Source organism: Roseiconus lacunae (assembly GCF_008312935.1).
Lineage (GTDB): Bacteria > Planctomycetota > Planctomycetia > Pirellulales > Pirellulaceae > Stieleria > Stieleria lacunae.
Map to the genome: position 1 here is coordinate 403,700 of NZ_VSZO01000010.1, position 57,671 is coordinate 461,370.

The 57,671-nt window shown below is 55.0% G+C and carries 44 protein-coding genes (2 of these 44 running past the window's edge); 15 read left to right on the top strand and 29 right to left on the bottom strand.

Going from position 1 to position 57,671, the window contains the following annotated elements:
* A protein-coding gene (locus FYC48_RS15345; protein WP_149497713.1) for an ammonium transporter crosses the window boundary here: on the top strand, positions 1 to 164 show its 3' portion. The gene continues 1,357 nt to the left of window position 1, outside the view; 164 of the gene's 1,521 nt are visible here — the last part of the coding sequence; its start codon lies off the left edge, out of view; its stop codon occupies positions 162 to 164.
* On the opposite strand, the gene FYC48_RS15350 is transcribed toward FYC48_RS15345, so the two are convergent.
* Complete coding sequence (locus FYC48_RS15350; RefSeq protein ID WP_149497594.1) at positions 161 to 1,495, bottom strand: MFS transporter; 1,335 nt, start codon at positions 1,493 to 1,495, stop codon at positions 161 to 163. The two genes, FYC48_RS15345 and FYC48_RS15350, sit on opposite strands and share 4 nt — an antisense overlap.
* A gap of 174 nt (positions 1,496 to 1,669) precedes the next feature.
* On the opposite strand from FYC48_RS15350, the gene FYC48_RS15355 reads away from it, so the two are divergent.
* A complete protein-coding gene (locus tag FYC48_RS15355) occupies positions 1,670 to 2,335 on the top strand; it encodes an HAD-IA family hydrolase (protein WP_149497595.1) in 666 nt (221 codons plus the stop codon).
* 32 nt (positions 2,336 to 2,367) lie between these two features.
* Here FYC48_RS15355 and FYC48_RS15360 read toward each other — a convergent pair whose 3' ends face one another.
* On the bottom strand, positions 2,368 to 3,234 hold the full coding sequence (locus tag FYC48_RS15360; protein WP_149497596.1) for a prephenate dehydrogenase: 867 nt from the start codon (positions 3,232 to 3,234) through the stop codon (positions 2,368 to 2,370).
* 210 nt (positions 3,235 to 3,444) lie between these two features.
* Between FYC48_RS15360 and FYC48_RS15365 the strand changes: the two genes are divergently transcribed.
* Together FYC48_RS15365 and FYC48_RS15370 are read left to right on the top strand one after the other, a co-directional pair.
* Entirely contained in the window at positions 3,445 to 5,289 is a 1,845-nt protein-coding gene (locus tag FYC48_RS15365) for a hypothetical protein (protein ID WP_149497597.1), read from the top strand.
* Between the two features lie 19 nt (positions 5,290 to 5,308).
* Positions 5,309 to 7,096: a DUF885 domain-containing protein gene (locus FYC48_RS15370; RefSeq protein WP_149497598.1), complete on the top strand. Its 1,788-nt coding sequence runs from the start codon at positions 5,309 to 5,311 to the stop codon at positions 7,094 to 7,096.
* A gap of 11 nt (positions 7,097 to 7,107) precedes the next feature.
* Here the strand turns inward: FYC48_RS15370 and FYC48_RS15375 are convergent, their stop codons facing one another.
* The 3 genes from FYC48_RS15375 to ribA all read right to left on the bottom strand — a co-directional run bounded on the left by FYC48_RS15375 (position 7,108) and on the right by ribA (position 12,867).
* Positions 7,108 to 7,809, bottom strand: a complete 702-nt coding sequence (locus tag FYC48_RS15375; RefSeq protein WP_149497599.1) for a PEP-CTERM sorting domain-containing protein — start codon at positions 7,807 to 7,809, stop codon at positions 7,108 to 7,110.
* A 429-nt stretch (positions 7,810 to 8,238) separates the two neighbouring features.
* Positions 8,239 to 11,118: a PEP-CTERM sorting domain-containing protein gene (locus FYC48_RS15380; protein WP_149497600.1), complete on the bottom strand. Its 2,880-nt coding sequence runs from the start codon at positions 11,116 to 11,118 to the stop codon at positions 8,239 to 8,241.
* A 468-nt stretch (positions 11,119 to 11,586) separates the two neighbouring features.
* Positions 11,587 to 12,867 carry a GTP cyclohydrolase II gene (gene ribA / locus FYC48_RS15385; RefSeq protein WP_235034267.1) on the bottom strand — a complete coding sequence of 427 codons (1,281 nt, stop codon included), beginning with the start codon at positions 12,865 to 12,867 and terminating at the stop codon, positions 11,587 to 11,589.
* Between the two features lie 451 nt (positions 12,868 to 13,318).
* Between ribA and FYC48_RS15390 the strand changes: the two genes are divergently transcribed.
* Together FYC48_RS15390 and FYC48_RS15395 are read left to right on the top strand one after the other, a co-directional pair.
* Positions 13,319 to 14,251 carry an alpha/beta hydrolase gene (locus tag FYC48_RS15390; protein ID WP_149497601.1) on the top strand — a complete coding sequence of 311 codons (933 nt, stop codon included), beginning with the start codon at positions 13,319 to 13,321 and terminating at the stop codon, positions 14,249 to 14,251.
* A 199-nt stretch (positions 14,252 to 14,450) separates the two neighbouring features.
* Positions 14,451 to 17,537, top strand: coding sequence for a TolC family protein (locus tag FYC48_RS15395; RefSeq protein ID WP_149497602.1), 3,087 nt, complete (start codon positions 14,451 to 14,453; stop codon positions 17,535 to 17,537).
* Between the two features lie 23 nt (positions 17,538 to 17,560).
* Here the strand turns inward: FYC48_RS15395 and FYC48_RS15400 are convergent, their stop codons facing one another.
* Positions 17,561 to 18,427 carry a hypothetical protein gene (locus tag FYC48_RS15400; protein ID WP_160149550.1) on the bottom strand — a complete coding sequence of 289 codons (867 nt, stop codon included), beginning with the start codon at positions 18,425 to 18,427 and terminating at the stop codon, positions 17,561 to 17,563.
* A 33-nt stretch (positions 18,428 to 18,460) separates the two neighbouring features.
* Positions 18,461 to 19,018, bottom strand: coding sequence for a YceI family protein (locus tag FYC48_RS15405; protein WP_149497604.1), 558 nt, complete (start codon positions 19,016 to 19,018; stop codon positions 18,461 to 18,463).
* 371 nt (positions 19,019 to 19,389) lie between these two features.
* Here FYC48_RS15405 and FYC48_RS15410 point away from each other — a divergent pair, with 371 nt between their 5' ends.
* Positions 19,390 to 19,611, top strand: a complete 222-nt coding sequence (locus FYC48_RS15410) for a hemin uptake protein HemP (RefSeq protein ID WP_149497605.1) — start codon at positions 19,390 to 19,392, stop codon at positions 19,609 to 19,611.
* Positions 19,612 to 19,731: 120 nt separating this feature from the next.
* Positions 19,732 to 20,496: an energy transducer TonB gene (locus tag FYC48_RS15415; RefSeq protein ID WP_149497606.1), complete on the top strand. Its 765-nt coding sequence runs from the start codon at positions 19,732 to 19,734 to the stop codon at positions 20,494 to 20,496.
* Positions 20,497 to 20,501: 5 nt separating this feature from the next.
* On the opposite strand, the gene FYC48_RS15420 is transcribed toward FYC48_RS15415, so the two are convergent.
* From FYC48_RS15420 to FYC48_RS15470, 11 genes are all read right to left on the bottom strand, one after another.
* Positions 20,502 to 21,827, bottom strand: coding sequence for a BatD family protein (locus tag FYC48_RS15420; RefSeq protein WP_149497607.1), 1,326 nt, complete (start codon positions 21,825 to 21,827; stop codon positions 20,502 to 20,504).
* Positions 21,824 to 22,405: a tetratricopeptide repeat protein gene (locus FYC48_RS15425; RefSeq protein WP_149497608.1), complete on the bottom strand. Its 582-nt coding sequence runs from the start codon at positions 22,403 to 22,405 to the stop codon at positions 21,824 to 21,826. Before FYC48_RS15425 ends, FYC48_RS15420 begins: the two co-directional genes overlap by 4 nt.
* Complete coding sequence (locus FYC48_RS15430; RefSeq protein ID WP_149497609.1) at positions 22,402 to 23,358, bottom strand: vWA domain-containing protein; 957 nt, start codon at positions 23,356 to 23,358, stop codon at positions 22,402 to 22,404. Before FYC48_RS15430 ends, FYC48_RS15425 begins: the two co-directional genes overlap by 4 nt.
* Complete coding sequence (locus FYC48_RS15435; protein ID WP_149497610.1) at positions 23,358 to 24,392, bottom strand: VWA domain-containing protein; 1,035 nt, start codon at positions 24,390 to 24,392, stop codon at positions 23,358 to 23,360. Before FYC48_RS15435 ends, FYC48_RS15430 begins: the two co-directional genes overlap by 1 nt.
* Positions 24,386 to 24,871: a DUF4381 domain-containing protein gene (locus FYC48_RS15440; protein ID WP_160149551.1), complete on the bottom strand. Its 486-nt coding sequence runs from the start codon at positions 24,869 to 24,871 to the stop codon at positions 24,386 to 24,388. The genes FYC48_RS15435 and FYC48_RS15440 overlap by 7 nt, the downstream gene beginning before the upstream one ends.
* On the bottom strand, positions 24,868 to 25,830 hold the full coding sequence (locus FYC48_RS15445; protein WP_235034268.1) for a DUF58 domain-containing protein: 963 nt from the start codon (positions 25,828 to 25,830) through the stop codon (positions 24,868 to 24,870). The genes FYC48_RS15440 and FYC48_RS15445 overlap by 4 nt, the downstream gene beginning before the upstream one ends.
* Positions 25,831 to 25,879: 49 nt before the next feature.
* Positions 25,880 to 26,839, bottom strand: coding sequence for an AAA family ATPase (locus FYC48_RS15450; protein WP_149497612.1), 960 nt, complete (start codon positions 26,837 to 26,839; stop codon positions 25,880 to 25,882).
* Between the two features lie 216 nt (positions 26,840 to 27,055).
* Entirely contained in the window at positions 27,056 to 28,582 is a 1,527-nt protein-coding gene (locus FYC48_RS15455) for an arylsulfatase (RefSeq protein ID WP_149497716.1), read from the bottom strand.
* A gap of 477 nt (positions 28,583 to 29,059) precedes the next feature.
* A complete protein-coding gene (locus FYC48_RS15460) occupies positions 29,060 to 30,184 on the bottom strand; it encodes an HlyD family secretion protein (protein WP_149497613.1) in 1,125 nt (374 codons plus the stop codon).
* 190 nt (positions 30,185 to 30,374) lie between these two features.
* Positions 30,375 to 30,743: a DUF3302 domain-containing protein gene (locus FYC48_RS15465; RefSeq protein ID WP_149497614.1), complete on the bottom strand. Its 369-nt coding sequence runs from the start codon at positions 30,741 to 30,743 to the stop codon at positions 30,375 to 30,377.
* 184 nt (positions 30,744 to 30,927) lie between these two features.
* A complete protein-coding gene (locus tag FYC48_RS15470; RefSeq protein ID WP_235034270.1) occupies positions 30,928 to 33,402 on the bottom strand; it encodes an arylsulfatase in 2,475 nt (824 codons plus the stop codon).
* Positions 33,403 to 33,724: 322 nt separating this feature from the next.
* Between FYC48_RS15470 and FYC48_RS15475 the strand changes: the two genes are divergently transcribed.
* The 5 genes from FYC48_RS15475 (at position 33,725) to FYC48_RS15495 (ending at position 40,436) form a co-directional block, all read left to right on the top strand.
* Positions 33,725 to 34,297, top strand: coding sequence for a TetR/AcrR family transcriptional regulator (locus tag FYC48_RS15475; RefSeq protein ID WP_149497615.1), 573 nt, complete (start codon positions 33,725 to 33,727; stop codon positions 34,295 to 34,297).
* A gap of 215 nt (positions 34,298 to 34,512) precedes the next feature.
* Complete coding sequence (locus FYC48_RS15480; RefSeq protein WP_149497616.1) at positions 34,513 to 34,983, top strand: nuclear transport factor 2 family protein; 471 nt, start codon at positions 34,513 to 34,515, stop codon at positions 34,981 to 34,983.
* A gap of 382 nt (positions 34,984 to 35,365) precedes the next feature.
* Complete coding sequence (locus tag FYC48_RS15485) at positions 35,366 to 35,689, top strand: hypothetical protein (protein ID WP_149497617.1); 324 nt, start codon at positions 35,366 to 35,368, stop codon at positions 35,687 to 35,689.
* Positions 35,690 to 35,992: 303 nt separating this feature from the next.
* Positions 35,993 to 38,341: a SulP family inorganic anion transporter gene (locus FYC48_RS15490; RefSeq protein ID WP_149497618.1), complete on the top strand. Its 2,349-nt coding sequence runs from the start codon at positions 35,993 to 35,995 to the stop codon at positions 38,339 to 38,341.
* Between the two features lie 667 nt (positions 38,342 to 39,008).
* The gene (locus FYC48_RS15495) at positions 39,009 to 40,436 is read left to right on the top strand and encodes a sigma-54-dependent transcriptional regulator (protein WP_149497619.1); all 1,428 of its coding nucleotides are present in this window, start codon (positions 39,009 to 39,011) and stop codon (positions 40,434 to 40,436) included.
* A gap of 13 nt (positions 40,437 to 40,449) precedes the next feature.
* Here FYC48_RS15495 and FYC48_RS15500 read toward each other — a convergent pair whose 3' ends face one another.
* From FYC48_RS15500 to FYC48_RS15510, 4 genes are all read right to left on the bottom strand, one after another.
* Positions 40,450 to 40,734: a hypothetical protein gene (locus FYC48_RS15500; protein WP_149497620.1), complete on the bottom strand. Its 285-nt coding sequence runs from the start codon at positions 40,732 to 40,734 to the stop codon at positions 40,450 to 40,452.
* A 14-nt stretch (positions 40,735 to 40,748) separates the two neighbouring features.
* The gene (locus FYC48_RS27830; protein ID WP_160149552.1) at positions 40,749 to 40,913 is read right to left on the bottom strand and encodes a hypothetical protein; all 165 of its coding nucleotides are present in this window, start codon (positions 40,911 to 40,913) and stop codon (positions 40,749 to 40,751) included.
* Positions 40,914 to 41,474: 561 nt separating this feature from the next.
* Positions 41,475 to 42,224: a pirin family protein gene (locus FYC48_RS15505; RefSeq protein ID WP_149497621.1), complete on the bottom strand. Its 750-nt coding sequence runs from the start codon at positions 42,222 to 42,224 to the stop codon at positions 41,475 to 41,477.
* A 112-nt stretch (positions 42,225 to 42,336) separates the two neighbouring features.
* The gene (locus FYC48_RS15510) at positions 42,337 to 42,804 is read right to left on the bottom strand and encodes a MarR family winged helix-turn-helix transcriptional regulator (protein ID WP_149497622.1); all 468 of its coding nucleotides are present in this window, start codon (positions 42,802 to 42,804) and stop codon (positions 42,337 to 42,339) included.
* Between the two features lie 173 nt (positions 42,805 to 42,977).
* Here FYC48_RS15510 and FYC48_RS15515 point away from each other — a divergent pair, with 173 nt between their 5' ends.
* Positions 42,978 to 43,838 carry an OmpA family protein gene (locus FYC48_RS15515; RefSeq protein ID WP_235034271.1) on the top strand — a complete coding sequence of 287 codons (861 nt, stop codon included), beginning with the start codon at positions 42,978 to 42,980 and terminating at the stop codon, positions 43,836 to 43,838.
* Between the two features lie 34 nt (positions 43,839 to 43,872).
* Here FYC48_RS15515 and FYC48_RS15520 read toward each other — a convergent pair whose 3' ends face one another.
* From FYC48_RS15520 to FYC48_RS15540, 5 genes are all read right to left on the bottom strand, one after another.
* Entirely contained in the window at positions 43,873 to 45,468 is a 1,596-nt protein-coding gene (locus FYC48_RS15520) for a hypothetical protein (protein ID WP_149497624.1), read from the bottom strand.
* Between the two features lie 74 nt (positions 45,469 to 45,542).
* Entirely contained in the window at positions 45,543 to 46,277 is a 735-nt protein-coding gene (locus FYC48_RS15525; protein ID WP_149497625.1) for an ABC transporter ATP-binding protein, read from the bottom strand.
* 59 nt (positions 46,278 to 46,336) lie between these two features.
* Entirely contained in the window at positions 46,337 to 50,227 is a 3,891-nt protein-coding gene (locus FYC48_RS15530) for a protein kinase domain-containing protein (protein WP_149497626.1), read from the bottom strand.
* Positions 50,228 to 50,602: 375 nt separating this feature from the next.
* The gene (locus FYC48_RS15535) at positions 50,603 to 52,291 is read right to left on the bottom strand and encodes an L-lactate permease (protein ID WP_149497627.1); all 1,689 of its coding nucleotides are present in this window, start codon (positions 52,289 to 52,291) and stop codon (positions 50,603 to 50,605) included.
* A 108-nt stretch (positions 52,292 to 52,399) separates the two neighbouring features.
* On the bottom strand, positions 52,400 to 54,253 hold the full coding sequence (locus FYC48_RS15540) for an outer membrane protein assembly factor BamB family protein (protein WP_149497628.1): 1,854 nt from the start codon (positions 54,251 to 54,253) through the stop codon (positions 52,400 to 52,402).
* Positions 54,254 to 54,464: 211 nt separating this feature from the next.
* On the opposite strand from FYC48_RS15540, the gene FYC48_RS15545 reads away from it, so the two are divergent.
* Positions 54,465 to 56,132: a protein adenylyltransferase SelO gene (locus FYC48_RS15545; protein ID WP_149497629.1), complete on the top strand. Its 1,668-nt coding sequence runs from the start codon at positions 54,465 to 54,467 to the stop codon at positions 56,130 to 56,132.
* Positions 56,133 to 56,213: 81 nt separating this feature from the next.
* Here FYC48_RS15545 and FYC48_RS15550 read toward each other — a convergent pair whose 3' ends face one another.
* Both FYC48_RS15550 and FYC48_RS15555 read right to left on the bottom strand, forming a co-directional pair.
* Positions 56,214 to 56,948, bottom strand: a complete 735-nt coding sequence (locus FYC48_RS15550) for an ABC transporter ATP-binding protein (protein WP_149497630.1) — start codon at positions 56,946 to 56,948, stop codon at positions 56,214 to 56,216.
* A 5-nt stretch (positions 56,949 to 56,953) separates the two neighbouring features.
* Positions 56,954 to 57,671: the 3' portion of an ABC transporter permease gene (locus FYC48_RS15555; protein WP_149497631.1), read on the bottom strand. The gene runs 524 nt beyond the window's last position; the window shows 718 of its 1,242 coding nt (coding positions 525–1,242); the start codon falls outside the window, past its right edge; it ends in the stop codon at positions 56,954 to 56,956.

The following is a 57,671-nucleotide window of genomic DNA, read 5'->3' on the forward strand; positions in this document are numbered from 1 at the left end:
AGCAAATCGTTGCGGTCCTGGTCACGCTGGTCTTTGCCGGAGTCGGCAGTTTTGTCTTGCTAAAGATGATCGACATCGTGATCGGGCTTCGCGTCCCTGCAGAAAACGAACAACGTGGCCTCGACATCACCGATCATGGTGAAGAAGGCTACATGTTTGCCTAACGACGCGTTTTTTCGGTCACTCGAAACGCCATAGAGATCGCGGCGGTGCACAGCAATGTGGCCGCCGCGATTTTTTGTGCACCTCCCACGCCCACGCTCGGCAACTCTGCGACCAGCCCCCACAACAACGATCCGGACGACATCGACAAAGCTAACGACGTGAGATAGCAACTCATCCCTCGTGCTCGCATTCGTCCGGGAAGAATTGTCTGTGCGGCGGTGTTAAGTGTCGTCAGCGTCATCATCCAGCCGAATCCCATGATCAACATGCCGACGACCGCTGCCCAACGTTCGTTGATCGCCCCCATCATCCCCAAACCGATCGCCATCATCACCATCGCGATCGAAACGGTCCGGTTGTTTCCAACGCGGTGATGCAACCGATGTAAATAGCGAGCCGCCACAACCGCCCCGGCACCAAAACAGGTGACCAACAATCCAAAACCGTCAGCTCCCCATTGAAGTCGCTCGCGGGCTACTAACGGCAATAGTCCCCACAACGCACTTGCCGGCCCGACGAACAACATCACACGGAAAATGACGTGCCGCATCTCTGCCGTCCGATAGACATAGCGCAACCCTTGATAAAGGGATATTCGAAACGACAGTCCGCGACTTGATTCACTGCGGTCACGCTGCCACAGAAGCAGTACGATGATTACCCCCGCAAACGAAAACGCGTTGACCGAAAACGCAATCCATGCCCCGGTGATCGCGACCAGAGCCCCGGCGAGCGCTGGCCCGACCGCCCGGGCCAGGTTGAAGTTCAAACTGCCCAGTGCGATCGCCCGGGACAACTGCTTGCGTTCGACCAACTCGGGGATGGACGCCTGCCAAGTGGGAACATGCAGCGTCAGACCGATACCGATCAGAAACGTTAGCCCGAGCAAGATCCAACTGGTCACCAACCCCGTCGCCGACAAAATCGCCAGCGTCCCCGTCGACAGCAACAAGACGAATTGGGTGGCGAGCAGCAGTATTCGTCGATCGATTCGGTCTGCCAGAACGCCCGCGGGAATCGCCAGTAAAACAATTGGAGTCGCCATCGCTGTCCGCACTGCCGAAACCATCTGGGGCGATGCGTCAAGATCGGTCATCAACCAACCGGCGCCGATCTCGTGCATCCAGGTCCCCAAATTGGACACCAATGACGCGATCCAGAATGACCGATAAACCGGTTGCTTCAGTGGCGCCCAGGGGGACGGATCATCCTCGACAACGACCTTCGCAGGTTCGAAGGGGTTTTCGTCGCGAGGCAGTTCGTTGCCCTGGAGGGCCAAACCGCCACCGCCGGACGTTGATCGATCGATAGGGTTGTCTGTGTTGTCCATCACCTACACCTTCCACCAGTGACAACAACATGACCAGGGGGGAATCGCGTTTACGAGCCTTTCGGATTGCTGACGTCCCTTCCGAGACCATTGATCCGGCCGAAGGAACACTTCAGACTACCCCGCAGATCGCTCTCTCTTTCATCGAAGACCGTTTTACTACCAAGATCGAGCATGATGCATTTTGATTGGATCGTTTTTGATTCCACCGGAACCCTGATGCACCCGGAGCCTGATGCCGCGGCCGTCTACCACCAGTTTGGGTCACGCCACGGCCTAGAATCGACGATCGAGGAAATCCGTCAGCGTCTCAAGCAAGCGATGACTCGCCACTTTCTTGGTGAAACGATCAACCATGCGACCGACGACGCGAACGAAGAGCAACGTTGGCGTCGCATCGTTGCCGATACCCTTCCCGAAATCGCCGCCGGTGAATTTGAAAGCACATTTCGGGAATTGTGGGAATCTTTCGCCCGGCCTTCGTCTTGGCGACTTTTTGATGATGTCCTGCCGACGGTAAAGCGACTCAAAGACGGTGGCTACAAGATCGCGATCGCTTCAAATTTTGACGAACGCCTACCGCCATTGGTCGATGCGCTCGGCTTGGCACCCTTCGTCGACGAAATCTTGATCAGCAGCCGCGTTGGCTTTAGTAAACCAAACATCCGCTTCTATCATCTTGCCGCGAAACGCTTGGACGCGACAAACACCCAACGTCTGCTGATGATCGGTGACACCTATGCCGGCGATGTCGAAGCGGCGCGGCAATCCGGCTGGCAAGCCAGACACTTGGTGCGTGATCGCGACGATGCGATGATCGCATTGACTGCGGATCTGTAACGGCGGCCCAGAGCAGCGAGCGCGTTCGCTGCTCAGCCTGACTCGGTTGACTGCTTACGCTCCTTGGCTCGCGCCAACCATCGATACATCACTTCGACGTTCTCATCGCTGAGCCGGGTCTTCACGAGCTTGAGTTCTTCGATGAAGCGATCAAGTTGCGAAAGAATGGCCGGGCGATTGTGGTTACAAATCGCGGTCCACATTTCCGGATCACCGGCGGCAACCCGCGTCATGTCACGCCACCCGCTGCCAACGAGAGGCAAAGAGGGGTCGTCAGGAAACGTCGCGAGCAAAGACGAAATCAAATGCGGAACATGGCTGACAGCGGCGAGTCGTTCGTCGTGCTCCGCCGGTGACATCAGCACCAGACTGCCACCCGTTTGCCGCCAGAATTGCTTCGCGCGCGCGAGCATCGTCGCATCGGTTCGTTCGTTCGGTGTCAAAATCACGCACTTCCCATCAAACAAATCCGGCATCGCATTTTCGACGCCCGTTTTCTCCGATCCTGCGATCGGATGAGCCGCCACGAATTGCCGGAAAGCACGAGTCGACTTGGATTCGATCTCGTCAACAATCAATGCCTTGGTGCTGCCGACATCGGTGATCAACGTCTGGTCGTCAAGGACCTCGCATGCCTGTGCCGCCAAGGTGGCAATCTTATCTACTGGCGAGCAGATCACGACTACGTCAGCACCGCGACAAGCTTCGCCGATCGTGGTGTGCCCTTCGTCAATTGCCCCCGATCGCACCGCCGTTTGCGCCGTCGATTCGCGACGGCTGTAGCCAACGACTTGTACGCCGCGTCGGCGCAAGGCATGACCGACGCTGCCGCCAAGTAATCCGACGCCGATAATTGCGACTCGGTTGAGCCATTCTGGTTTGGGGGGAAGGTCATCCATTGCCAAAGTTTAACACCGAGCACTACCGACCGCCCAGCCGACTAAACGGCGAGTCGTTGGCCGGCGTAAGTGACAAAATTGCTGATCATCTCCGAGCAGATTCCCTTGCAATCATTCGAATTCCCCAGAAATGTTTGCAAGGCTTCCCCCCCAACGGATAACCTGTTTGATTCGCTTCCTCGACTCACTTCCTTTCACCAGGACACTGCGATGGCCCGCCGGTATTCGCTATTCGCCGCCACACCGCTGATCGTTTCTGCTGTCATGTTTTTCGCAGTGGCAGCCAACGCGTTCCTTGGCCCGATGGATTTGTTGGCGCAGCAACCGCAGGCGAAACAGAATGATCAGCAATCCCCGAACACCGAAATAGCCCCTGGGTCTGAGTCTGCATCGGCACCTGCCGCGTCTTCAAAGGCAAACGCATCGGAAGCGACGCCCACAGATGCGGCCTCGGAAAACTCATCGGCTCCGCAACCGACAACCGAGAAACAGAAATCGAATGAACCGCCAGCCGAAGAACCTACTCCCGCACAAGCGTTCAAATCAGTCCTCGACGAACTTGAGAAAGAGATTCTCGATCTCGAGCAAAAGACAAAGTACGGAATGCAGCCGATTGAACTCTATGCCACCGAACTGACCGAAGAATACAACTCGATCGCCGCATTACTCGCCGATAAACGGATCGAGAATTACCCCAAACTCACAGCGACCGACCAACATTCCTTCGATCGCCTCAATCGGATTTCGATGAAACTCTGGTACCTCGAGTTCATCGGGTCACAGCTTTTTAACGACACAGACTCCACCCGGCAAATCTCCCGGCGTGCCAACGGATTGATCAAGGATCATTCCGAAGCGATGCGAGATCCCGTGCTTTCGAAACGATTTCGCGATCTTTCGCAACGTGCAATGCAGTTGAACCATCGACGTTATCTCAGTCGCTATAGAAACGTCTTTCACTTCATGCGACAACCGAGCCAGGAAGACAACGACGACGCGCCACCGGCGGCCGAATACTCCATTGAATCACTACGTCTACCGCTCAGCCGCCTCCTTCGATTGACGTTCGATGGCGAGACGATTGCCCTCGATCGAAACCATTGGGAAACCTCCTTCGGTGGCACCACCTTGAAAGAGATTGACGAATCGATCATGGCCGAGCTTGCCGCTCGCGATATCGAGTTTGATAGCGAAGACCGAACGTTTGACTATCAAAAACGGCAGCTTCTCTCCCATCCTCCTCAAGCATTGTTATTTCTAAATTTCCAACATTTTGCGACCCGTGATGATCGTTCACCACGGCTGTCATCGCTGATGCGAACACCGCTGAGATCAATCAGTTTTCAATCCGACCAATTAAACGCATCGTTCGTCGATTCCCCTACGGAATTTCAACTCTTCGTCCGTGAGACGAACTCCGGTCGAAAGCAAATCTTGCAGTTCGAATACAAGGAGGAAGGAACGTTGATGATTCGCATCATCGGCGATCGCAATTTCCAACTTGAACAGTCGGCCGATGGACGGATGCGTTGGATTGACATCGGCGATGACACCAATGTTTACGAAGCGGATTCGTTTGCAAAGCTCTACGCCGAACACCCCGATGCGGTGGAATCACGCCTACTCCCCTATCTTGATCGTTTTGGAATCCTGCCGCCTTTGACGCGTTTCGATTCGCTGGTCACGTCACGCGTCATTGAAATGTTGAAAATTGACATCGAAAAAGCGCAATCTGATGTTCGGCAATTGATCGAGCAGATGGAAAGCGGTAGCTTTTCACAACGGCAAGCCGCCTATCGCCAGCTGACGCACAATATCGAACGCTACGCGATCGTGCTTGACCAGTTGCCCGAACGCCAGGTGTCCTCGCCCGAATTGGCCACCCGCTTGGACGAAGCACGAAAAAAGTATCAGTCCCAATACCGCGAAGTTGATGGATTGATCCTGCGTTCCAATTGGCTGACCGACCGTAATTACCTCGGCAAACTTATCGAGCAAGTCAGCGACGCCAACAAGCCGTTCATTCGCCAACAACTCGACAAGCTTGCCCCTTGATCTATCACGAGTGTTTACGATGCGATTTTCATTGGCGATTCTGCTCTGGGCTAGCGTTCAACTTCTCAGCCCACCGGTTGGGATAGCACAAACGGCAGATTCAAGCGTTCGCCCGGAACACCCGATGCTCCACAGTCTGATGGATGACGTCTGGGAATTCGAACTGCAAGAATCTCCAATGTTGGCGACGGACGTGGGAGACCCAAGAGGCCAGGACCAACTGGCATCGAACACATTGGATGATTTCAAACGTCGCGATCAACGTCGCGCCGGATTCCTCACACGGCTATCTAAGATCGATTTCGGAAGCCTTTCCCCTGGTGATCGGATTGACGCCGAATTGCTACAGCGAAAGCTTTCCGTAGATCGCTCCGACTACCAACTCGGCCTCCACCTGATGCCGATTAACAACCGCGAAGGCTTCCATATTGGCTTGCCGGAACTTGCCCAAGCGATGAATCCGGATTCAAAAGTCGATTTCGAAAACTACATCTCTCGACTGCACGAATTTCCACGCTTTGTTGATGAACAGATCACGCTGATGCGTGAAGGACTCAAAGCAGGAATGGTTCAACCGGCGATCATCATGCGTGATAGTGCCGATCAGGCCGCCGCCCATGTGATCGACGATCCACAACAATCGCTGTTCTTGACCAACATCAGCGAAGAATCAATTGAGAAACTCCCACCGGAACAATGGTCACCACTTCGCTTGCAGATCATTGATGCGATCAAGACAAGCGTCATTCCATCGTATGCCAAATTCGAAACCTTTTTGCGTGACGAATACGTCCCCGGCTGCAGTGGCAATATCGCCGCCCGCGCACTTCCTCGCGGACAAGAGCTTTATCAATCGCAAGTGACCAAATTTACGACGCTCCCGATGACGCCCGCACAGCTACATCAAAAAGGGATCGACGAAAACGCACGCATTCGTCAGCAGATGGTTGCGATCAAGGAACAAGTAAAATTCGAGGGCGACCTACCGGCATTTATCGAACACCTACGTACCGACGAGCAGTTCTACCCCAAGACACCGGAAGAACTGATGAAGGAGGTCGCCTACATTCTGAAAAAAGCCGACGGCCGCCTTCCGACGTTATTCGGGAAACTACCGCGGACACCCTATGGGCTTCGCAAGGTTCCCGACTATGTGGCCCCGCAAACGACGTCTGCCTACTACTGGCCACCGGCGGCCGACGGTTCTCGCGGCGGCTTCTATTACATCAATACCTACAACCTTTCTGCTCGGCCGCTTTATCAACTCGAAGCTCTTTCCCTACACGAAGCCGTCCCCGGACATCACCTTCAGCTTGCTCTACAAGCCGAACTCGAAGGCCTGCATCCGATCCGCAAACAAAGCTATTTCCCAGCATTTATCGAAGGCTGGGCGTTGTACTGTGAACGCCTTGGTGGTGAATTGGGATTCTACAAAGATCCCTATCAAGAGTTTGGCCGATTGAGCATGGAAGCGTGGCGAGCGAGTCGCCTGGTCGTCGACACCGGCATTCATGCCATGGGCTGGACGCGCGAACAAGCGATCAATTACATGCTCGACAATACGGCACTATCAAAGCACAACGTCGTCGCCGAAGTCGATCGCTACATCGGTTGGCCGGGCCAAGCGCTCGCCTACAAGGTGGGTGAGTTGTTCATCAGCGACCTACGTAAACGGGCGGAAGAAAAACTTGGTGACAAGTTTGACCTCCGCGCCTTTCATGATTGCGTTTTAAAAGAAGGTTCGGTGCCACTCCCCGTGCTGGAACGGCAGGTGATCGCCTGGATCGAGCAGCAACGACAGCGCTGATGCCCGCCCTATTACCGACGCCGACGACGTGTTGAGACGATCACCCCGAGGCCTGACAGCACAGCAAGTGATCCAGGTTCCGGAATCGCGGTCACACTAAGCGTCTCGACCGTAAAGTCCAGTGAATATGAAAAAGGAGCACCACCTGTCCCTGTCGGTCGGGTGCCTCGAACAGTCCCGCTGGCGATTTCAAAGTCGGCTAAATCGATAGTCGAAGGAAGATCTGTCGAACTGAATGCCGTCGCATCGTTGTCATTGAATTGAAGTGACATATAGCCGTCTTCGAGATTGCCATCGACATTGATCTGCGTTCCCTGCTGACTGACCCAAGTGTCTTGCTCTCCATCGCTGATCGCGAGCGATTCAAATGGCAAAGCGCCTAATACCGGAACATAGTCATTGGCAATTCCTGCATTGTAAGCGCCTTCATTTGTCAACGTTGAACCATTGATTTGAAATCGGAATCCCTGTGGAACCGCCTGAGCATATCCGGCGCCACTACCGGCAACGTCGCCATCGATGGTCGCATATGGCGTCGCGGACGTGTTCAGGAAAAAGTACCCTGTGATATTGTCGTCGACAGCGACCACTGTGTCATAAAGCAATACATTCGGGTCAGCGAAGTTATTGTCGAACGCATTAGTGACCGTCCCCGTAAAATCGTACCGCACCAATTCAGCTTTCGCCTTAGATGAAGATCCGATCACAAACATCGCCAGTGCACAGAACAACTTGCTTACGAAAAGTAATTTAGCCAGCCTCTGTCTTCGAAAGAATTGAATCCTCACTTTGCTTCGCCTCTCAATATTTTTGTAATATCAAGCCATCGAATGATGGCTAGAAAGGGATGCCACAGCGGAACGGTTCCCCGCAACAAATCCCGATTGAAGATATGGGAATCAATGTAGGCAGAACGCCTGACGCCTGCTCGCAACTTGCGATAGATTGTCGACAAATCGCCAGTTTTTATGGGTCAAGTCCGAGACTGCGTCGCACTCATCGCACTGTTTGATCTACTCATTTTTGAGAACGCGCAGGGCAACACGCTTCACTCAACTCGAACTACGGCGACTTCCTTATCAAGACATTTTGAAGACAACTTCACTTGGCAAGCGTTTCATGATAGGCGCTACGTTGATTTTTCAACGCCGTTTCCGTCGTGTTATCAAGACCAACGACGAGAGGTACAGGCCCCACGTTGTGGACGGTTCCGGAATCGCACTAACGGTCGCCGCGTAGCCAAGACTAAACCCATCCCCAACGCCACTGCTCGACCAACTGAGCTGCATCGTCAGCGTCGGATTGACTTCGGTAATTTCACTGAATTCGATGGCTTGCGAGAAAAACAACTGAGCCTCGGCCAAGTTTGAAAAGCTCCATTCCTGATCGCCCATTGAGCTACCGATGGTAACCATCATGGAGTCAAACCCATTGCCGGTCGCTTCAAAACTCTCCCACGCAATCAGAACATTTGATGATTCTTGTGAATCGTTGAACTGCAAAGTTGTTTCAATTGAAGTATCTATGACTCCCAGCGCTACTGATCCATACTCACCTCCGATCAGCCCTCGAACGACCTTCACTGTCGATTCCGTTGTGAGTTGACTGGATGCCACTAGCGCCGACGATGCCAACAGCCCGGATTCATCTATCACCCCGGATTGGTCGGGGTAGAATGCACTCACATCGACAATCGAAAATGCATCAGCAGTCGAACCACTACCGATGGTGCCATCGGAAAGAACGCTCGCCTCAACACTGGTGATCCCCTTCACGTCGGCCGAGATTTGTGTCCAAACTTGAACTGGGTCATCGTTTTCGTCCCCTAACGCTCCGCGGACAGTTTCGGCAGTCGCCGTCACGAATCCCGAGACACCTTCACCGGTTGACCGTGCGATCGCTTGCCGACCTTCGGCGCTGCTAAATGCGTAGGCCTCGCCCTGATTGGTCGTCGCGGTCGCCTCTGAATTTGCCACACCACTACGCGATGACAAATACCGATCGTTTTCTCCCAACCCGAAGCCACCAATCGCTTCAGAGTATGCTTCGGCGTATTGGCCAATCCCAAGTGTCATCGCCGAAGCATTCGAGAGGGCGGAAGCTTCAAACGCATTGCCACCAGGAGCTTCGCTGTCGATGGCAAAGCCAGCATCGCCGCCATAAGCGAATGATTCGGCGAACGCTTCGGCGTTTTCCGAAACCGAGGAAGCGTCGGCGATTCCGCGACCTCCCTGACCGCCAATTGCACCAGCAACCCCATCGCCTCCCCAACCTCCACCTGCGTACGCATACGTCGAAGCCGTCCCGGTGTTGCGAAGTATCACCGACGATGATGCTTCCGCACCGCTACCGCCAACGCCACTGCTGTTGACTCGATCGCCACCCTGCCCACCGTACGCAAAACCCCAAAGCGTTGAATCCGAATTGTCATTATTTGCCGACAGCGAGCTCATCGCATCCCCGGCGGCCCCGATGTTTCCTGTCCCGAAATCGCTTTGGTAGCCGACGTCACCCGAGTCACCACCTTGAACGATCTGTTCAACAAATGTCTGACCGGTAGAACTGAGAGACTGTGCCGTCACTTGATTGATGATCTCGACCGATGCACCATCGCCGGAATTCCCATTACCGCCGATAACATCACCCCCACTACCTCCCTGAAAGTAGCCATAAGCATTTGCCAGACCTTCGACAGTCGTTGCCGAAACACTTCCTCCGGCAGTTGCACCAGCACCACCGGTACCTCCCACTTCATCGAATGCCAATCCACCATCACCACCAAACGCATGACCTTGAAGAGTGACATCGTCGGATCCAGAGGTTGTGGCCGAAAGATCGATTGTTGCCTGCCCCCCTTTCCCTCCTGTACCGGTCCCAGACCGAATCCAACCACCGGAACCACCCCAAGCAACATCATAAGCATCGATCATCCCGTCGGTGGTTACCAAGTCTGTCATCGCCGATGCATCCCCCCCCTGGCCGCCGTCAGATCCTCCGACACCATCCCCTGACTCTCCGCCTCGCGTTTCGCTGTAGGTAAAAAGCGTTCCAGTTTGTGTGCTGACTATCTTCGACGATGCATCACCTCCGTTGCCCGATGTTCCGGTATTGTCGTCGCGGGAGCCACCACTACCAGCAAACGAATAGAGTGAAACGGCCGCTTCGGCAGCATCAAGATTTTTCGAAAACTCATTGATCGCTTGCCCCCCAAGTCCCGCAATCCCTGCTTGCGCATTGCCACCAGCCCCGGCATAGATAGTCTGAGTGATATTCACGTCTCCAGACTCCTGAACGCTCACGCTGATCGCGTCTTGAAGAGTCCCGTTTCCTCCCCGACCCCCGTTTCCTGTTCCGATCCCGTTTCCTCCATTTCCACCTTGGACCTCAACGAGCGAGTCTGCTCCAGTAATTCCGATGGCCGAAGATTTAACGCCGATGATCGATGCATCCTGCCCGCTTCCGCCATTTGCATTCCCTGCAAGTGCATCACCGCCGCTACCGCCGATCACCGTTAGTGCCGCTCTCGCCCTACCATCGCTCGATATTGCGATGGCGCCGTCAGCGAGTGCGGTTGCGATTCCGCCGTCGCCTCCGTCACCAGCGAGACCATCAGCCCCGGTTCCAACGCCGAATCCCCCGATACCTCCATCGCCACCGTTGCCGGCTGAGATTTGCAAATCAGCTACGATCCGCCCGGTACCTTCCGAACGAATGCTGCCACTCGCATCACCACCGTTTCCTCCGCGCCCACCGGAACCTCCATCGAATGTTTCGGATAACGCGTTTCCTCCATCGCCTCCACGCCCGCCATTACCAGCTACCAATCCGCGATAGAGTTCGCCGATCGCATCAATCGCTTCGCTGATCGATGCACCAATTCCACCATCCGTTCCTACTTGCCCGGGATCCAAGCTTGCTCCGTTCACCCCATCGGTTCCGTCATCCGCTTGCGTCGTCACCCGCTGACCAAATGAATTTGATGCACAGACGCAAACAAGAAGAACAACACAAACTCGAATCATCAAATCTATCCTGAGACGCGGATCAAACGGGCAGCCCTGCTAAACCAAGCCGATGGCGAGCAATCTTTACTGCAGCGACGCCAGTCCAATTTCGACGAGTATAACTCAACGAAACGACCACCGGGGGGGGATGATGCCAAAGCGAAAAAAGAGTGGATGGTTTACGCCACCGTGAACAAGCAGACCGAAAGCAGATGCCTTCAAGAAAAATCAGCAGCGGCTTGACGAGTATGCAATTCAATCTCGTCGTCTATCTGAAAGATCGACCCCGTCACGATTACGATCTCTCCCGGCTGGTGCGATCGCTAAAGCGTCACGCTCCTGCTTCATGACGGCATGCGTGACAGTTGACTCCGCTCCGAAGGTTGACGCAACGGAACATCCAATGCCGGACTGCGGGCAACGACACCCTGATCGGTGTTGACGGCAAACATTGACTTCAAAGAGGTCCGCCTTTGACCCGAACGACTAGCTGAGCTCGGGCAACTGGTGGCCCATCTTCTCACGCTTGGTTTCGAGGTAGTGCTTGTTGTGCTCGTTGGCCGGCGGAACGATCGGCACTTGGTCCACCAACTTCAAATCGAAGCCGCGCAAGTTGAACGCTTGACGTTTCTTCGGATTGTTCGTCAGCAAACGGACTTCGCTAATCCCGAGGTCCTTCAAGATCTGTAGGCCGACGCCGTAGTCACGCATGTCGGCCTTGAATCCGAGTGCATGGTTTGCTTCGACGGTATCAAGCCCCTGGTCTTGAAGGGCATACGCTTTGATCTTCTCCGCCAGCCCGATGCCGCGACCTTCCTGAGGCAAATAAACGAGCGCACCGCGCCCTTCGGCCCTGATCATTTCCAGCGCCATGTGAAGCTGGTCTCCACAGTCACATCGCAACGAAGAAATCAAGTCACCGGTAAAGCAACTGCTGTGCATTCGGACCAGCGGCGGCTGTTGGCCTTCGTCATCGTGGGTCAAGTCTCCGAGTGTGAGCGCGATCGGTTCTTGGGCTTCAAAGTCAACCGAATAGACGATGACTTGAAACTCGCCATACTTAGTCGGCAGACGCGATTGTGCGGCGCGGCTGACCAGCTTCTCACTCACGCGACGATGGGCAATCAATTGCTCGATGCTGACGATTTTGAGTGAATGCTTTTTGGCAATCTCGATCAGTTCCGCGCGACTGGCTCGATCCCCTTCTTCGTTCAAGATTTCGCACAAGACACCGGCCGGTTGCAACCCAGCCATTCGGGCCAAATCCACGGACGCTTCGGTGTGCCCGGCGCGGCGAAGGACGCCACCTTTCTTGGCAATCAGGGGATAGACGTGGCCGGGGCGAACAAAATCGCTTACCTGGCACTCGGGATCGGCGATCCGCAGGATCGTTTCGCTTCGTTCAGCCGCCGTGATGCCGGTCCGTGCCGTTGCGATGTCGATCGGCGTGACAAAGGCGGTGCGAAGCGGCGCATTGTTATCGGGAACGACCGGGGTCAATTCCAGTTTTTTGCCGACTTCGGGAAGGATCGGCACACAGAGTTGCCCCCGCCCGCTGAGCATGAAATTCACCACTTCGGGAGTAGCTTTTTCAGCAGCACAAACGAAGTCGCCTTCGTTTTCTCGATCTTCGGCATCGACAACGACGACGACCTCGCCGCGGCGAATGGCCTCGACGGCTTCGGGAATGGTGTTCAGGCACAGATCTTCGCCGCTATCGTCGGCAAGCGAATCATCAATCGGCAACGAATCGTTTTCAGGCATCATGAATCATGGGACTGGGCGAATTTGAACACACCACTATTATACGCTTGGGCCTTCATTACTAGTGCTCTCTTGCCCGTGCAGGTTCGGGTTTCAACAAAACAGCTGCCGTCGTCCTCCGATCGTTTACAGTGACGCTCGCCGGCAGCGCGTCAGGAAGACTGATGATCAGCAATGGTGCAGGGTTTCCACCTTGATTTTTCACAAGCCGGTTGACCGTCCCCGACGGTCTCACGGGAATCCATGCACTCGTGTTTCGTCACCATCCGAAATTAGGATTACCGAATGGCGTTCGCCACGGATACTCCGCAACGACCAGGCTCGCGCCCGTCGGCTAGTCGGTCACACCGAAGTTCACATCAATACCATGCGTTAGCCGCATCGGATCGGTGTGCTGTTTTGAGCTAACCGATCGAAATTCCCATCAACCGTGCCCCGACGAATTCCCAGGTTCATGAAAAAGCTTCATGCAGTTTCGTTTCTTTGGGTTGCACTTGTTCCTTCGGCAACCACTGCCTTCGCAGGTGAGGGCATTACAAAGTACGCCGACGTCAAGTACGACGACGTCGCAGACGCCCATCAGGGGCATGCCGGCTTATGCGACGTCTATCTTCCGCAAATGGGCGATCGAGCCAATGAGCCGCCGCAACGTCACCCCGTCGTTCTGGTCGTTCACGGGGGCGGCTGGATGACCGGAGACAAGTGGACGATGCACCGCCACGCAAGCGAGCTTGCTAAACGAGGGATCGCTGCCGTCTCGATTAACTATCGCCTGGCGCCGACGTCGAAATTTCCAGACCAGGTCGACGACGTCCGAAGCGCGTTGGTGTGGCTGTCGGAACATGCCGACCGCTACCGATTCGATCTTAATCGCGTTGGCCTTTACGGCTATTCGGCCGGCGGGCATTTGGTTTCCCTCGTCGCAACACTATGCGATGAACCCTGGGAACGGGTACGGCATAGCACCCGATGGGAGGAAAATGACCCTCGTTGGAAAAAGCTGCCAGCAATCCAAGCGGTGTGTGCGGGTGGCCCGCCAACCGATTTTCGCAACATGCCCCCGGAAAGCCTCGCGCTTGCGTACTTTCTGGGCGGATCACGAAAAGAGAAACCCGAAACGTACGTCGCAGCCTCTCCGATCTGCTTTGCGTCGAAAAATGACCCAACCTTCAAGATCATCCACGGTGAAAAGGACGTACTGGTCGCACTCTCCAACGCAACCGACTTTCACCAAGCTCTGCTCGATGCGAAGGCCAAATCATCTCTGCAGACCATGCCCAACAAGGGCCACATGATGGCGTTCTTCAGTCCTCAATTGACCAAGGGGATGCTGATATTCTTTGACCGAGAACTCCGTTCAGTCGTATCCGACGACGACACTCCCTGAATGAGTGGTGTCGCTCGCCGCCCACCGCACGTCGTTAAAGTCAACGCAATCGATACGACAGCGACAATTCTTTCGCTCGTCAAATCACGCATGACCCGCTGTCGATGAATGCCAACAGGACTGGTTTTTCTTTAATCGACATGTGGTATCCGTGGCTGCTTTTTCGAATTGTCATCGCCGGTTTCATTTTTGTTTCACGGTGGCGTGCGCCCTCGTGGTGGTTGCCAGCGGTTGCTCACGCGCGTTCTATCGACGACAAGCCGATCAGGATGTGTACTCAATTTACGCCGAAAAACGATGTGAAGAAGCCTACACAATACCACCGCTTCCACGGATCGATGTTGATCCACGATCGCGTTTCTTTGATCCCTCGCCGGAGGACTGCCCCGCACTGCCGTTCCCCGAACCGCAGCTTTATGGCTACGAACTTCCGTCACTCGCGACGGGTAACCCTTTCGCTGCCCCGCTGAGCCAGACTTCACCAAAAACTGAATCATCAGCACCAAATACAGATGGCGCGTCTGCGGCCGAAAGCATCGTCGCGCCCGAGGGTGTCCCCAGCAAAGACATCCAATCGCTTCCGCTTCCATCCGATTCGGATCGAAACCGTCCCGCCGAGCGACCGGAAGCCAGCGGTTCCGAAGCAGTCGCTCCGTCCCCGTTTAGCAACAACTCACCTCGCCTTGACGCCCCGCTCACTTCTGCCCCCGTGGGCTCGCCGGAACTCGAATTCGCGAACTACCTAAATTCGGATCGCCCACACGCAGAGGATTTCAACCAACAGGTTGCCGAACTTCGGGAAGTAACCGAGCAAAACCAAGAAGTTCAGCTAGCTGAACTTCTCAACCAATTCGTACAGCAAAACAAGCAGACCGATGACAACGGCGAAACGGCTTCGCCTGATCCAAGTCGTCGATCAAGCGAGGCCGCTCAAGGTGACGAAGAGGATCTTCGTATCGTCCCAATCCCTGCAGAGTTTTGGGAGCAACTTCCCGAATCTTGTTTGCGGAGAATGCTGGAGTTCGATTCCGTCCGCCAAGAATTTAGGCGAACGTTTAAATCAGAAACGGATGCTCGCATCGCTGAGCTTCGCAGTACCGCCCCGCGGTTGACATTGCCAATGATTGCTGAGCTTTCAACGTTCAACAACCGTGACCTGCAAACGCAAAAAGAAAACCTTTATCGGGCCGCATTGATCCTTAGCGCTCAGCGGTACGAATACTTGCTGCGACCGACGCGCCGTGGAAATGGAACGGGAGCCTCGTTTGATTACATTCGTGCGGACAGCACCAGCCGCACCGGTATGGCGATTCCGTCGGGAGTTGCGGTCACTCGAACTACCGCGACCGCCGGTCAATTCCTTTCAAGCTTTGCGAATGACGTTGTCTTAACTTTCAATGGCCCACAAGGGTTCTCGGCAAACATTGCTTCGGAACTGCTATTTGACTTTCAGCAGACCATTTTTCAGCGTGACATCGTCTTCGAAAACCTAACGTCGGCCGAGCGTAACGTCATCTATGCCGCCCGCGACTACATCCAGTTTCAACGCGCCTTGTTTGTCGAACTGGCGGGACGGTACTACCGACTGTTATTAACCTATCGCCAAATCGAGATTAGCTCACAGGACTACTTCAGCAACTTGCGTGCGTTTCTACAAGGACGTGCCGAGTTCTTACAGGCGGGCCGTATTCCACGTGTCCAAGTCGACCAATTCGAGCAAAACGCGCTCAGCAGTAGCAGCTCTCTCGTCCGAGACTGTAACTCTCTGGAAACATCACTCGACAACTTGAAGTTGGACGTTGGCGTGCCACCGGAAATGGCGTTGAACATTGACCTAGAGGAACTCGAAACGCTGACCGCCAGCGATGCGTTGACGGTCACCCGGCAGCTCGTCATGCGGAAGAAACTGTCACTCCTTGATGCCGAAGGGGCACAAATTTCTGATCGCAACGCAGCCGTCAACGGAGCGATCGTGCTGATCCGACGACTCGAGGAAGCGATGCAGGCGAGACGTGAGATCGAAGGCGAAGCGGGATCGACACCGACCGAACAACTCACTCCGTTGCTAACTGAAAAACTTGCGTTACTAGAAGCAAGGCTACAGTCCGACACGCTAAAGCAGGACCGTAGTCAGCTACTTAAGACCGACCCGCCGGCGGCAACAGAGTTTTTCCGGACCGTTGACCTGATTGAGTCGGAACTCTATCAGATCAAACGCGCGATCTACTACGATTCAATGCTTAGCGAGCATCAAGTCGATGTTCGATCGCCAGTCGAACAAATCACACGCGATCAGGAATCGTTACAGGATCTAGTTCAACAATGGAAAGACGCCGAAGCCGCACAAGACTTCGATCGCCTCGATGAACTGGTCCTATCGGTCAATGGCTTGCTTGAGTCGACCGAACAGTTGATCACCCGCTTCGTCGACCCGGTGTTGCCCCGTGATCCCGATGAACTTAACGCGGTGATCGAATCAACGATTTCAGAGTCGATCGCGTTGGTCGATCAAGTTGAAACAGATGACGTTGCGGGGCTTGATCCGGTTGACATCGAAACCGACGAGGCAATGTTGCTAGCCCTCTACCAACGCCTGGACTTGGCCAATCAACGTGGTGATTTGGCTGACGCCCGCCGCCAAATCAAACTGGCCGCCGACGACTTGAAGTCGATCTTGAATGTCAATGCCAGCCACCGATTATTTACCGACCGAAACATCCTCAATGACTTCGAAACCAGCGGCGACGGATCGACGACCAGCTTGAGCTTCTCGCTGGACACGCCGCTTAACCGGCGACTGGAACGAAACTTCTATCGTGTGGCTCTGATCCAATACAACCGTTCCCGGCGTGAGTTGATCGATCGAGAAGACAGTATCAAATTCGAGATTCGCGAAGACCTTCGCCAGCTACGATTGCGGCGGAATCAGTTCGAGATTTCGGTCGCCCGTGCTGCGTTGGCCTACGAACGAGTGGTCAGCACACGATTACAACTTCAGCTCTCGGTCGGAAATGTCGTCGCCCGTGACTTTCTAGAGGCACAGCAAGCGTTTACCGAAGCACTTAATTCGGTGGCTTCGAACCACATCTCGTTTGTCCTTGATCGAATTGAACTCTTCAATGACACCGAATCAATTCGCTTGAACGAGTACGGCTACTGGGAAAATGCCGGGGACGACACCGTCGAACTACCCCCACTCCCGGATTTCTACGACGCCAACCCGAATCCGTATGGCCGCTTGCCAGATTGCCTGAAGTACAGCGAAGAGGTGCGTCAGAACCACTGATACGCAGTTCCGACGCGGATCGGTCACCATGATTCAGTTTCGCGGATCAATAAGAACCAGACGCTCACTGCGATTGCGATCGTCGCGAAGAAAGCCGAAACGCCGACGCGTAGCCACGTCGGACGCGAGCTTACGATCGAATCGACTGCGGAAATGATCGTTGGTAGCAGCAACATCGTCGCATACAACCAAATCGGATGGTCTTCGTAAGTTTGAAATCGGCCAGCCGCAATCACGGCCGTCCCGCCGGCCAGGACTGGTGGTGTCACGGCAGCCGCCAAGCCAGTTGGTGAAGCCAAACCCACAACCGCGATCGCCGCGGTCGCCGATGCCATCGCGATTCCCCATTCAGAGAGACTCGCATAAGTGCTCGCCGCAAGAGCGATCGGGCCACCGAGTGAAGCCAGGGCGACAAGCATCACCCATCGCTCCGCCCGACGCATTGCCATCTCATGAAGCGCCCAAACGTTGATCAGCAGACATGTTGTCAACGAAATACCAATCAGTCCATGCAGCCGATAGGTGTCCTCCCAGGCCTCCCCTCGCGGCAAACAAACGTAAGCCATGATCGCTGAAAGAATCGCTGCCAATATCCAGCGGAAAGACCGCCGGTCGGCACCAAAGCAGACGGCAGCATAGATGCACCACCCGAGCAAAGGCCACACCGCATGTTGCCAATAATCGGATGGCCAAAGTTGCCACGCGTTGCGTGCGGAAATCGATACCGTGATCGCCAACCACCACCCGACTGCGAGCAAGAGAACTTGCACGCGATTCGCTTCCGAACGCGATGACGACGGACCGATCCACCTCAGCGCGACAAAAATCCCTGCGGTGACTACCGCGGGGATGCACACGCACCAGATCAATACGGCTTGATCAAAAGTCAATGCGATTCACCATAATCGATGGGTGTCAAACGCCTAACGCTTTAAAACAAGCTTGGCTTGCACTTTGACCTTGTCGTCGATCTTGCCTTTGCCATAGGTCATGCCCCACTTTGTGCGATCGATCTCAAAATCGGCCGTCATCTCCAATCCGGCCTCGGTCATCTTGACCGTCGCGGGAACCTCCACCTCGACGGTTTTACCCAGCATCGTCCATTTGCCGGTAATTTTCGCTTTAGAAACGTTTTCACCGGGAGTCACTTCAACCTTGGTGGATTCGAATTTAATTGTTGAGTGCTTGCGGACGTCAAAGAAGTCGGGGCTTTTGAGATGGTTGGTCAGCTTGTCGTTGTCTGACCACAAGCTTTGAGCATCAATTTCAATCGCAAGGCTACTCGCACTGGGATCTTCAAAATCCGCCGTCGCCTCGCCTTTGACTTTCTTGAATCCACCTTCGTGCTTCCCGTCCGGCTTTGAACCGACAAAGGTGATCTTGGAATCGTCAGCATCGAGTGTCATTTTCTCCGCAGCAGAACCGATCGGAGCGGTAACGAAACTCAAGCCAACAATTAGTAGGGCGTGAAAGTACTTCATGTTGTTCTCTGGTTAAGGCAATGATTGAGGAATTGGAAAGGGTGCGAGTACCCATAAGTCGCCATTCCAACGACGCGGCAAGTATAGCAGAGCGGCTAGCGCAATCCGTCAACCAACACCCGCCGTGGATCAAACGCGGTAACACATAAGTGTTCGTGAGTGATTACAACGCAGTCACCACCGTCGCAGTAAAGAGAAACACGAAACCCACGGGGAGGTGGCAGAAAAACTGGCGTCGACGGCGGAAAATTCGCCGCTTTTGTGACCTACAACTCTTCGCCGATGACGTTTTAACGTGGAACGCGTACGATTCGCGATGGCACACCGCATGCATCGGTGGACGCGGATCATCAGTGCACATGGCGAACCGAATGACCGATCACAAACACGAACCTGACCCAACGACACTCCCTCCGGCTCAACATCCACCTACTGAGCCGCCAACGGTTACCTCTCGCCCCCCCTTCGATCCGCCACGCGTGATTGATTCCGAAACAATTCTTGCGGGGCAACGTGAAGTTTGGATTCGCCATCAGCAATTGATGTACCGGCTTCGGAAAACCGCCTCTGGCAAGCTATATTTGACGAAGTAGTCTTTCCGTAATCGCGCCCATCGTGCTTTCGCCACTCCTTCGAGCCTGCCGAATCGCACGACGCCGATCGTCCCCAAGGCACACCGCTTTCATCGTTTCTTTGTCCCGCCGAATCAATTGTTGAACGCGCCGCAAAAATCACTTGGGATTTCGCTGTCGCTCCATCTATTGGTCGTGTCGTTTCTGTATGCATTTCCCGATTCGGCCACTCGACGATTCTCATCGTCCGGTCGCGTGCAAGTGATTTCGATCGAAGCGTCCCAGTCGCAACCGGTGGAAGAAACGTCAACCGAGGTACCTGTTGAAGTCTTGCCAACAGAATCGCCATCTCCAGTCACCGAGTCGACTGAACCGATCGAACGCCAACTGAACGAGCCTACATTCGCACCTCAAGATCGAAATGATCGTGCGAAGCGACCGGATGGCAGGATACGATCGCCGCAAAAACAGTTTTCGCCTTTGGACGTTTCTCGCAAGGTCGTTCCAGGCGCATCGCCGCCTCTACCGCCGATGACAAAACCACGACAAGTTGCACGTCGTCCTCCCGTACGAAAGCCGGCGGTGTCGATACCGAAGGCAACGCCGATCATCGTTGACCAAGTCGTTGGGGTAAAGCAGGACAAGCAAGCTGACCTGTCCGACAATGCTCCTCCCCCTTATCCTACCGAAGCAATCCGCGGCGGACTTGAAGGCGTCGTCCTGCTACGACTGACGATCTCAAGGGAAGGCAAAGTCACAAACGTGCAAGTGCTTCAGTCCAGCGGCTATTCAATACTAGACAATGCCGCCACAAAAGCGGTGAAACAGTGGCGTGGTCGTCCGGCGACAAGGTGGGGGCGTCCGGTGGAGTCGAGCGAAGTTTTACCGATACGTTTTCGACGTTGAACGTTTTAGCGGCCGGCCGGCGCGACCGGATTGATTGGCGGCAGGTCTCGATCCGACGTCAACTGATTCGCCTTTACTTCAGATCGCTCAAAAGCCTCTGCCAATGTCGCACCGTCCCAAGCAGGATGATCATCGACGGTTCGAACTTCTGTGTCTTGGTGAATCGGCCCATAGTGCCGGCGTTGCAAGTCGATCACTGCCGATTGCAATTCATCCGGACATCGAAATCCTGAGGGTTGAAGCTGACGCCATTGATTCCAAGCCGACGCTGCGGCACTCGCGTCATTGCGACGGCAAGCACGGCGGAGAGCCCGTGCCGCCCGCTGCTTCGGAGGATTGACGGTTTGCCATGCCTCGACCCAACAGGCATACAGTCGATGGCGAAGCTTATAGCACGCCACGATGACCACCGCGCAAACAACGACCAAACCAACGAACAGCCACAACGCCCTCTCGTGATTGGAAGAACGATTGATATCGTCCCTATCGACGGGAATCGCCGTCACGTCAAAGACGACCGCTGGAAGCGTCGTCGATCCATACTGTTCCGTTTTCGGATTCCACCATACGTACTGTAGTGCCGGCAATGTCATCACACCTGGCTGCTCTAAAACGTAGGTCAACCGATCGACTCGACGTCCGCTAAACTCCCCGCGTTCGGTGTTGTCTTGAACCTCGGGGTTGCCCAAGTGAACCTTAATCCCGTCGGGTGTTGTCACTGACGGAGGAGCGAGTGCCATCCCGGAGATTTGCTTGGCCTGCTGGGTGATCGTTCTATAAAACACCGCACCTTGCTCTGCCTTACCCGGCTGAGGATCCCAACTCTCTTCGATTTTCAGCGAGTCGGTTGTTATCAAGAATGAACCAGGATCACTTTTTTCGGGACGCTTGATCTGGAAGTTCAGCTCGGGAACTTGCTCTTGGTGTGGGCGTTCCGGCCCGGTGTAACCATCTCGATCGGTGAAACGAACTTCAATCCCCGAGACCTGCAGTTCACCGTCCTGCTGTGAAAACAGCACAAATTCATGTGACTGCACGAACCACGAGTCGTCTTCGATCTCTTCACTCGAAACGACCGGATTACCCACCTTTAGAATGATCGCTCGCGGAATCTCCGGTAGCGTAAACGATGCTGCGCCGACAAACGGTCCTTGCCCACGAAGCTTGACGAAGAAAGACGCTTTCTGCCCGACCCACACTTCCGGATCGCGAACTTCCACGACCACTCGCTGAACGTCCGCAAGGACAACGTCACATTGCGGCGACAAGCTATGCATCGAAAGCATCAAAAATAGCATCACCAGTGACCGCCATTCGAACTGCAACATCATTGGTCGCTACCCGTATCCCGAGCATTCTGGTAGGCAAACTTGGCTTTCAAAAAATCGGCGGGCTTGGTTTGTACCCGTCGAAGCCAGACGGCTTGGATCGTTGCGTCATTGATCGCTTGATCGCCGGTCACCTCGGTTTTCTGGCCGCCCGGCGGCTTGTTCTGATCGAAAACAATTTCATCAGCCCCTAGGCGTTGGTCGCCCGCCTCACCGCCCGGCGATTCAACCAGCTTCGCTCGGGCGACGGCAAGGTTTCGATTCTCTTGCGCTTCTTTCCAATCGGGTTTTTCTTTCAACGCGTCGTCATAGCTATCGATCGCTTGATCGTATTTCCCCAACAGTACCCAGCAATTCCCCAAGTTGTAACGAGCTTCGGCTGATTGTAATCGCGTAAACGATTGGGCCGCCTTATCGAACTCGCCGGCCCGATACCAAGCCACTCCCTGTCGCATCGGATCGGTGAACGCGACAGCTGCTTCGTCATAACGTCCTTGGTTGGCAAGACGCTGACCATACTGATTTGGGGTGAACCAAACACTAGTCCAAGTCAACGCCGTTATCACAAACCAGGTTCTCATCGCATTGCCCCCTCAGATGTTTGCTCCTGTGCTGTTCGTTCTTGCCGCCGAAAAGAAAAAGCGACAATGACCGCGATTAACGGCGTCAGCCAATACCCCGATTCCTGCCATCGACTACTTTCACCGGCCTTTCCGACACCGACGCCTCGGGCGGCGTAATCGATGATCGACTGAATGTCTTGGTCATCGACAGTCATCGTTTGAAGCGATGCCGAAAGCAAACTCGCCGCCTTGGCAACACTGTCTGCTTCGGGAGACTCTTCGCCAACGATCGACAAAAAAAGGATCGGAAACGATGCAGGTCGCTTCTCGATCGTTAACAGATCGTTTTCATTGATCTCGGCAGTGTCTGTGATGACTAAAATCGCACCGCCCTGCTGTTGTTCGGCCAGCAAGTCAATCGCATGGCCGATCGCGAGATCCAAACGATCTCCTGGTTTAGGCATCACGTCCGGGCTGATTTCGGCAGCCATTTCGGCCACCACCTTCGTATCACGCGTCGGCGGCAATACCAGATGCGAGGATCCTGCATAAGCGATCAAACCCAATGGTTGGCCGGCGCGAACATTGGCCAAGTCGGCGATCTTTAGTCGGGCACGCTCCATTCTCGAAGGCATTGGGGGTGTCCCTCGCATACTCTCGTCTGCTTTAAGCAGGACCAACAACGGCTGGGCATCGGCGGCGAATGGGTTGGGTTCCAACCGCCATGTTGGCCCGGCCACCGCTGTGATTGCGAGCAGCCAAACGACCAACAACGCCCAAGATTTCCAACGTGCCTGCGCGTCGTTCTCGCCGACAATCATAGGCGTGAGCAGCTCGGAATCAATTTGGGATCGCCAACCCTGTAAGGCGTCCGAGTTCCGCTGCCACAACCACCAAACCAAGATCGCAACGGGTATCAGACAGAGCCATGCGGGACGTATGAAATGAAATTGCTGTAAAACTTCGAACATCAAATCAACTCCAGTTCGCCGGTCACTGGATTGACATTGATCGCATGGCTCGGATCCACCTTCGGTTCCAACCGATGACGGATGACCATTTTCCAAGCGTGCAATAAGATTGAAAGTAAGACGGCGACGACTAATGGCCAGTAAAAAAGATCGCGGCGAGGGCGATGACTGATCGTTTCCACTTTACGGGTTTCGATCTTGTCGAGCTCGTCATAAATCCCGGCCAAGCTTTCCCGATCGGCGGCAAAGTAATACTTGCCTTCCGCCGCTTCGGCTACGTCACGCAAGGCTTGTTCGTCAAGTTTGTCTTCCCCCACCACGGTCGGATCACCGATCGCAACGGTGTGAATGTGGATTCCTTCATCATGCGCGATCCGTGCCGCATCAACCGGTGGAACTTGACTTTTCGTGTCGTTTCCATCAGTCAATGCGATCATCGTTTTCGCCGGTGCGGTACTTTGACCAAACAAATTGACACCAAGGCCAATCGCGTCACCGAATGCAGTCTTCGGTCCCGCCATGCCGACTTGGCATTCATCCAGTAATCGACGCGATAACTGCAGATCGGTCGAAAACGGAGCCTGCAAGTAGGGCGCATCACCGAAGACAACCAATCCAACGCGATCCCCCTTCCGCTGTTCCAGAAAATCCCCCAACACCTGCTTGACCGCTTCGAGTCGATCGACGGTGTTTCCCCCCGATGATTTAAAGTCCTTTTGTTGCATCGATCCGGACAAGTCAACCAGCAGCAATAGATCACGCGTGGGCAACTCCTTCGTGACCGGCGGTTCAATCCACTGAGGTCGTACGAGTGCGATCAGCACCAATCCCCACACCAAGCCAGGAAACACTTGCCATCGTGATGGCAACGTCGCCAGCGACTGAACCGCACCAGTCGATGTGGCTTCTTGCAGGCGCCGACCGAACGGAACTCGAATCGAAACAACCGGTGAACGGACCGGCGGAAGCATCACTCGAACAAGCCACGGAAGCGGCAACAGCAAGAACAACCACGGATAGCTGAACGTCAACATGGCTTACCTGCATTACGCGTGACTACGGGCTGATGATACAACACCCATGTTTGCGCGAAACGCCTAAGATCTGCGAGTTGCGATGAATCAACGGGGGCAGCATAGATGGATCCCGCAAGCAAGCGTTTCGCCGAATTAGGCATCGAAGCTGACATCGATTTCGGTAGCGTCTTCTCGATCCAGTCCACCCAGGACTCGCCGGTCAGCGATGCAATTTGAGACCGCGCCGAGAATGACAACGCAGTCCGCCGGATGATTTCGGCGATCTCTGCGGCACTTGACGCATTTTGCACTGATTGAAATGCCTGCCTTCGATAGGCGTTCGCTTGCCATCGCAACCAGACCTGCCAACCGACAATCCCAACCACGGTAACACCGGCCGCTATCAGGACATACCAACCGGGTGCCAACGGCCACCAGGAAACCGGTGCGGGTTCAACAAGGTCATGTAATCGATCCAGACTTGTTGTGTCATTCATCGTGCTGCCGTGGGATGACCGAGACGTGATCGCACTTGATCGGGGACAGACTTCACGGTTGAAATCGGAAGGACGGGGACTCGCAACGATCGAAAGATCTCTCGCCATCGATCGAGGTTGCGCTGAAACGCCTTACGAAACTCTTCGGTAAACGAAGCGGAGGCCGGAATTTGATGCAGCCGCCCACGATCGTTCGCCATCATTCCGGGCGTCCCTTGAAGCGATGCCCCGAGCGGGTCATAAACCGCGACAACGATCATGTCATTGTGGGCGGCAAGACGCGTAGTCAATCGCTGGGTTTCGTCGTCGGCGCCGTCCAGATCACTGATCAACACAATCAAATGATCATGCTTGGCGATTTGCACCGTTTGCTTGAGTGCTTCGTTCAATCTGTGGGCACCGTCGATCGATGCATGGCGACCCTTGCGATCGGGAACAACCTGGTGATTGGCGCGTACGATCTCGTGTAACAATTGCATCGCCCGCTGGCGACTTCGATGAGGACGCACCTTGGCGATCTGATCGTCTTCGATCACCAGCCCTCCGACGCGATCTCCGCCGTCGAGCGCTCGCCATAGCCCCAGCGCGGCCGCTTCGGCGGCAACGACAGATTTCATCGCCCGCTGGCTTCCGAAGAACATGGATTGACGCTGATCGACAATCAATAACACCGGACGTTCGCGTTCTTCGGTATAGACACGAACCTGCGGTGTCCGTAATCGAGCGGTCGCCTTCCAGTCCATCGTGCGAATATCGTCGCCTTCGTGATAACGTCGCAGTTCTTCAAACGCCAATCCACGACCACGGAGTCGTGACGCATGGCGCCCGGCCAAGAGCGAATTGACCGGTTGCCGTGGCAGCAACGAAAAGCCACGGGCCTCGGCCTGAAGCAACAGCAATTCGTCAAGTGATATACGGACACGTGCGTTCAAGACAACGCCTTGGCTATATGAGAGCAACGTTTATCGGTCGACAAAATCTTTGCCTGGTTTGAAGTGATTGGCTTGCTCAAACAGGCACGACGACCTTGAGTAGTTCCTCGATCGCTTCGGTCCTGGAAACCCCGGCGGCCTCGGCTTCATAAGTGAGGTGAATTCGATGCGCCAAACAGGCCGGAGCGACGGCGCGGATGTTTTCCGGTGCGACAAAGTCTTGCCCGGCAAGCCATGCGTGGGCGCGGGCGGCCGCGTCGAGTGCGATCGTCCCACGAGAACTACATCCGAGCTGAATCCACTTGGCGAGATGACCGCCATAGGCTTGTGGATTTCGCGTGCCTAGAATGAGATCGACGATGTACTTTTCGGCGGGTTCGGCGACGTGGATCGCGTTGACTTGACGACGAGCCTCGAACACAACCTCCTGTTCGATTTTCGGAGGGTCCTCGGTAGCGTCACCTGATTTTTCGCCACGAACGAGCCGCAAGATCGCCGCTTCGTTCTCACCCTCAGGGTAATCAACGCGAACATAAAGCAAGAAACGATCCATTTGCGCTTCAGGCAGTGGATAAGTTCCTTCTTGTTCGATCGGGTTTTGGGTGGCAAGGACAAGGAACAGTTGCGGTAATTGATGCGTCGTCCCGGTCACCGTCACTTGCCGTTCTTCCATTGCTTCTAGAAGGGCCGCCTGAACCTTAGCCGGGGCGCGATTGATTTCGTCGGCAAGGATCAAATTGCCAAAGATCGGGCCCGGCTGGAATTCGAACGTGGCGTTTTGCTCACGATAAATTTCAGCGCCGGTCACGTCGGAAGGCAATAGATCAGGTGTGAACTGCACCCGACCGAATTCACTGTCGACCAAACGAGAAAGCGTTTTTACGCTACGGGTCTTAGCGGTCCCGGGTAGCCCTTCCATCAGCACATGGCCGTCGGCTAACAGCGCGATCAACATCCGCTCGACAACCTCTTGTTGCCCGATCACAGATCGGTTCATCGCTTCTGAAATGCGGAGAATCGACTCTCGCGGTTCCATCGATTGCAGTTCCTTTACACGTGGCAGCCGGGACGGTACAGGCTCGATGCCTTAGCTTACTAATATTTTGTTTAACAAGAAAAAAGGCCGCGCCCGAACCCAGGCGCGGCCACTGGTTGAACCGATGTCAGGCTGACCTCAGTGAGCCGATGGGGATCACCACGGCTCATGTCAGGTACGATTCAATCGCTGTACGCGAAGCCAAATTGCGTGGTCTTAATTCCGCGGCGGCTCGATCGCCTTCAGCTTCTGAATCAGTTTCTGCTGCTCGATCGTCTGGTAATTGATCCCTGCGGCATTCAAACTCGCGCCTGACTGGAATGGATACTCCGGAATCGTCGCCAGGAAATCCTGGATGAACTGCTGAACGGGAACGAAGGTCCACATGTTGTCCGCATACCATCGGAAGTAACCAAGCGTTCCTTCCTTCCACATCTTTTCGTAAGGGTCAGCCTTGAGGTTGATCACGAGAGGCCAACCGGGGACTTCACGTGTTCCGGTGGCAATGTTCCCATTGACGACCGCAAAGTGAATTTTCCAGTTCTGAACACGGACCGCATTTAGATCACCACCCTGCCCGAAGTAATAGATTTCCTTGCGTGGTCCCTTATCGGTGTCGCCTTTGAAGAACGGCATGAAGTTGTATCCGTCACAGTGAACACGGAATTCTTTGCCGTTGGCTTTGTATCCTTTCTTCAACTTTTCGACGACATCGGGGACGCCGGCGGCAGACAGCAATGTTGGCATCCAGTCTTCTTGAGAGATAATTTCGTTGTAAACCGTTCCAGGTTCAATCACGCCTGGCCATTTGACCAACAACGGAACGCGGAAACCACCTTCCCAGGTCGTCCCTTTTTCACCATGGAATGGTGTGATGCCACCGTCGGGCCACGAGAAAGTCTCGGCACCGTTGTCGGTGCTGTAGATGACGATGGTATTCTCGTCGATGCCAAGCTCTTTGATCTTCTCCAGGACTCGACCGACGTAGCCGTCGTGCTCGACCATTCCATCGGGATAGAGCCCGATCCCGGTTTTGCCTTGCGACTCCTTCTTCAGGTGCGTCCACACGTGCATCCGAGTCGAGTTGTACCACAAGAATGCCGGTTTATCCGCTTTGACTTGTCGCTCCAGAAAATCCATCGCTTTGGTGTGAACTTCTTCATCGATCGTTTCCATTCGATCTCGCGTCAGTGGTCCGGTGTCTTCGACGCGGCCATCGGCGAATGAATGGATGACACCTCGAGGACCGTATTTTTTGCGGAACTCGGGATCTTTGGGATAGTAGTAGGTCTCCGGCTCTTCTTCGGCGTTGAGGTGATAAAGGTTACCGTAGAACTCGTCGAAGCCGTGATTGGTCGGCAAGTGTTTGTCCTGGTCCCCCAAGTGATTTTTGCCGAATTGCCCGGTCGCGTAGCCTTGCTCTTTGAGCAGATCGGCGATCGTCGGTGTCCAGTCTGGAATGCCGTGGTCGCTTCCGGGCATCCCGATCGTCAACAACCCGGTTCGAAATGGATGCTGACCGAGGATGAACGACGCTCGCCCGGCGGTGCAACTTTGCTGGGCGTAGGAATCGGTGAACAATGCACCTTGCTTTGCCAAACTATCAATGTTTGGCGTTCGATACCCCATGATCCCATGGTTATAAGCACTGATATTATGCACACCAATATCGTCACCCCAAATGACGACAATGTTAGGTTTATCCTGGGCGTTTACCGCTGCGATCATCGCGACGGCAAGCATCGCGGCTGTCAGTGGTCGGGTAAGTTTTTCAAGCATAGCAGGTCTCCGTAGTCAAGTTGCAATAGGGGGCATCGAAAGGGCATCGAGCGTTCGCATAAACGAAAAGCGCATCATCCAAAAGTCCGCCATGCTGGGAAAACGCAACTAACGAACTTTGGGCAATCTAGCACAGCGTAAAGCATCGACAACTTCCGCCAGCTTACATTGCCCGAAATGTTGATCCATCGCGCCTTTAACGTAGGACTATCTCACCTAAGGTGATTGGAAAACTAAACCAATCTGAAAATCGATAGGTGCGAACGGGTGAGCCCGCAGCGACAACTGCAGCCACCACCGTTGGCGACACTGGCTTCACGTCAGCGTGTTCGGCTCACGATTGATCTTGTAGCGGAAGCCGCCAACGGCTTTCGGCAACGCCCAGCAACTAAGTCTGACGACAGAAACAAGACGTCATCGCGATTTCGATACTCACATTATTTAAAACAGGTAGTTCATCCAACTCTTCGCACGAATCAGAAACATCACGGGAATTCCGGCAATCTGTATATCACTGGTGTACACGGCGGCTTGCCCCTGGGCACCGCCGAGTAACGGATAGGCCCCCTGATCGTCGATCAGAATCCTGACCGCAAACAACGATGGCTGCCCATTGACAACTGACGCTGGCAAAATTCCTCCGGCCATCAATTGTCCCTGCCCAGTCACTTTGATCACATTAAGAACTTTGCCGGTGATTACTTCGCCGGGATAGGCATCCATTGCGACTTCGGCGTACTGCCCCGGCTGGATACGCAACACGTTCTTCTCGGGAAACGTTGCGACGACCACACCTCGCTCGTCTTCTTTGGGATCACGCACAAATGTCAACACGGGCCCGGACGAAGGGCCGACCAACATTCCGGGATGGAGCTGCAAATTGGTCACGTAGCCATCGGCCGGAGCCACTGTCGTCGTCTGCCGCAAGTCATAGCGTGCGTCCGAAAGCGATGTTTCTGACTGGGCCAATTGTGCTTTGGCAACTCCGACGGATACGTTCGCCTGTCCTAATAGCTCATTCGCTTGCACCAAAGCAGCGGCAGCCTGCTTGAGCCGAGTACGCGATTGCTCGACCTCATCTTGGCTGGCCCCTCCGGACTCGACCAGTTTTTCATATCGCTCACGGTCGTTTTTGGCATACTGCAAATCAGCTTCAGATCGTTCCAGTGAAGCTTTCCGCAGCTCGATTGTACTTTCGGACAACGTGACGTTTTGCTTGGCCTGTTCGAGTTTGGCCTCCGCTATAGCGACGGCATTCTCGTAGGGCAGCGGATCGACGTTGAACAGCGGTTGCCCTTTCCGGACAGCTTGATTTGGATCGACGAGAACTTCGTTGACCCGCCCGGATCGCGAAAGCTGTGGGGCGATCGGATCAATCTGTGCGACCACCACGGCAAGCGGCGTGTAAGGATGAAAATACTGCGCACAAAACAACAAAACAACAATCAACATGGGGCCGACCGAAGCCAATACGATGGTCAGCGGCAACGTCAAACGAAGCAAACGCAACTTCGCAAAGACTAACCAGATCACCCCACAGTAGACCGCGGCAAGAATCCAACTCATGCCTGCCCTCCTCGATCATGATCGCCCAATCGATCAACACGCCGTTGAAGCGCAGCAAGCCGCTCCGACACCTGCTGTTCGGAAACATATTTTTGCGATGAATCATCTACCCTCGGCTCAGATGCTCCCGATGGCTGCTGTAACATTCGATACAGATAGATCACAAAGACACAGCTTAGGATGGCAGGAATCATACGTGACGATCCTCCGAACGACGCCCCTTCGCATCCTGTTCCAGACGTTCGACAAGCGTTTCCAACTGATCAATCTGGTCCACAAGGAACCGTTTGCCGTTTGAATCAGAGGCCCCGTTAAGAGAATCCGACGGTGTGATATGGGCCCACACCATCGCCAAGACCCAGATCACTCCGGTCGGCAATCCAAACCATCCGGCAATACTAACGGCATCGGCATAGCGATGATGACGACGCCTGGCGATTTGCCCGGGAAGCGCTGCCATCAGCACGATCACCCCTAAGATCGCCAAGGCAAACACGAGCAGAAAAACCAAGCTGATCACGCGGAGCGCCGGACCGGCCGATTGAAACTGATATTCCATTAGCGAACCCCTGAAGACAAATCTCTTTGTGACTTCCACCTGATAACCAATGAGCGTCAAATCGCAAGCTGGCGGCTTAGCCACGACCCCAGCTATCTGGACGCCTTCGGCGACAAAGGCTCGCCGTCAGCAGGTTTGACTCACGCTCCAAATTGATGTTAACGAATTGGGCGAAACAAGATCACTAAGACGATGGCTTGATCTTGATGGTCACCTTCTCGATCTCCCCATTAAATTTAAACGGTGGCTGGTAGGCATCGGTGACGGGCTGTCCCGAATCTTCGCCGATCCCAAAGGTATCGATACCAAATCGCCCACCGACCGTCGCCCCCATCGATTGCCGACCGACCTCACGGCCGTCAACTTTTAATGTAATCGTCGCACATTTTCCCGCACCGCCACCGGCATAGTCGAAGTCAACTTCCAGCGTGGACTCTCCCGACGGCAACGCCTGATTGGACTTCACAACCGTGTGTTCTTCAAAGTAGTTGTAATCGAACACCGGCACACCCGCATCAAGGTACAACACCATCCCCGCGGCGACACCACCGAACCCCATGACAACTCCTTCGGTCGCATCCCCGTCGGCACTCACATCCGCGACGAGGGTCCAACTTCGGTTTTTCATCGGCGGAGCTGCCGGTTCGGCGATTCGTGTTGCCCCGGGAAAGTAGGTGTAGGTCGACGCGTTTTCATCGGCACCTGGAACCGGCGGCTTGGGGATTGCCAATCGACCCGCACCCCGATCATCCAGCGGATAAACAGAACGTCTCTCGGCTGTTTGGTCGAACGCTTTCTTCAACTCTTCTAGTTTATCAGGCTCCGAAGATGCCAAGTCATTCGACTCGGAGAAATCCTCATCCAAGTGATAAAGCTCCCAGCGATCATTCTCCCAATTTCCCGGCGCGAGATCTTGCCGCCAGGGTCGTGTGTGTTGCGCGTTTGCTTTCCAACCATCACGATAAAATGACCGATTACTAAAAATTTCAAAGTACTGGTCGGTGCGTCCGAGGTAAGACGGGTCATCAAAACTAGCGAGAAACGATTCCCCAGCCAAAGGTTTTTGTTCGATCCCGTTTACCTTGTCCGGCATCGGAATGTCGACAGCCTCCAAGATGGTCGGTACCACATCGACGAGATGCAAGAACGCATCGCGTGGTTGACTATCGGGCTTGATCTTTGCGGGCCACGAAACCACCATCGGATTTCGTGTGCCACCAAGATGCGAGGCGATCTGTTTGACCCATTGAAACGGTGTGTTCCCGGCCCACGCCCAACCGAGTGGATAATGGGGCTCTGACTCGGGACCACCGAGCTTTCCAAGATTTGCGATCACATCGTCCAGATCGGTCGGTAGCCCATTGAGATTTCGAATCTCATTGAGCGTGCCATCTGGGCCTCCTTCGGCACTGGCTCCGTTGTCACCGACGATGTAAATCACCAGCGTATTGTCGGCATCCGGCAATAGCTTGATCGAATCGAGCAGACGCCCCACTTCGTGATCAGTAAAGGCAAAGTAGCCGGCGAAGTTTTCGAACAGCGCGGCATAAACTCTCTTCTGCTTGTCGCTTAGACTCTCCCAGGCGGGCACCCAGTCGGGACGAGGCGTCAACTTGGTTCCCGGTGGAATGATCCCACGATCAAGCTGATTCTGAAACACTTGCTCACGATACTTCTCCCACCCCATATCGAACTGACCTTTAAACTTCTCTCGCCACTGAGCGGTGACGTGGTGCGGCGCGTGCATCGCCCCAGGTGCGAAGTACATAAAGAATGGCTTGTTGGGCGCGACCGACTTGGCCAGCTTCATCCGTGAGATCGCTCGATCTGTCATGTCGGTCATGAAGTGATAACCCTCTTCGGGTGTCTGACTCGGCTCGACCGGCACCGTGTTTTCAAAAATCACGGGATAGTACTGATGTGTTTCACCAGCATTGAAACCATAAAAATACTCAAACCCCATTCCCGTAGGCCAACGATCAAAGGGGCCTGCCACGGTGGTTTCCCAGTCCGGTGTGTTGTGATTCTTGCCAAACCACCACGTGTTGTACCCATTGCCCTTAAGCACCTCGGCGATCGTCGCGGTGGAACGCGGAAGCATGGTGGAGTAATTCGGAAACCCGGTCGCCCACTCCATCAAAAAACCGTTCCCGCATTCATGGTGATTGCGACCGGTCAGCAACGCGGCCCTCGAAGGACCACAAATTGCGGTGGTATGGAATCGGTTGTACTTCAATCCCTCGGCCGCCAACTTGTCGAGCGACGGGGTTGGAATCAGTCCGCCGAACGTCGATGTCTGGCCGAACCCCACGTCATCTAAAAGAATGATGACAACATTCGGTGCACCAGACGGCGCGGCAACCGGTCCCTGCCAATCCGATGTCGATTCCTTATACGTTTTCCCGATCTTGCCCTGAAAAGGCGTCAGTGTCATCGGAAGCTGATGTCGATCCGCCTCCTGACCATTCACCGTTGGCAAAAAGAACGCAAGAACGAGAACGACCACAAGAGGCCTGACGAGCAATAGTTGGAAAGCCACGTTGTTGAATACTCCGCGAGAAAGAAACCATGCGAAAACGATGCCCCAAACGCGACAGCGATAGGCGTGCGTCGGCAATGCCGGGTGAACTGCGGGGCCCGCAGCCAACGCGACAGACAAACACCAGTCTTCAAAGAGGTTCCAAGAAGTAGCGATGCAAGCTTATGTGATTGCTCCACGGCGGTGGCCTAATCCACTCGAAAAAAATTCAAAACTTCATCCGCCCCTGCACGTCAGTCCACTCGCACCCGAACATTCGTTGCCACCGATGACCGCCGAGCCTCCCTAACAGGGACGAGCGTCTCGCCTCAGGCGACGGCGCCACCGCGGCCGCCTTGATTGGTCGGCCTCTCCCCCACGCAAACAAATCTACGGCGCTACCGCCGCCGGTCGATCAAACCTCCGCACTTGCCAAAAACAGACAGATCTGTATACTTTGTGCATGAGCCCAAAAAAACTTAAACGCCCGGGTGCTCGCGAACGTCTCGTCGAAACCGCAGAGCGACTGTTTTACGCCGAAGGCATTCGCACCGTCGGCATCGACCGGATCATCGCCGAAGCGGGGGTCGCGAAGATGTCCCTGTACAACCACTTTGACTCCAAAGATGATTTGATCCTCGCAGTCCTTGAGTACCGCGAGCAAAAATTTGATGCGATGTACGAGTCCTCGATGGCAAAGCACGCGAAGGCGGGTCGACAACCACTCGAAGCATTCTTCGGCGCCCTCAAAGATTGGTTCAAGAGCCCCGGCTTTCGCGGATGCATGTTTATCAACTCGTTCGTCGAACTCGCCGACGCAAACCATGCCGGCGCCGTATTCTCGTCCGAACACAAGAAGCGATTTCATGCGTCATTAGCCAACGCGATCGCGGAATCACATGGGAAACAAACGGCCAAGGAGCGAACACCGCAAATTGCTCTTTTGGTCGAAGGTGCAATCATCACGGCGGCATTGTCAGGCTCGCCAAAACCAGCCGACCACGCAAAGAACGCCGCGATCAAATTGCTCTCCTAGCGTCAAACAGACCGGTCGGCCTTCGCCCCAATCGATGGTGTTGCCGCGGACGAGTTGCGATCTCTGAATCTTCACTCGGAATGAAGGCGTAACGCCGGGACTCGTTTTTCACTCCCGCCCTGCCCACCGGACGGAACCAACTCTCGCAATCTTCACTATACAGACCCGTCTACATATTCCAATAACTTTCCTCGCTTTCACCAAGGAACCCAGTCATGGCTTTGCCAACCGACATTCGCCCTCCGTTTAATTCCACCACCGCCCTGCAAAAAGTGCGAGCCGCGGAGGACGCCTGGAACTCCCGCGACCCCCGGCGAGTCTCCCTCGCCTACTCCATCGACTCTCAGTGGCGCAATCGAAGTGAATTTCTGCAAGGCAGAGATCAAATCCAACACTTCCTGTCAAACAAGTGGGACAACGAACTCGACTATCGGCTTGTCAAATCACTGTGGTCATTCACGGATCACCACATCGCCGTTCGTTTCCAGTACGAGTACCACAACCCTCAAGGCGAATGGTTTCGTGCTTACGGGAATGAACTTTGGGAGTTCGACGAAACGGGACTGATGCGGCGAAGAGAAGCAAGCATCAACGACGTTCCGATCGACGAAAACGAACGCAAGTTCTTCTGGGATGCACCCGGCCCGCGCCCGATCGACGACGCGGGCATTCCCGATGTTCGCTAATCGGCATACCAAGGTCGAACATCCGTTCGGCTGACGGCATTGCCAATGACGATGCAGCTCACCGCGATCTCGCCATGCCCCAGACGTCCACCCAAGGCGACGCAGTCGCCTCCGGTTGACGGGAAAATGAGTCGCCTTAAGAAGATTTGCCGAACTTGCGCCAATCCGCAGGGCTTACGATTGAACCAGCCTTTTACTCAACGTATAAGGTTCGCACGAAACCCTCGGCTTCACAGGTATGAGAGCGGATCACATCCGGGCATCCAACACGGCCGAGAAAATCTGCCGCATCATTGACGGCAGAAAGAATCGTTTGCCTCAAGACAGAACTGCTTCACTCAGGTCAGTCTGGATAGCCTTTGCGTAGTAGATGACCGTCGGAATGCATTTGTTGCTAAACCTAGCGATCGAACGATCAACCAACTGGCTAATTCACAGCATCATGTTTGTGCTGATGGCATTCGCCAGTTCGGGCATCCCTGCGACGGTCACGTCCCAAGCAAATTCGATTCAAGAAGAAGTCGAAGAACGCGTCCCCTTATCGTGCTCTCGCCAAATCCAGGCGAAACGACAACCGCGTCCGTTCGCCGATTGTCACCTCGGCGACCACACCTGTGTTTCTCTGTCGGCATTCAAACAAAAAACACCATTCGCGATCGTAGGTCACCGCTTGGCTCACGATCGCCGCGCTCCGATTCGGTGTTGATGATGACCTGTCTCTGCTTTCGTGCAGCCTAACGATCTCTTAAAGCGTCTTTCCGTTTAGCGTTTGCTACTGCGATTGCGTCAGCGCCGGAGATGCGTCTGAGACCGAGTGCTTGGTCCCATCAAATTCCGTGGGTTCACCAATTGACCGCCTTGGCAATTGCGGGTCGATAGCAATCAGTCCTAGTCGGCCAACCCATTGGTGAATACGGAACCAACGACGAACCGCCTTGCGAATTCCGCCAGCGGTATGGGCTGCGTTGTCGTTTTGGTCATGGTTAATCATCTTTCTAAATACAATCTAATGTCACAATCATCCAGCACTTCGCCATCTCTCTCGCCCCCCGGCGATCAATCCCCGTCGTCTGGTGGTGCGATCCGCGATGTCATCGCGGGTCTTGTCGTTTTCCTTGTCGCACTTCCCCTTTGTCTCGGTATCGCGCTCGCCTCGGGTGCCGATCTATTCTCGGGACTTATCGCCGGCATCGTCGGCGGATTAGTCGTGGGGGCGATCAGCGGCTCACACACGAGCGTTAGCGGCCCGGCGGCTGGATTGACGGCAATCGTCGCGGCCCAGATCACGTTGTTGGGTTCGTTCGAAGCATTCCTGCTTGCCGTTGCGATCGCCGGCGTCATCCAAATTGGATTCGGGATCGCCCGTGGTGGCTCACTGTCGGCGTACTTTCCATCGAGCGTGATCAAAGGATTGCTTGCCGCGATTGGCGTGATCCTGATCCTCAAGCAGATCCCTCACGTCGTTGGGCATGACGCTGATCCCGAAGGCGAGATGTCGTTCCATCAGCCCGACCAGGAAACGACGTTCTCGGAACTATTGACGACGATTGCCGGTGACATCCACTACGGTGCGGCGGTGATCGGTGTTTTTTCGGTCCTCTTCTTACTCACTTGGGACAGGATTACATGGCTGAAAAAATCGCTGATTCCTGCACCGCTTCTGGTAGTGCTAATCGGTACGGCGGTCAGCTTATTCCTGCAGGGCCAGGGAACCGGCTGGTCGATCGGTGCCGACCACTTGGTACAGATCCCGATCGCCGGCAGCGCGAGCGAGTTCTTCAGCCTCATTCGCTTTCCCGATTTTTCCCAAGTGCTCAATCCAGCGATCTATATGGCTGCAGTGACAATCGCGATTGTCGCATCCTTAGAAACATTGCTGAACCTTGAAGCCGTCGACAAACTTGATCCGCGAAAACGGAACTCACCGCCGAGCCGTGAATTAGTCGCCCAAGGATGTGGGAACTTAGTTTGTGGCCTGATCGGTGGACTTCCGGTGACATCGGTGATCGTCCGGGGAAGCGTCAACGTGGGCTCGGGTGCGAAGTCAAAGCTATCGACCATCGTTCATGGGATTCTCTTATTGGTAAGCGTTGTGTTCTTACCACAATACATGAACATGATTCCGCTATCGGCACTGGCGGCGATCCTGCTCGTCACCGGGTTCAAGCTTGCCAGCCCGTCACTATTTAAACAGATGTGGCGTGACGGCAAATACCAGTTCGTCCCGTTTGTGACAACCGTCGTGGCGATCGTACTTACCGACCTGCTGATCGGTATCCTGATCGGATTGGGAGTCGCCCTCGTCTTTATTCTGCATAGCAACCTCCGCCGACCGGTACGAAAAATCGTCGAACACCATTCCGATGGCGACATCGTTCATGTCGAACTGGCTAACCAAGTCAGCTTCTTGAATCGCGCAGCACTTGAGCGACTCTTCGACGGCGTATCGGCCGGCGCCAAGCTCAAAATCGACGCGTCGCGTTCTGATTACATCGATCCCGACGTTTTAAGTTTGGTTCGCGAATACGCGTCGACAACCGGCCCGGCTCGTGGCACCCAAGTCAACTTGGTTGGGTTTAAAAAGACCTACCGAATCGACGATGCGATTCAGTTCGCCGAATACACCACCCATGACATCCAACGACAAGTCACGCCCGACCAGGTCCTGAGAATCTTACAGTCCGGTAACGAGCGTTTTGTATCTGGAGAACGCCTCAATCGTGACCTCGGGCGGCAAGTTGCCGGGACCGCCGACGGACAAAATCCGTTGGCCGCCGTTCTGAGTTGTATCGATTCGCGAGTCCCGGCCGAGCTTGTATTTGACCAGGGTGTCGGTGACATCTTCAGCGTTCGTGTCGCCGGCAACGTCGTCGGCACCAAGTCACTCGGTAGCCTGGAATACGCTGTCGGGGTAGCCAAGGTCAAACTGGTGATGGTTCTCGGGCACACCGCATGCGGTGCGGTGACTTCGTCGGCGAAACTTGTTGCCAGCGAGCAAGACGCGATGGATGCCACCGGCTGTGAACATCTGCAGCCAATCGTTGACGAAATCGCCCCTTGTGTCGGCGACGTACTCAATCAATCCAGTTTGACTGCGGCTGAGTTCCTTGAACTTCCTCAAGAACGATCGTCGACGGTTGTCAATTCTATCGCCGCCGAAAACGTTCTTCACACGATCGGGCAGATCCTTAGCCGAAGCACGGTAATCCGTGAATCGGCCAAGACCGGCGAGGTCAAGGTTGTCGGCGCGATGTATGACGTCCGGACAGGCCGCGTCAATCTGGTAACCCCCGATCCGTCGATGCGTGACGGCGGTACTGAGGTTTCCGCGTTGGCTCATCATTCCCCGCAGCACTAAGAATGCATTCGGGAAACAGATAGAATTTAGCTCGCATCCGGCGGTGCTAGCAGTGCGCCCGAGTTTTGCCCGGCTTTGGTGAAACCGGGCAAACGCCGGCGCTGCCGCCCCTCGGCGATAGACTCACAACTGTATTTTAAAATGGAACAGGTCACTCGCTTTGCGACGCGAGTGATCAAATCGCCTCCGGACTGAAGATCAAATAAGCGAACAGGACTAACGCCGGAAGCGTAAACGCGATCAACATTATGAAAACGACCATCATGATTTTTCGTTCTTCAGATGTTGAATCTGCTGTTGATCGCTGCGACGTGGCCGCCTCACTGAGGATCGGTTCGGATTTCAAACGTGACCGCCGGATTCTTTGACTTGACCGCTTGACGGTGCGTGTCGGCTGCGGCGATTCTGAAAGATACGTGGTCGAGCTGAACGCAGGCGTCATTGGTCGTCTCCCTAGCAAGCGACTACGAAACGTCTTCCTGACCAGCTTCGCCGCCGATCGCTTCTTGCAGTTTTCAGAGGTTGGTTCACATCCACCAGAAGTACTGCAAGCATTGGGCCGATCGTATAAACCGCCCGAATTGCCAGAATTTGCTACGTTTTGACAACCAAATCGTCTTCTCGCGTTGCCTCCTCGTCAACGCAAGTTGACGTCAAGGAGCACACCGTGACGAAACAGTCACCCCAACGAATCCTAGTCGCCGACGACGAACCACTTTACCGCGAGACAACCGCAGAGTTTCTTCGCGAAGAGGGCTTTGAATGCATCTGCGTCGAGAATGCGGACGACGCGATCACGGTCCTGAAAGAAATGGACTTCGATTTAATCCTGACCGACCTCAACATGCCGGGCAACCTAAAGCTCGAACTACTCAGAGAGGGACGCGAAACCTATGCCCATGTTCCGATGATTGTGATCACGGGCGTCCCCTCGATCTCATCGGCCATCGAAAGCGTTCGATTGGGTATCACTGACTACTTGCTTAAGCCAATCAAGCTGGACGAGTTGCTCGTCGCTGTAAAGCGGGCGATCGAACAAAAGCCCAGCAATCGCGGTGCCCCGATCACCAGTCCTCAAGACGTTGCCCTACCGACTCAGACGGTCCACGGCGCGACGACTCTTCATCGCGTCCCACCCGTTGTCGGCGAAAGCGATGGCATGCGAGAGGTGTTCGAAATCGTCAGTAAAGTCGCACAGGGAAATGCGAATGTTCTAGTGACCGGCGAAAGCGGGACAGGAAAAGAAGTGATCGCCGAGATGATCCATCGGCTGAGCGCGCGAAGTGAACGGGGATTTCAAGTCATCGATTGCACCGCAATTCCCGATACGCTTTTCGAATCCGTCCTCTTCGGACACACCCAAGGTGCCTTCACGGGGGCCATCAAAGACCAAGCTGGTTTGCTGCGGGCCGCCGACGGCGGGACGGCTTTTTTCGACGAAATCGGAGAACTACCGATGCCGCTACAGGCAAAGCTGCTGCGTGTCGTTCAGTCGCAAACGTTCACCGCCGTCGGCAGCGATCGTCCGGCTAAGATTGACACACGTTTTATCTGCGCGACGAACCGCAATCTTTCCGACGAAGTCGAAGCGGGGCGATTCCGGCAGGATTTGTTTTACCGATTGGCTGTGATCCACATCCAGCTGCCACCGCTAAGAGAACGTGGCCAAGACATTGTCCGCCTGGCCGAAACGTTCCTTCAGCAACTACTGCCTGCCGGCTCAAATCTCGAAGGATTTTCCGAAGAGGCGATCGAGAGCTTCCTGCGCTATCGATGGCCGGGCAACGTTCGCGAACTTCGAAACGTCGTCGAACGATCGATCGCACTCGCACAAGGATCAAACATCCGCCGCGAAGACCTGCCCGTACCGCTGCAAAACCCCAACGACACCGCAGACCAAGACTGGGTAGATCTGACCGAAATCTCCAGGGACGAAGCCCTCGACCGCGCCGATCGGGATTACTTGACCAAGTTACTTCGCAAGCACCAAGGCGTGATCGCAAGGGCCGCTCGCCAAGCCGGACTATCAAGACAAGGCATGCACAAGCTACTCAATCGCCACGGCATCATTGCCGATGACTTTCGCTCGCCATGACCACTTCGCGGTCCTAATTGCCCAGCTCTTCGTCACGCATCGAACGAGTGATCAAGCTGCGCAGCTCCTCGACGCAGCTTCCTGCTTCGGGACCATAAAGGGTTCCGCCAATGATTTGACCGCTGGAATCATCGATCACAAGACGGTAACTCGGTGCCGGCTCTCGAGCGTCACCGGGCGCATCCCAATCATGCCAGACTCCCTGGCGGATGCGAGTCGCGATCCCTTGTCGTTCGGCGGCAGCGTCCGGTAGACCGACACTGACACATCGCCAATCAAAGTAAAACGTTTGGCTCATCAGACACTCCTTCGTTAATGCGGTGGGGCAACCAAGCGATCGGCTTGGAAGCAGGTGTAGTACAGGCAGGTTGGCTCCAGGTACGCCTGCGTTGATCGCGCCGATCGGTCACAAACAACGGTGAAGAACAACGATTTCAATACGCGTCTCGCGGTGACATCGCACGATGCATCGATCAACGATGCCTCGGGAAATCAAGCCTAGTGCTTCGCTTCAACGAATGACTCGGGTGCGATTCAATGACCGCCGGACATTGCCCGGTCACTGCAGCACCACCGTGACCAACGCCGTTCGGCTGATCCCAAAACCAAGATGAAACAAAGCACCAGCACCTCAATCGATTCTACCGCGTTGACACGACCGATTCGAAATCTTTTGCCACGAAACTAGAAGACATCCCCAATGATTTCTCGCTTGTCAACGGACGTTGTCAGTCGACACGATTTCACTATGAACGCAAACACCGTCCCCTCGTTCGTGACAGTGATGTGATGAAATCGCTGCGGTCAGGTCGCCTCTAAGATGCCGTAGCGAAGGTCGAGATCAAGCGTCGTCTATGAGAGTTTGTCAGTGACATTCATCTCTCGACGATTGACTGGGCCAAAGTGCCAAGGTTTTAGATTCTGGGGCCGATGAAGGCAATCATAGAAAGGCACTTGTGGATCGCATTTTCTAAAACAACGACGCGGCTTCGGCCCATCAACAGAACCTCACCGCGTCGAACCAAGCAAACACGTTTGCTACGCCAAGTCAAACAGCATTAGCTCGGCAGACGAATCACTTCGCAAGCGGAGCGTACGAATCTTCCCCGCTTCGCTCTGAAGGCCTTCGGGCTGACTCAATGCAGCCGCGTCGCCTTGCGACAACTTCACGACTTCGGCAAAGCCGGACTGGGCCTCCAAGATGATCTGGCCGCGCAAGACCTGGATCCAGACATGGCGTCCGGTTTGAATCTGGTAGTCCAGCGAACGCTCAGAAAAGAGGTCGGCTAGATAAATTCGTACGTCTTGATGGATCCGCAGTGCCCCCTGCTCTGCGTCAGGTGATGCAACAAGCTGAAACTGATTGCGGCGTCCGGCCGGCTCGAACTTTTTTTGCTCGTAACTCGGCTCGATCCCCTGGACCTTCGGATGCAACCAAATCTGGTAAAGATGCGTTTGGCTCTCCCGGGAGGGATTGAACTCACTATGTGTAATCCCAGTCCCCGCCGACATCCGCTGGAACTCTCCAGCCCCCAAAACCTCGCCGTTCCCCATTGAATCACGATGTTCAAGGGCTCCGTCTAACACGTAAGTGACGATTTCCATGTTGTCGTGGGGATGAGTTCCGAAACCTTTGCCGGCCGCAATCCGATCCTCGTTCATCACACGAAGGGCCCGAAATCCCATGTGATTCGGATCATAGTAGCGAGCAAATGAAAAGGTATGAAAGGCGTTCAACCAACCGTGGTCGGCGTGGCCGCGTTCTTCGGAGCGTCGGACGGTGATCATGTTTGTCTCCTGAAAAGGCGAGTTCTCAACCGTAAGCGAGTGACAGGTCACCCGCTCCGTGGTGGAATACTCGTAGCGTCCAAAAACCTTACATGTAAACTAAGATAGGCCGTCACGATTCGTTGATCGCTCCGCGAACCGATTCCAGGATCTGAATCAGTGCCTTCTGTTCGGCCGAGCCGGCCCCCGCAAACAAAGTTTCATGAAGCTGAAGCACCGGTCGGTCAAGCTTTTTGAGCAAACGCTTGGCGGTCGGCGTCAGCTTGACGAGATAGACGCGGCGGTCGGATTCCGATTGGACTTTGTCGACCAACCCCAGCTTGATCAACTGGGTGACAACTCGAGTCATCGCCGGTGCGACCTGGATCATCCGGTCGGCCACTTCCAGACAGGGCATCGGGCGATCTTCGCCTCGCAGAATCCGTAGCACGTTGTACTGCGTCAGCGTCAAACCATGCTCGCGCAGTAGTCTCGCCATCCGATTTTCCAACAAATCACTGGTCCGCATGACTGCTAGCATTGCTTCCTGGGAAAGCGAATCAAACGGATCACGCTTTCGAAGTTCTCCTTGGAGTGACATCGTTGTTCGGTAAAGAGTGAGAGACGAAATTGAGTTCGGGGTCTAAACGCCACCTCAATCTAGAGGGTGAGCTTTAGAATTGATCTTGATTTTGCTGGAGACGACGCCTATTTGTTGCCGATACTTGGCAGTTTGGATGCCGCCAAGCTTGTTACGCAGGGATGGTCAATCCAGTGAATCGACGGATCATAAAACGCTTCTTTCCGCTGCTATGTGTCGCCGTAGCGGCCTGCAGTCTGGTCGGATGCAGTCAAAATCCGTACCTCGCTGTCCCCGGTTCTGGGGCTTACCCGGCCCAAACCGGTCCGCTTAGCCCAACGATCGGTCAAGCGGCAAATCCCAACGACGCGAGGCTCGCCGAACTGACTCGGCGCGTTCAGTTGCTCGACGACAACAACCGTCAGCTCCACACCCAGTTGGCTCAAAGCGAACAACAGGCTCAGGTTTATCGCGAAGAACTGTCACTCGTCCGACAACAATTGACGGCCACCAACCAGAAATTGGACGAAGCCCGTTTGGCTGCCAACGAAGCTCAAAACCAAGTTCGCGGTTTCCAGGCCTCGACCCAGCGACGAGGCGGGGCATCGATCGCGCCGAACACCAATCTGGGCCAGCTTGCCGGAAGTTTAAACCTAGGTGGCTTGCCGGTCGAGCGAGACGGGGAACGGATTCGAATTGGGATTCCCAGCGACCAGCTTTTCGTCCCCGGAACGGCGCAACTGATTCCGCAAGCGACCACGATCATTAACCCGGTCGCCGCACAGATTCGCAGCTTGTTCCCTAGACAAAAGATCGGCATCGAAGGCTACACCGATGCCAGCCAAGCGATGGCCGGATCGGCAGCCGCACATCAACTTGCGTCTGCCCAAGCGTCAGCCGTACTCGACGTCCTGACACGGCATGCGGGCATGCCGGTTGCCCAATTTTTCATCGTTGCCCAAGGTGCGAATCGTCCACTCGGCTCAAATTCCTCGGCCTCCGGTCGAGCCGCCAATCGACGCATCGAACTCGTGATCTATCCTGAAACCTTCTAGGCTCCGCATCTGCCGCTCACCCACGTTCACCTACCTACTCGGGCGGCAAATCAGAGGCGAGATCGAATCTTCGCCAGCACCATGAGGTGACGATGACGGCGGCGATCGCCAATGCCCAGGTGCCCGCGATCGCCCCGGAAATGTAAATCGGCGCAATGTATGATTCGCTGAACAAAGACCGGCACACGTGCACCCACAACAGGAGTGCACCGACGGCGGCCGCGATCAACGTCGCTTTACCGAGAAACATCACGTTGGCGCGAACCACCATCCCAAGCCCCTGGGCGTGCTCGTGGTGAGGATAGGCGAGAAACAGTGCGTTCTCGGTCGCGAACGTGAATACGGCAAGCGCCGATAACATTCCGCCCCAACCGATGATCTGCGACCAGCCGGGGTGAACAATGGCCGCGGCGATCAAAAGCGTGGTGATTTGGAACGTGATCGTGATCAGAATCGGAAGCAACATCTGCCCCAAAACGGTGTGAATAGGATTGAGCGGCAAACCGCGCAACAGCAGCATCCGTTTGAGATCGCGGCGAAAATCAATTCGTAATGCTGGGGGCGCTAGCAACATCGTGCATAAGGCTATTCCGGCAACGACAAAGGCCCATTGATTGGAGACTCGCCCGGTCAGCAGTGGCGACAGACAGAGGAGCGTCGGGACACAGAAACTAAAAGCGATCGTCCCGAAATAGCGTCGAACCGACAAGGCTTGCCGCCAGACGAGAGCCAGCGTGTCGTGTGTTTGGCTGGGCAAGCGTTCGGTGACGGTGTCCAGCAAGGTGCGTTTGCTCGCTTCTCTGGCGGGACTTATCTGATCGACTTGCTTGTACGTGCCGTTTGCCAATGCGATCCGTTCTCGACAGAGACGGCTTCGGTTGGCCCAACGATCAACGCGAACCATCAAGACGATACCTGCCGGAATCAGAGAGATTGAAGCGACGAGTTGCGAGAATGTCTGCGATGAAATTTCTGGCGAGGTCGCCAGCAGGGCCGCCGGTTGCCACGGTAGTGCGAGACACTGGACACAGGGGCTTGACGCGACATTGCCGATCGCCGGAAAACTTTGCATCAGGTAGATACCGGGTGCCGACCCCGGGGGTGTGATTTGCACGAGTTCGGCGAAGAAGCTGACGACTGCCGCGATCGCGACCAGCGTCAACGAGATTCGCCAAAACCCTTGATCACGTTTTGAGATTCCGGTCACAAACCGCTGCCAACTGATCCTGACAGTCTCAAGCATGACGAGTGCGGCGAAGACGCCGATCGCCAACAGCCCACCGTGCTGCACGTCCGGCGCGAGTGCGATTGCGAGGAAAAAGGTCTTGAGTGCCGACGAAAACAGTAAGTTCGTCACCTTGTAACCGGCAAACAGAGACCGACTGATCGGTGCCCCGCCGATCCAAAGGTTTTCCGCCGCGGTGTATTCCATGTCGACTTGTTTGTCGGTCCAAACGCAACGGACGGCATGGTAGATCAAATACAACACCATCCCGCCGGACAACCAAAGCCGAAGTGATTCGGGATCGGCCGTTCGACGTGATGCGAGGATTAAGACCCCATTCAGCACGTAAACGCTGAGGAAAACGATCGCGATCGCAGACGCAACAATACGGCGTGGCGAGCGCATTCGGGTGATCCCCCGTCGCAGCCGGAAAAGGCCTCGATGGGCGGTCAACCAAAGCAGGTGTCGCAATGGAGTAGTCATTTCGTGACTGTGGATGTCGCCTCGAAGTAAGCTTGTTCAAGAGTGGTTGCCGATGGAAACTGCTGGCGCAGTTGATCGACATCACCGAAAAATTGCAAACGCCCGTTCTGCATCACGATCAAGTGCGTGCATACGTCTTCGATCATTGCCAGCAGATGGCTAGAGATAATGATGGTCGCGCCTGCCTTGGCGAGTTCGCGAGTCGATTCGAGCAATCGCCGAATCCCCGGTGGATCCAGTCCTGTCATCGGTTCGTCGAGTAGCAGCACGCTGGGTTGGAACAAGTATGCACAGGCGATCGCCAGTTTCTGCCGCATCCCGCGTGACAGCGTCGTTGCCCCGGCATCGACTTTATCGGCCAACTGAAAGTAGTCGAGTAAGCGTTCTGACTTTTCAACACGATCGGGAACATCGTAAATGCGACCGATAAACTCCATGTGTTGCCCGACGGTCAAGTCATCGAACAGTGGCGGATCGTCGGGGACATACGCGAGATGCCGCTTGAGCTCGATCAGAGAGGACGAGTTGTAGTCGGTCAATTCGCAACCGGCGACTGTCAATCGACCACTCGTCGCCGGGATCAACCCCGCCAGACAGCGCATGGTTGTCGTCTTACCCGCTCCATTTGGGCCGACTAATGCGCCGATGCTCCCCGGTTCGAGGGAAAAGCTAACGCCATCGACGGCTAAATGAGTTTCATAGAGTTTACGGAGCTCTTCACAGCGGAGCATGAGAGGGGCCAAGGAGTGCGTGAGTAAGTCGGGGCTGCGACAAGAGTAGGTTACAGTTTTTATCGCGCCCTCGAAAACTTAACCCTTTGCCTGATGCCGGTCGTTAAAAGTGTCGTGACCGGCTCACCACGACGAACTTCGGTTGCGTGCAGGTATGCGAACACCGCGGCTTCATCGGCGTACGCCTGCCGGAGGATTTGATCGCGGTCACCCACCTCCGACGAATGTGCGGCCCGATCACCGATCGCCACTTCAAACACGCGTCCATCGGACGTGCGTCCGACGACCACCGATTGTTGCTGGTCAAACGCCAACGCGGTAATGGCGGAACTCGACTGACGCACCGATGCGAGCGGTTGGATTAAATAATGCTCATCGGCATCGGTTCGCACTTGATAGACATCCACTTGCCCCGATGCGGTCCCGGTGACAAGTCGCGATCGATCGGGCGAAATCGCAATCGCAGAAATCACCCGATGGTCAGGGCTGGTCACGGAGACTTGCTGTCCATTGATGCGATCCCATATTGCCAATGTTCCATCACGGCCGGCTGTCACTATCCAACCCGCCTGCTCGTTTTGGCTAGCCGACCGGATCTGATCGCGCGACAAAGCAAGATCACTGGCCGGAGGTCGACGTTCGGCATTCCATCGCACCAAGGCCCCGTTGCGAAGCCCCGCGTACAAACGATCGCCTGCGGCGGAGATCGCAATCGTCCAGGCCTTTGCTTCGTGCAAGCGAATCGATTCGAGTTCTCGATTTGAATCAAGATCCCAGATGCGAATCGTTCCATCATCACTGCAACTGATGATGCGACGATCGAGCGGATGCAACAAGATCGATCGAACCAATCGATCGTGGCCCTCAAACAGACGCAGAACCTGATGAGTCCGAAGACTCCACATTGCGATCGAACTGTCAGCGGTCTCGGACAGGATCGCTGCGTCATTATCGACAAACTTTAGATCGTGGAGGTGTTTCGTTTTTGCGTCGATTTCAAACTGCTGAGTTCCCGATTTAACATCCCAGATTCGAATGATTCCATCGGACCCACCGGTAGCCAATCGATTCCCATCGGAACTAAAGGTCAAGGATTGGACGTTGTCGTTGGAACGAAAACTTCGTTTGAGTTGTCCGTTGGTCGCGTCCCAAAATCGAACGATCCCAGAATAAGATCCGGTCGCGACTGTACGGCCATCGCGACTATAGGCGATCGAAGAAACTCCGCTATTGTGTTCCAAAACGATCGGCGCGGCCTGCTGTTTGGAGACATCCCAAAGTCGCGCAGTTTGGTCCACACTGGCACTCGCCAATTGCTGACCGTCGTGACGGACTGCGATCGCAAGCACCCCGTCATCATGACCGAGCAGTCGCCGTTGCAAACGATGCGTGACCGAATCGAGTATGCGAATGTCATAGTTTCGATGTACGTCATCGAAATCGCTTTGCAGTGAATCGCCCTCGGCGATCGCCAGAAAACGCCCCTTCGGATCAACGCCCACCGCGCCGACGATCCCAGCGAGAGAGCCGATCTCAGTCGGGGTTTCATCATGCAAAACAAGTGAATCTTCGACATCCCAAAGCTTCACCGATTTGTCGACACTTGATGAGACCAAACGTTTGCCCTCGCGGTGGAAACAAAGGTCAACAATCCTACGAGTGTGCCCACACAACAGTGCCACCGACTGATACATTTCTGTTCGCCAAAGCTGGATCGCCCCATCAGTTCGACCGATCGCGAACAATCGGCCATCGGGAGAAAACTCGATCGAGGATGCCGCTTGGCTGGACCTCGCGTACGCCCGCTGCCGTTCTCCGGTCAGGGCGTCAAGCATTTTCAACCGGCCTTCGGAATCCCCCGCCAAAATTTGGCCTCCGTCATTGGTGTAGCTGAAACATCGAACCGGGGATTCATTACTTGGACTTTGCCACAACAGCGCGCCGTCAAGGTCGTACATATAAATCCAACCATCATTGACACCACCCCAAGGCACTCGACTCCTGACCGAGATGGCATTGGCGATCGGCGAAACTTTAATCGCTTGGATTTGATGTGAACTGTGTTGAAACTGAATCTCCGATCCTTGTGATTCAACGTTGATCACGAGGACTGTCCCTCGGTCGGTCGCAATGGCCAATCGCCCCTGGGTTGAATCGGACAGCGGGGGCGAAAACCAATCAAGTGCGACAACGCCGGTATCGAATGATGGCAATTCGGCAACGACACGATTGTCGGTCGTATCAACAACGATAACACCGTCGTCTTTGGATGCACTCGCCAGCCAGCGCCCGGTACGATCCATACACAGCGGGCCGATAGCTCGAAGCTGAAATTCCGATAGGACTTGCGAAGACGTTCGGTCGAGTGGATAGCGATTGACCTGGCCCACTTCGGTCGTCGCGATCAGCTCCTCTTCGCCAGGTCCAAAGGCAATTGCGGTCGCCGTTTTGGCGGTCCCTGCAAAGGTTTGTAAACTTGAATCAAGACGGTTACGGGCAAGGTACCATTCGATCTGTCGTTCCGTCGGCGGGACCTGCTGCAGTAAACGAAGTGATTCGCGAGTGCGGCCCTGCTGCCCCCGATCGCGGGCGAGCAGGTAGTGCGTTTGCGCCGCCATCGCTTCGGCAACTTGGCGTGCGGCGATCGCGGCATCCCGCTGAAGTTGAGCCTCTTCAGATACCGTCGTGGCATGCTCCGCAGCCTCACGTGCGTAGCGTTCTGCGATCGTCGCTCGGCGCCGCTGCGTTTCACTTTGCGACCACATCAAGATCGACGTCGCCAACCCAATACCAAGGACAACGACCACGACCGCTGCCATCGTCGCAAGGTATCGATGACGCACCAGCGAGCGTTGCAATTGATAAACCAGTGGACGCGGATTGGCGATGATCGGCTCGCCTTTAACGAAGTGCCTGATGTCGTCCGCCAACGCGATCGCGGTCGAGTATCGATACGCCGGATACTTCTCGAGCGCCTTTAAAACGACACAATCGAGACTGCCGTCGAGCGTGCTCGCCAATTGCTCCGGGGTTAAGCCACGGCAATGGGCAAAGCCGAAAATTTCATCGCCGGCGGTCCGCACATGCTGACTGGGGCGCCGCACATCTTCTTCGCGAAGTGTCCGTAATAAGCTCTCCAAGTTATCGGTCAGCGATCGCAGACGTCCGATCGGAGATTGACCGGTAAGCAATTGATGTAAGATCACGCCAAGTGAATACACGTCGGTACGCGAATCCACCTCGGCATCTGTCACGCGTGCCTGTTCGGGACTCATGTATTCGATCGTGCCGATCAGATCGCCGTTTTGCGTTTGATCAAAGGAATCGATGATCTGCTCGTTGTGCGATGACTTTGACAAGCCAAAATCAATTACTTTGACCAATGCTTGTCCGTCTGGTTGAGATTGAACCAGTAAGTTCGATGGCTTGATGTCTCGATGAATCACGCCTTTTTGGTGAGCATGATGAATCGCATGACAAACTTGAATGAACAGCTCTAACCGCTCTGTGATGGTCAGACGATGCTTATCGCAATAAACGTCGATCGGAGTACCATGGACCAATTCCATGACGACAAAAGGTCGGCTGACGTCGTCAAAGCCAGAATCGAGGACTTTGGCAATGTTCGGATGCTCCATCATTTCAAGTGCGATTCGTTCGCATTCGAAACGCGCGAGCATGCGTGAGGAAGGCAGATCACGCGCGATGACTTTAAGAGCAACCTCCTGGCCATCGGACGATCGGCGGGCACGATACACCCGCCCCATCCCGCCGCTGGCAATCAGGGCCAAAATGGAATAGTTGCCAACGTGACTGGGGACTTCTTGATGGACCTGAAAGTCCAACTCGGATGCCGCCGAATCGATGCAACTCTGGTCGACCGTTTTCGCCTCGGGCTGATTCGAATCCATAGAGGGATCAGATTTGAGCACATGTTCTTCATCATGCATTTTATCTCTCCTCGGACGATCGGCAGCGACATCGACAACTAAACGATGATAGCCAACCGCAATGTCGTTTTGGGAGACGCACTTTCGCCCAAACCGTATTTCTATCGGCTTCGCCCCCGACGCGGGGTAGAGCGTGGATCGGCTTTCTCTCCGTTTGGCGAACAAATAAAGTCGTTCGGTCGCAGCCTTATCGCGTTTGTGCTCCGTTTCGACCAGGTATTCGGGGTCGACTCATCAGCCAACGACGCTGGACCGGTTATTGCAACGAAATCGTGGCTAGCGTCATTCGGCAAATCCTAATTTCAGATGTCAATGAACGAGGAGCGATTGCGAACGCCAGGGAATCGGACCATCGAGCGTCTCCTGACCGACTTGTTACACGACCGCCAAGCCAACGATTCCCGCCACGATCACGTAATAAAAAAACACCACCCCGGACACGCGAATCACGTCGCCTTCACGCCCCACCAGCCCCACGACGGCGCATGCCGAAACCACATTGTGGACGCAGATCGTATTGCCAGCGGCGCCACCGATTGCTTGCAATGTAACGATCCAAATTGGGTCGACGCCAATTTGCTGTCCGACCTCAAATTGGAACAATGAAAACATCATGTTGCTGATGGTGTTGCTGCCGGCTACGAACGCTCCGAGCCCACCGACCAGTGCCGCCAGCGCCGGCCAAGCATGTCCCACCATTGTGGAAACGCCACTCGCCAAGGTTGTTGGCATAGACGCGTAACCAGCCGCACCGCCGTCGCTATAAATAAACACCTTCACCATGGGGACGGCGAACACCAACGCCGTCGATGCGGCCCAGATCATCCGCACTGAACGTTTGGTAGCCGTCGCCACCGCCTGTCGATTCATCCGGTGCAACAGAACGGTAGCAAGACAGACCACAACAAAGATCGCACCGGGCAGGTAGAGCGGCGCGGCAGGTTTCAAACTAACGCCGGAGCCAAACAGATTTGCCAAGGTCTCGCCATCTGCCGGGATCGTGATTCCTTTCAGCCAATCGCCGATCGGTAGCGAAGGCAGTCGGCTGATCACTAACAGCGAAGCGGTTAAAATGTAGGGCGTCCAAGCCAGCCACATCGGTAAACGGCGCATCGTTGGTTTGATTTCGATCGTAACGCCGCCTGACCAATCCGACGACCACGATGATTTCGGTGGGAAGTCCCAAGCCGGTCCGTCAGGAACCAGAAACCGATACTTGGCCGCGGGCACTACGATCGCCAATCCAACCAACCCACCGATGAGTGAGGGAAATTCTGGTCCCAGGAGAAACGCGATCGATGTCGAGGGAATCGTCATCGCCAACGATGCAAAGACGGCGAATTTCCAAACACGCAATCCTTCTCCGATCGAACGCCGCTCTCCAAAGAACCGCGTCAAAACCACAACCAAGATCAACGGGATCATCGAGCCACAGATCAAATGGATCAACGCGACTCGCCACCCCACGCCATGAAGCATCAACTCAAACGGGTTGGCCGCCGACGCGAACGTCGTTTGGGCATACGAGGCGACCGATTCATTGCCACTTAAGCCCGTTTTGACCCCGATCAGAATCGGGGTCCCTACGGCACCAAAAGACACCGGCGTGCTTTGGATGATCATACCGCTGATCACGGCCGCCATCGCCGGAAACCCGAGTCCGACTAACAACGGAACACAGACCGCCGCCGGCGTACCGAACCCGGCGCTACCTTCGATGAATGCCCCAAATAGCCAAGCAATCAAGATAACCTGAATCCGACGATCTGACGTGATCCCAGTAAAACCACCGCGTATGACAGAAAGACCACCGCTTTCGCTCAGTGTATTGAGCAGGAGGATCGCGCCAAAGACGATGAACAACAATTGGGCAACGACGAATAGCCCATCGACCGAGGCGGCTGCGATGGTCCATCCATCAAGCTGCCAAATACCCCATGCCAGGGCCACCACACTGACATACGCGATTGGCATCGCTGCGGCGGCGGGCAACCGGAATCCGACCAACAAGATTGCCACAATCAGAATCGGTGCCAGCGCGGCGAGCGAAACCAAAACATCCATCGACGACAAATCCGCTATTACAGTCAAACGATCAGGCACGGCACTCCGGCCAAGCCCGCATCATAGCAGCATCAGTGGGTACCGATGGGAATGTTCGATCCCTCTCGCTCATTGCAGCGGTAATCGAAAGCACGCAACCTCTTTTGCGTTCCTAACAAAAAGGCGATCGCCAACGACCACCGGATGATTCCACGTTTTCCCTTCGACGACGGAATGTTTCGCGAGTTCGACCAAGCGATCTGGAGACGCATTGGCCAATACGATCTCGCCCTTTTCCGAAAGAATCAGCAATTGCCCCTCATCGGCAAGCAACAGCACTTGCCCGTTGCCATACCGACCACGCTTCCACTGGCGTTCTCCCGTTTCGGCGTCGATACACGCAAACACGCTTCCGTCAAACCCGTACAAGTTGCCGTTGAAATAAACGAAGTCATTGAAATCTGGCTTCATCTGCCGAGTGGTCCAAGCCTCTTCGGTTTTCCAATCACCGTCCTCTGATTGCGAAACGACGATGCGACGTGTGCCATCTTGAAGTGCCGTAGCGATGTAAACCGAGTCATCCACAACGAGTGGCTGCAGGGCACGATAGTTGTCGACTTTCCAGTCATGTTGCCAGACCATTTCGCCGGTCTGAATGTCGATGAAATCAACCCCTGTGTTGGTCATCATCAAGATGCCTGATGTCTGCCCGAAGGTCGCTTGCTGGGGCGAACTGTAGCTGTGATCACCTGAAGGCGATGACCAAACAAGGTGGCCATCACCGACATCGTAAGCGAGCACCCCCAGATTGTCGCTTCCGCCGGCATGAACGATAACTTTTTGATCGACCACCAACGGCGACGAAGCGAATCCCCACCGGGGAGCATCCCGCTGGGCGTCAACTTTCAGATCACGGCGCCAGACTTCTTGACCATCGACTGGATTAATCCTCAGGACGATGCCATCGGCACCGAGCGTGTAAAGAGCGTCGGCCGTCAACGTCGGTGTCGCACGCGGACCGGCGCCCCCGATCGCCTCCCAAAAGCGACTGGGGTAGGACGCGTCCCAGAGGATTGCCCCGGAATCGGCGTCCAAACAAACCACCGCTTCTTCGTCACCACGCTGCTCTTGCGTGAACAGTCGCCCGTTGCCGACGGCAAACGATGACCAACCGGGCCCAATCTTTTGTCGCCAGAGTTCCTTGGGTTGCTGAGTTTGCCAATCTTCAGAAACACGTACGCCCTGCAGGGTGCCATTGCGTTCTGGACCACGAAAAGCCGGCCAAGGGGCGGAAGCAAAGGAGATCGGCTGGGACTGATCGAGTGCCTCTGCTCCGTCGGTTCGATCGACCTCCGTTTCTGCAAGGTCGGTCGGCGCGGAAGACCGACGTTGAGAAAGGTCAGCCAAGTAGCGTTCCTCCGCAGTCGGCTCCCATCGCCATAACAACTCCGGCTGAAACCGACCGGTGAGCCCTTCGAGTTGCTGAGTTTCCCAATAACTGACAAAAACCGTCACGGCAACGAGCGCGATTGGCAACCGAATGCCGGGCCGAGATGCGAAAACCAGTAATGCTGCCAGGAACGCGACCACGGCTGTCGGGATCACCATCACCAGCGTTGCCATCCCGAGCATCGTATCATCCAACAATGCAATCGCGATTCCAACGATGGCGACGAATCCGATCACGCCGACGATTTTTTCCTTGACCCCGGCACGGCTCGCGAAACACCACCACGCCAACATCAACGCTCCGCCGACCGCGGGCCCCAGAAAGGCGGTCATCATCATCATCAATGATTCCGTTGGCATCGTGCGCATTGCGATCAGCCCCAAGATGCCGACAAGCAGGATCAAGGCCGGCCATCTCCGCAAACGACGGGTCGGCTGGGACTCCGTCTCATTTTCTCCCGGTACCCCTAGAGTTGCGTCACTCGCACCCGGATCACCAGACGGAGTGGGTGTCGCTTCTGATTCGGATGACATGATGGAGAGACCTTTCTAAGAGACAAATGGATGACGGCGCCCGGCATCGAGAACACAATTTTCGCGTCTGATCAACTTGTTCGATCTGCGAATTGTTCGATCTGCGAATTGTTCGATCTGCGAATCAAGATCTTGGTGACTTTATGGCCATGATGCTTACGTAAAACGCGAACAGGTGACCATGGAATTCCTAGGTTGCTACACTTCTGGCATGAATACGCACGAACCGAACGAAGCCGAATGGAGCGAGGCCTGGGCGTCCCTCCAGTTTGACAATCGATTCACAAGTTGTCTGCCGCCCGACCCCGAAACGAGCAATGAAACGCGTCAAGTTTACGAAGCGTGTTATTCGCGCGTGCGACCGCTGAAGTTTTCCGCACCTTCCCTGGTCGCCTATTCTCCCGAAATGGCCCGGCAACTCGGTTTACCCGAGTCACTGCTCGGGTCATCTCAATTTGCAGAAGTTTTCGGCGGCGGTCGTGTGCTGCCCGACATGGATCCGTTTGCGATGTGCTACGGCGGTCATCAATTCGGAAATTGGGCGGGACAACTCGGCGACGGCCGGGCGATCAATCTTGGCGAAGTCATCGATGTCGACGGCCACCACCAAACGTTACAGTTGAAAGGCGCCGGACCGACGCCTTACTCTCGCTTTGCCGACGGTCTGGCCGTGCTCCGCAGCAGCGTGCGCGAATTTCTGTGCAGTGAAGCGATGCATCATCTGGGGGTTCCAACCACACGCGCCCTCAGCTTGGTCCTGACAGGCGACCGCGTCACTCGCGATATGTTCTACGACGGTCATCCTCAACAAGAACCCGGCGCGGTCGTTTGTCGCGTCGCACCTTCGTTCGTTCGGCTCGGCAGTTTTCAGATTTTTGCAAGTCGTGGTGACATCGAAACGCTTCGTACGTTGACCGACTATACGATCCGTAATGATTTCCCACATCTATTGGCTTCGCAAACCGCCCCGGGTAAAGAAACGTACCAAGAGTTTTTTGCCGAAGTCTGTCAGCGAACCGCTGAGCTGATGGTGCATTGGATGCGAGTCGGTTTTGTCCACGGCGTCATGAACACCGACAATCTTTCCATACTCGGACTGACAATCGACTACGGCCCCTATGGTTGGCTAGAAGATTACGACCCAAACTGGACCCCCAATACCACCGATGCCCAAGGACGTCGCTATCGTTATGGGCATCAACCACAAATCGCCCAGTGGAACCTCGCCCAATTCGCCGGAGCGCTTTTACCACTGGTCGATGGTGATGTCGAATCGATGCAAGCGGGCTTGAAACTGTACGTCGAAACCTTTGAAGACGGCTGGCACGCAATGATGTCGGCAAAGCTTGGTCTTGATCGCTTCGAACCAGCATCGGATCCGGAACTGTTTGGCGACCTACTGGAAGTTCTCTCGCTCGCCGAAACCGACATGACGTTGTTTTATCGACTGTTGGCCGATCTTCCCTGTGATTCCCCCGAAACCACGCTACCTGCGTCTGATCCCGAAACGAATCGACAACGTTGGATGCGATCGATGAACGCGGCTTATTATTCCCCCGATGAAGTCAGCTCGGATGCGATGACAAAAACGCTTCGGTGGTGGGAGCGTTATCGCGAACGACTTGCCGCGGCAAACATCGACGAAGCACAGCGAAACACACGAATGAACCGGATTAATCCACTGTACGTCCTTCGAAACTACCTGGCCCAACTGGCGATCGATCGCAGTGAACAAGGTGATCACGCAGGCGTTTGGGAACTACTGGAGGTGTTGCGCAATCCGTACGAAGTACAATCGGGTCGCGAAGCGTTCGCAGAGAAACGCCCCGAATGGGCCCGCCACCGAGCCGGATGTTCGATGTTGTCCTGCAGTTCATAAAACCGATGGGGCAACTTGTGATCCGACACGGCGTGCTTCCGATCACAAGGGAGATTCGTTGAGCAGAAACCACCCGCGCTGTCACTCGTCAAATTCGGATTCCGACTCGAGTGCGGCTTTGGCTCGTTGAAAGTCATCGGTATCCTCGACCACTTCGCCATCACGCAAGACGATTGTCCGGCGAGCGGTCTTGGCCACGTTCAGATCATGCGTGACCAAAATGACGGTGATTTTTTCGGTCTCGTTTAACTCTTTGAACAATCCGATCACCTCTCGACTGGTCTTGGAATCTAAGTTTCCCGTTGGCTCGTCACCCATCAAAATCGATGGGCGATTGACCAGTGCACGGGCAATCGCGACCCGTTGCTGTTGCCCCCCGGAAAGCTGACTGGGGTGGTGATGATAGCGGTCACCCAGGCCAACTTGGTCGAGTACTTCGCGGGCTCGATCGTGTCTCTGACGCGCCGTCATTCGCGTGCCGTACATCAGTGGCAATTCGACGTTCTCAAGCGCCGACGTTCGATTAAGCAAATTGAAACTTTGGAATACAAATCCCAACTGGCGGTTACGAATTCGGGCCCGCTGATCTCGGTTCATCGTCACGATTTCTTCGCCGTCGAGCCGGTAGCTTCCATGCGTCGGGCGGTCCAAGCATCCCAACGTATTCATCAGTGTTGACTTCCCGCTTCCCGATGGACCGACGAGCGCGATCGATTCGGCATGCTCGATTTCCAGACTGACCGTGCGCAGTGCATGAACGAGGACTTCACCGAGGTCGTAAACGCGGCGGACGTCGCGAAGTTCGATCAGTGCCATCGGGGTTACTCGTATCGCAGGGCGTCAATCGGATCGAGCTTGCTGGCTCGACGTGCGGGGTAAAAGCCAAAGAACATTCCCACCGCCGCGGCAAACCCCATCGCGACGAGCGCCGCCGGAAGCGAAACCACCATCGGCCAATCGGTCCCCGGCTTATAGGCATTGATCACGACTGTTGCGGTCATCGACATCGCGGTGCCTAGTGCTAAACCGATCAATCCCCCGATACAAGACAGGACGATCGATTCGATCAGAAACTGCCATAAGATGTCACGGCCACGGGCCCCCAACGCCATTCGTATCCCGATCTCACGCGTCCGCTCGGTGACCGAAACCAACATGATGTTCATGATCCCGACGCCACCGACGACCAGTGAGATCCCGGCTATCACCGACAGCATCATCGTCAATGTCCCGGTGATGATGCCCAGCATATTGGCAACCTCTTTCATATCGGTGATCTCAAAATCAGCCGATTCTCCGGGTGCAATGTCATGCCTTTCGAGCAGCAGATGACGAATTTCTTTCGTCGCTTGTTGCATCAGATCCATACTGCGGGCTGACACCATGATCGCGTGAATGTTATCCATCGGTGCACCGACCAACCGTTTCCGAACGGTTGTCTGGGGCATCAAAATCAAATTATCCTGGTCGTCACCGACCATATTCGCGCCTTTCTTGGCTAAGATCCCGATCACTCGGATCGGGACATTGTTCACACGA

What these genes read in the sequence shown, in the direction of transcription:
- FYC48_RS15350 (WP_149497594.1), bottom strand. Translation starts at nt 1,495, where the DNA reads ATGGACAACACAGACAACCCTATCGATCGATCAACGTCCGGCGGTGGC.
- FYC48_RS15355 (WP_149497595.1), top strand. Translation starts at nt 1,670, where the DNA reads ATGATGCATTTTGATTGGATCGTTTTTGATTCCACCGGAACCCTGATG.
- FYC48_RS15360 (WP_149497596.1), bottom strand. Translation starts at nt 3,234, where the DNA reads ATGGATGACCTTCCCCCCAAACCAGAATGGCTCAACCGAGTCGCAATT.
- FYC48_RS15365 (WP_149497597.1), top strand. Translation starts at nt 3,445, where the DNA reads ATGGCCCGCCGGTATTCGCTATTCGCCGCCACACCGCTGATCGTTTCT.
- FYC48_RS15370 (WP_149497598.1), top strand. Translation starts at nt 5,309, where the DNA reads ATGCGATTTTCATTGGCGATTCTGCTCTGGGCTAGCGTTCAACTTCTC.
- FYC48_RS15375 (WP_149497599.1), bottom strand. Translation starts at nt 7,809, where the DNA reads ATGTTTGTGATCGGATCTTCATCTAAGGCGAAAGCTGAATTGGTGCGG.
- FYC48_RS15380 (WP_149497600.1), bottom strand. Translation starts at nt 11,118, where the DNA reads ATGATTCGAGTTTGTGTTGTTCTTCTTGTTTGCGTCTGTGCATCAAAT.
- ribA (WP_235034267.1), bottom strand. Translation starts at nt 12,867, where the DNA reads ATGATGCCTGAAAACGATTCGTTGCCGATTGATGATTCGCTTGCCGAC.
- FYC48_RS15390 (WP_149497601.1), top strand. Translation starts at nt 13,319, where the DNA reads ATGAAAAAGCTTCATGCAGTTTCGTTTCTTTGGGTTGCACTTGTTCCT.
- FYC48_RS15405 (WP_149497604.1), bottom strand. Translation starts at nt 19,018, where the DNA reads ATGAAGTACTTTCACGCCCTACTAATTGTTGGCTTGAGTTTCGTTACC.
- FYC48_RS15410 (WP_149497605.1), top strand. Translation starts at nt 19,390, where the DNA reads ATGACCGATCACAAACACGAACCTGACCCAACGACACTCCCTCCGGCT.
- FYC48_RS15420 (WP_149497607.1), bottom strand. Translation starts at nt 21,827, where the DNA reads ATGATGTTGCAGTTCGAATGGCGGTCACTGGTGATGCTATTTTTGATG.
- FYC48_RS15425 (WP_149497608.1), bottom strand. Translation starts at nt 22,405, where the DNA reads ATGAGAACCTGGTTTGTGATAACGGCGTTGACTTGGACTAGTGTTTGG.
- FYC48_RS15430 (WP_149497609.1), bottom strand. Translation starts at nt 23,358, where the DNA reads ATGTTCGAAGTTTTACAGCAATTTCATTTCATACGTCCCGCATGGCTC.
- FYC48_RS15435 (WP_149497610.1), bottom strand. Translation starts at nt 24,392, where the DNA reads ATGTTGACGTTCAGCTATCCGTGGTTGTTCTTGCTGTTGCCGCTTCCG.
- FYC48_RS15440 (WP_160149551.1), bottom strand. Translation starts at nt 24,871, where the DNA reads ATGAATGACACAACAAGTCTGGATCGATTACATGACCTTGTTGAACCC.
- FYC48_RS15450 (WP_149497612.1), bottom strand. Translation starts at nt 26,839, where the DNA reads ATGGAACCGCGAGAGTCGATTCTCCGCATTTCAGAAGCGATGAACCGA.
- FYC48_RS15455 (WP_149497716.1), bottom strand. Translation starts at nt 28,582, where the DNA reads ATGCTTGCCGTCGCGATGATCGCAGCGGTAAACGCCCAGGATAAACCT.
- FYC48_RS15460 (WP_149497613.1), bottom strand. Translation starts at nt 30,184, where the DNA reads ATGAGTTGGATTCTTGCCGCGGTCTACTGTGGGGTGATCTGGTTAGTC.
- FYC48_RS15465 (WP_149497614.1), bottom strand. Translation starts at nt 30,743, where the DNA reads ATGGAATATCAGTTTCAATCGGCCGGTCCGGCGCTCCGCGTGATCAGC.
- FYC48_RS15475 (WP_149497615.1), top strand. Translation starts at nt 33,725, where the DNA reads ATGAGCCCAAAAAAACTTAAACGCCCGGGTGCTCGCGAACGTCTCGTC.
- FYC48_RS15480 (WP_149497616.1), top strand. Translation starts at nt 34,513, where the DNA reads ATGGCTTTGCCAACCGACATTCGCCCTCCGTTTAATTCCACCACCGCC.
- FYC48_RS15485 (WP_149497617.1), top strand. Translation starts at nt 35,366, where the DNA reads ATGCATTTGTTGCTAAACCTAGCGATCGAACGATCAACCAACTGGCTA.
- FYC48_RS15490 (WP_149497618.1), top strand. Translation starts at nt 35,993, where the DNA reads ATGTCACAATCATCCAGCACTTCGCCATCTCTCTCGCCCCCCGGCGAT.
- FYC48_RS15500 (WP_149497620.1), bottom strand. Translation starts at nt 40,734, where the DNA reads ATGAGCCAAACGTTTTACTTTGATTGGCGATGTGTCAGTGTCGGTCTA.
- FYC48_RS15505 (WP_149497621.1), bottom strand. Translation starts at nt 42,224, where the DNA reads ATGATCACCGTCCGACGCTCCGAAGAACGCGGCCACGCCGACCACGGT.
- FYC48_RS15510 (WP_149497622.1), bottom strand. Translation starts at nt 42,804, where the DNA reads ATGTCACTCCAAGGAGAACTTCGAAAGCGTGATCCGTTTGATTCGCTT.
- FYC48_RS15520 (WP_149497624.1), bottom strand. Translation starts at nt 45,468, where the DNA reads ATGCGCTCGCCACGCCGTATTGTTGCGTCTGCGATCGCGATCGTTTTC.
- FYC48_RS15525 (WP_149497625.1), bottom strand. Translation starts at nt 46,277, where the DNA reads ATGCTCCGCTGTGAAGAGCTCCGTAAACTCTATGAAACTCATTTAGCC.
- FYC48_RS15530 (WP_149497626.1), bottom strand. Translation starts at nt 50,227, where the DNA reads ATGCATGATGAAGAACATGTGCTCAAATCTGATCCCTCTATGGATTCG.
- FYC48_RS15535 (WP_149497627.1), bottom strand. Translation starts at nt 52,291, where the DNA reads ATGGATGTTTTGGTTTCGCTCGCCGCGCTGGCACCGATTCTGATTGTG.
- FYC48_RS15540 (WP_149497628.1), bottom strand. Translation starts at nt 54,253, where the DNA reads ATGTCATCCGAATCAGAAGCGACACCCACTCCGTCTGGTGATCCGGGT.
- FYC48_RS15545 (WP_149497629.1), top strand. Translation starts at nt 54,465, where the DNA reads ATGAATACGCACGAACCGAACGAAGCCGAATGGAGCGAGGCCTGGGCG.
- FYC48_RS15550 (WP_149497630.1), bottom strand. Translation starts at nt 56,948, where the DNA reads ATGGCACTGATCGAACTTCGCGACGTCCGCCGCGTTTACGACCTCGGT.